This is a genomic window from Mesorhizobium sp. M1142 (genome assembly GCF_040318565.1).
GTDB lineage: Bacteria > Pseudomonadota > Alphaproteobacteria > Rhizobiales > Rhizobiaceae > Mesorhizobium.
In genome coordinates, this window is sequence record NZ_JAMYMK010000007.1 from 225192 (window position 1) to 277862 (window position 52671).

Here is a 52671-nt window from a genome sequence, read left to right on the forward strand (position 1 = left end):
GTCCGCGCCGGCACGCATTGCGCCCAACCGCTGTTGAAACGCTTCGGCGTAACATCCACATGCAGGGCATCGTTCGGCATGTATAATACCAGGGCCGAAGTCGACGCTTTGGCCGATGCGCTGGAAAAGGCGCGAAAGTTCTTCGGGTGACGATCATGGATGATGCCAGCCACACCGCCGAAAGCACGGCACTGGATATGACCACCAATGCGGCGGTTTCCGGGTCAACGATTCCTGCCGACGAACTGGCGCGGCTGACCGACGACATCGTCTCGGCGCTGAAGACGGTCTATGACCCCGAAATCCCGGCCGACATCTACGAACTTGGCCTTGTCTACAAGATCGACATCGAGGACGACCGCTCGGTCAAGATCGACATGACGCTGACCGCACCCGGCTGCCCGGTGGCCGGCGAAATGCCGGGTTGGGTGGAAAATGCCGTCGGCGCCGTCGAAGGCGTTTCCGGTGTCGAGGTCAACATGACCTTCGACCCGCCCTGGTCGCCCGACCGCATGTCGGAAGAGGCACAGGTGGCGGTGGGCTGGTATTGAGATCAGTCGACCTTGCACCGTATGCTTTGGCATAAGCCGTGATCGCTGAGAACAGCTCGTCAAACTTGACGTCGTGGTCTCCCGTGCCAATACACATCGCGTCTAAACCCATCGCTCTATTGGGTCCCCGACTCCAGCGCGCCATTTTGGTCAAAGATGGGCTCTGCCAGACGCTCTCTAGGACTTCTACCAAAAGGAACTTTTGTCGCCGGTAACTCCGCTCAGAAATGTGCTTCACGACACTCCATGGAATGAACTCTGCTGACAGGCGGACGTCCCAAAAGCCCTTAGGCGACAAAACTAGCGTCGGCCGTTTCAAATCGAAAAGACGCACCACAGCGATCACAAAAGTGCCGGTGAACAATATAGCCGTTATCCAACCGAGAAATTGCTTGAAGCTACCTGGAGCGATATTCGGCACTAGGCGCCATCCAAGCGCAATGCCTAAAGTTGTCATCGCTACCGATATAACAGCCAGCAGGCCGAGCCGAGCAGGAGATGACCGAAATTCAACTGTTTGATTGGTGTCAAGCATTTAGCCTCTCGCCATACTTCGATTGTCGCCAACTGAAATTACATCCAAATTGGTTGCAGTAAGCAGAAAACTTCACCATCTTAGGTAAGAATGATCCGCAGGCCTTGAACCCGCGTGAAAGTGGAGAACGATATGGGACGCTTCGCCGTCATCACCATGACCGAAAAGGCCGCCGACCGGGTCCGCGAGATCGTCGCGACCCGCGAGAACGCGCATGGCATCCGCCTGGGCATCAAGAAGGGTGGCTGCGCCGGCATGGAATATACCGTCGATCTGGTGACCGAACCCAACACCAAGGACGACCACATCGAGCGCGACGGCGCCCACGTCTATGTCGCGCCGGAGGCAGCGCTTTTCCTGTTCGGCACCGAGATGGATTTCGAGCAGACGACGCTGCGCACCGGCTTCACCTTCCGCAACCCGAACCAGAGCTCGGCCTGCGGCTGCGGCGAATCGGTCGAACTGAAGCCGGCCGATTTGAAGGCCTTGGCTGAAGCGCGCGCTTCCGCCTGATCTTTCCTTCTCCTCCGTTCACGGGGAGAAGGGACCTAATCCACCCACATTCCTGTTCGTTTGTGCCAGTCGGCAATTGATTCTTCCGGGTAGACGTCGAAGACCTTGTCCCTTTTGCCGATCTCCGGCTCGACCCAGTTCGCCTTGTATTTCAGCATAAGATGCACCTTCTCCGGCGGCTTTGGCAGGTCTGTGTCGATCGCCGAGGCGAAGGGATGCACCAGCTCCGGCCAGGTTGGGTCGTAGAGCCAGAGCGCCGTCCCGCATTTCGTGCAGAAGTTCCGCTCGCCCGTCGAGGTTTCGCGGTGCGGGTGCTCGTCGTCCTCGATCTCGGCGCGATAGACACCGAGATGGCGCTTGCCATGGATTTTCAGCGTCTCGTAATCGGCGCCGAGATTGATGGCGAAACCGCCGCCGCCCTGCTGCTTGCGGCAGATCGAGCAATAGCACAGCATGAACGGCACGGGCGTGTGGCTTTCCACCTCGAAACGCACGGCATTGCACCGGCAAGATCCTTTGAGCAGAAGCGGCATGAAAAACTCCGACGAAATTTGATTCTGAACTTGTCAGGATGGTGCCGGTTACGTCGATGACAAGGGGAAATCCGGGTGACATGATCGCCGCATGGACAACGAGCGCATAGAAGAGCTTTTCGAAGGCCTCGGCCCGGTCAGCATCCGCAGGATGTTCGGCGGCAAGGGCATCTATTTCGACGGCGTCATCGTCGCCATCGTCGTCCGTGGCGAACTGATGCTGAAGGCGGACGCCGAAAGCGCGCCGGATTTCGAAGCGGCCGGGTGCCGGCAATGGACCTACACCGACTCGCGCCACGGCAAGCTCGTGTCTATGCCCTATTGGAGCGTTCCCGACAGCGCTTTCGACGATCCAGACGAGATGGCGATCTGGGCGCGGCGTGCCTACGAGGCAGGACGGCGCGCCGGCAAATAGGCTGCGTCATGCTTCGGCAATTCCGGGCCGCATTTCACGCCAGTTCCCGCGCCTCGGGCACGAGCGCCAGCGCCTCGGCAAAGCTGGCGCTGGTGAAGGCGGCGCGCTCGACGGCGAGCGCCGCGGCGGCAATGCCTTCGCGCAGTGCCGCGCGCAGCGTCAGGCCGCGCAGCAGGGCAGCGATCGTGGCGCCTGCCAATGCGTCGCCGGCGCCGGCAACGTCGGTCCGTTTTTGTAGCGGCCGTGGCGAGATCGAGAACGCGCCGGTTTGGTCGAAACCGAGCACCGGACCGTCGCCGTCGGTGACCACGCCGCTTTTCAGGCCGGCGCGTCTCAGGCCGTCGATGACGCCTTGATCGTCAGCATCGATGTCAACGCCGGCGATCACGCCGGCCTCGTGCCGGTTCATGAAGGCCAGCGCTAGAAGTCCGAGCACCGGCGTCAGCCGCGCCGCTCTGTTGGGCGAGACGGCAAGCGCAAACACCGCCTTGCCGGCGGCGAGTGCCGCCATCCGCTCCAGCGCGGTCGACGGCAGGTTGGCGTCGCACAGGATCGCATCGGCCGAACCGATAGCTTCGCGCACCTTGGCGCGGCGAATTTGCTTGGGAAGCGCCAGCTCGTAGAGCACCATGTCGGCAAGGCCGGCGATCAGTCCGCCATCGCTATCGATCAGCATCGTATGGCTTGGCGTTGCCCGGTCGAGGAACACCGCCGACAGGTCGGCAATGCCGGCCTCGGTGACGGCGCGCAAGACCGTGTCGCCAAGGGCATCGCCGCCGCGCACCGAAAGCAGCGAGGCCGAGGCGCCGCGTCGCACCGCCCAGCGCAAGGCGTTGAAGACGGCGCCGCCAACATGCTCGCGCATCGTGCCGGGGTTCAAGGCGGCTGGCACGAAGGCGCCGGCAACCCGGCCGCGCCGCTCGATATAGGCGCCGCCCACGGCCAGGATCGTCGGGGAGTTCATCATGCCGGCAAAATGCCCTTTGCTGTTGCGCGGGAGGAGACTAGGTCGCTGGGCGGAACCCTGCAATCGCGGGTGCGATTCGGTTGGTGACGGCAGCGGCGCCGCATGCGAGGCGGGAGGCATTGGGAAGCAAATTTACGAAACAAAAATAGAACAAATATGGATATCCGTTATTTTTCAAATCCTTGCCGCTCATTGACAAATGAGAACAAACGAGGTACATTCTTTTAAGGATTGCGGGATTGTCCGGCCTCCATTGACGACCACGGGGTGATGTATCATGGCTCAGAATTCTTTGCGGCTTGTAGAGGACAAAGCGGTGGACAAATCAAAGGCTCTGGATGCGGCGCTGTCGCAAATCGAGCGTGCCTTCGGCAAAGGCTCGATCATGCGGCTCGGCGCAAACGAGCAGGTCGTCGAGATCGAAACAGTGCCGACCGGCTCGCTTGGGCTGGACATCGCGCTTGGCGTCGGTGGCCTGCCGCGCGGCCGCATCGTCGAGATCTACGGGCCGGAAAGCTCGGGCAAGACGACGCTGGCGCTGCACACGGTGGCCGAAGCCCAGAAGAAGGGCGGCATCTGCGCCTTCGTCGATGCCGAGCACGCGCTCGACCCGGTCTATGCCCGCAAGCTCGGCGTCGATCTCGAAAACCTATTGATCTCGCAGCCCGATACCGGCGAGCAGGCGCTGGAGATCTGCGACACGCTGGTGCGCTCCGGCGCCATCGACGTGCTGGTGGTCGATTCGGTGGCGGCGCTGACGCCGCGGGCGGAAATCGAAGGCGAGATGGGCGATTCGCTGCCCGGCCTGCAGGCGCGCCTGATGAGCCAGGCACTGCGCAAGCTCACCGCCTCGATCTCGCGCTCCAACACCATGGTCATCTTCATCAACCAGATCCGCATGAAGATCGGCGTCATGTTCGGGTCGCCCGAGACGACGACCGGCGGCAATGCGCTGAAATTCTATGCTTCGGTCCGCCTCGACATCCGCCGCATCGGCTCGGTCAAGGATCGCGACGAGGTCGTCGGCAACCAGACCCGCGTCAAGGTGGTCAAGAACAAGCTGGCGCCGCCCTTCAAGGTGGTCGAGTTCGACATCATGTATGGCGAGGGCGTCTCCAAGACCGGCGAGCTGGTCGATCTCGGCGTCAAGGCCGGCGTGGTCGAAAAGTCGGGCGCCTGGTTCTCCTACAATTCGCAGCGTCTTGGCCAGGGCCGCGAAAACGCAAAACTGTTCCTGCGCGATAATCCCGACACGGCGCGCGAGATCGAGCTGGCGCTGCGACAGAATGCCGGGCTGATCGCCGAGAAATTCCTTGAAAACGGCGGCTCCGAAAGCAGCGACGACGGTTTCGAGGACGACGCTGGGGTGATGTAGGGCAGGCGACGCCTCGCGGAGCCTCAGCCGGGTTTCGATTTGATGTTTTGATTTTGAGTTTGCGTAATCGATGCGTTTCGAACCGCCGGCCCCGTGCCGGCGGTTTGCGTTTGACGGCGGGGCAGAAGCCATTTCAAAGCGCTGGTGAAAGCGGGGATTTGAGCCCGTTTGGTGTTTCTGGACAGGCTGCGGTGCGACCGCTAAAAGGCCATGTCTATTTTCCGCCGGCAGCCGGCGGTTCTCTCGAAAAGGCAGTATTCATGAGTGGCGTCAACGAGATCCGGTCGGCATTTCTCGACTATTTTCGCAAGGAAGGTCACGAGGTCGTCGCGTCAAGCCCGCTGGTGCCGCGCAACGACCCGACGCTTATGTTCACCAATGCCGGCATGGTGCAGTTCAAGAACGTTTTCACCGGTCTGGAGAAGCGGCCCTATTCGCGCGCCACGACTGCCCAGAAGAGTGTTCGCGCCGGCGGCAAGCACAACGACCTCGACAATGTCGGCTACACTGCGCGCCACCTGACCTTCTTCGAGATGCTCGGCAATTTCTCCTTCGGCGACTATTTCAAGGAGCGCGCCATAGAGCTTGCCTGGAACCTGATCACCAGGGAGTTCGGGCTGAAGAAGGACAAGCTGCTGGTCACCGTCTACCACACCGACGACGAGGCGGCCTCGTACTGGAAGAAGATCGCCGGCCTTTCGGACGATCGCATCATCCGCATCGCGACTTCGGACAACTTCTGGGCAATGGGTGACACCGGGCCTTGCGGGCCGTGTTCGGAGATATTCATCGACCGTGGCGAGCATATCTGGGGCGGTCCCCCCGGCAGCCCCGAGGAGGATGGCGACCGGTTCCTCGAATTCTGGAACCTGGTGTTCATGCAGTATGAACAGGTGACGAAGGAAGAGCGCGTCGACCTGCCGCGTCCGTCGATCGACACGGGCATGGGCCTCGAGCGCATGGCCTCCATCCTGCAAGGGGTTGAAAGCGTCTTCGAAACCGACCTGTTCCGCCACCTGATCGACGCTGCATCGTCGGCGCTCGGCAAAGGTCCGGATGCGGACACCGTCGCATCGTTCCGGGTCATCGCCGACCATTTGCGTTCGTCCTGCTTCCTGGTCGCCGACGGCGTGCTGCCGTCCAACGAAGGACGCGGCTACGTGCTTCGTCGCATCATGCGCCGCGCCATGCGCCACGCGCAGTTGCTCGGCGCCCGCGATCCGCTGATGTGGCGCCTGGTGCCGGCGCTGGTCCGCGAGATGGGGCAAGCCTACCCGGAACTGGTGCGCGGCGAACAGATGATCACCGAGACGCTGAAGCTTGAGGAAACTCGTTTCCGCAAGACGCTGGTGCGCGGCTTGGGCTTGCTTTCGGAGGCGACGGAAAAGCTGGCCTCCGGCGACATGCTGGATGGCGAGACAGCGTTCAAGCTCTACGATACCTATGGCTTTCCGCTCGATCTGACGCAGGACGCGCTGCGCCGGCGCAACATCTCGGTCAACCTTGCCGGCTTCACCGAGGCAATGGAGCGGCAGAAGGCGGAGGCACGCAAAAGCTGGGCTGGTTCCGGCGAGGCCGCAACCGAGACGGTATGGTTCGCGGTGCGTGAGGAGACCGGCGCCACCGAATTCCTGGGTTATGAGACCGAGCAGGCGGAAGGCCTTATCGAGGCGCTGGTCAAGGACGGCAAGACCGTCGACAGTGCCGGCAAAGGCGACGCCGTTGCCGTGGTTGTCAACCAGACGCCGTTCTATGGCGAGTCCGGTGGCCAGATGGGCGATGCCGGCGTCATTTCGGGCGACGGGTTCTCGATCGAGATATCCGATACCCAGAAGAAGGCCGATGGGCTTTTCGTCCATCTCGGCAGGGTGGCCAATGGCACTGTCAAGACTGGCGCGACCGTCGAGCTGAAGGTGGACCACGCGCGGCGCTCCAGGCTGCGCGCGAACCATTCCGCCACACATCTGATCCATGAGGCGCTGCGCGAGGTGCTGGGTACCCATGTGGCGCAGAAGGGCTCGCTGGTCGCGCCCGAGCGTCTGCGCTTCGACATTTCGCACAACAAGCCGATCTCGCCGGACGAGATCGAAGAGGTCGAGCGCATGGCCAACGAGATCGTCGTTCAGAACGGCCCGGTGATCACACGACTGATGTCTGTCGACGACGCCATCGCCGAGGGCGCCATGGCGCTGTTTGGCGAGAAGTATGGCGATGAAGTGCGCGTCGTTTCGATGGGCACGGGCTTGCATGGCGCCAAGGCCAACCGGCCTTATTCGGTCGAGCTATGCGGCGGCACGCATGTCAGGGCGACCGGCGATATCGGCCTGGTGCGCATCGTGTCCGACAGCGCGGTCGCTGCCGGCGTGCGCCGCATCGAGGCGTTGACCGGCGAGGCCGCCAGAAAGCATCTCGACGAACAGGACAAACGGCTGAAGGCGGCCGCCGCCGCGCTGAGGATTTCGGCGGCCGATGTGCCGGCCCGCGTCGAGGCGCTGCTCGACGAGCGCAAGAAGCTCGAAAAGGAGCTGACAGAGGCGCGCAAGAAGCTGGCGCTGGGCGATCGCTCGCCAGCTGGTGTGCCTGCGGAAAACGAAACCATTGCCGGTGTCGGTTTTCTCGGCAAGGCGGTATCGGGCGTCTCGCCAAAGGATCTGAAACCACTGGCCGATGCCGGCAAGAAGTCCCTCGGCTCCGGCGTGGTCGTCTTTGTCGGCGCCGGCGAGGACAACAAGGCGAGCGTCGTCGTCGCCGTTACCGATGATCTGACCGGCCGCTTCAGCGCCATCGATCTGGTGCGCGTCGCGTCCGCGGCATTGGGCGGGCAGGGCGGCGGCGGGCGACCCGATATGGCCCAGGCCGGCGGCCCGGACGCCTCGAAGGCCGAAGACGCGATCGCTGCGGTGAAGGCGGCGCTGGAAGCTGCGTGAATCTGCACCAGTAAGGCCAGGCCGAAGTGGCAGCGGGGATGATGTGGCAACGTTGACCATGTATCAAGTCGACGCTTTTGCCGAACGGGCTTTCCAAGGCAACCCCGCTGCCGTTCTCATTTTGGAGGACTGGCTATCGGACGACGTGATGCAGGCCATCGCAAACGAGAACAATCTTGCTGAAACCGCGTTTGCGCGGCCGAGTGGCGAGGGTTGGGATTTGCGCTGGTTCACGCCGGTTCATGAAGTCGACTTCTGTGGCCATGCTACACTTGCGGCCGCCCATGTGCTGACTACGGAATACGATGGTCAGGGCGAAATGGCCTTCGCCACCCGGGTGGGCGAGCTGCGGGTTTCCCGGCGGGAAGGCGCCTATCAGCTCGATCTGCCGTGTTTTCCGCCGCGGCCCGTCGAGGACGAACTGACCTCGGCGCTGCAAGCGATATTGCCTCAGCGGCCGGTTGCGAGCTTCCGCAATTTCGAGAACCTGTTTGTCGAGCTTGCCGACGAGACAACCGTGCGATCTTTCGTTCCCGATCTGCTCAGGATCGGACGTTTTCATCCTCTCGGCCTGGTCATTACCGCGCCTGGGCAAGCCCATGATTTCGTCTCGCGTTATTTCGTACCCGGAGCTGGCATTCCCGAGGACCCGGTGACTGGCTCCATTCATGCGACATTGGTGCCGTACTGGGCTGAAAAGCTCGGCAAGACGCATGTATCGGCATTCCAATGCTCGCAGCGCGGCGGGCATTTGCTATGCGAACTGGCCGGAGATCGCGTGCTGATCACAGGCCGTGCGAAGACCTTCATGAAGGCGGAAATCTACCTTCCCGATTGAGCGGCTCGCCAATTCGGTGGCTGCTTCGCCTCAGCCAAGATCACGGTATGGCGCTTGGGCCGTGGCGGCGGCCAGATGGCGCAGGCCAGTGGCCTGGAAGAAGCGCCGCTGGAACGGCATAGCGCTCATCAGGGATGCCTTGATGCCTTCAGGGCACGCGTCATTCGCGTCGAGTCGCCCCAGGTCGACAGCCAAATCAGGCAGTCGGTGGTAACGGAGATCGCTGCGCGCAGGCAGTTCAGCAACGGTCCAGGCGACCTCAACTGCTCTTCGGCGTGACGGAGATGGGCAAGCTCTTCTTCGCGGATGGACAGGATGATGCCGTGCAACTCGTGATCGCGTCCGGTTAGAAAGAACAGCTGATCATCGAGATGTCGGTGCACCGCCGCTTCGACCGCTGCGGTGCAGGCCCAGACGCCTTGCGGGCCGAGCAGGGCAGTGAGGAAGCCTAGCAGCCAGCCGCCCCAACTCCAGAATTGCATCACGCGGCACGGTCGGGAATGTCGCAGCGGCATGGCTGCATGGAAAGCCGCGCAATGGCTGCGCTCGTGCCCAAGCATCTGCGACAAAGACGGCACGCAGTCCGGCCAGAAACGCTTCGCGACAAGAATCTGTGCAGAGTAGATTCTGATCGCGCCGTATTCGCCGGCGTGGTTGACTCTGACTATTCTGGCCACCGTCAGTACGTCCTGGTGGGAGAGTTCAGTCATGAATGCGCCCGAGAGTTAAGTCAGCCTGCCGGCAACGCTCGCACGCGCAGCAATGCGGGTCCACCAATCCCGAAGCTCGGCAGACTCGGCCAGCAGGGCTTGCCCCTCGGCGACCTTGACGAAATAGCTGATGATTGGCGCAGCGTGCAGGTCGGCCAGCGTCAGGTCCGTCCCCAACAGCCAAGGCCCTCCGGCTTTCAGCGACGACAGCGCCTGCAATGCCGTTCTCGCCTGCCGCAACCCGTTGGCGATCACGGCTTCGTCGGGTGGCGTTTTCTCCAGCCGCTCGACCGCGACATCCCAGACCATGGCCCTGTAGGCGTAGGCGTCGAGCAGGCCGGTGATCTGGTTCATGCGTGCTCGAGGCCGGGCTCCGACCGGCTGCAGCGCCGGGCCGTCAAAGGCTTCGTCGACATAACGCGCAATCGCGCCGGTCTCGTAGAGGCAAAAGCCGTCATGTTCGAAGGCCGGGATGCGGCCAAACGGCTGGTGCTCGAAGTACCAGCCGGGAATGCCGTCCGCGGCAAAGACGTCGACGGGCACCAGCTCGTAGCCGACGCCCTTTTCCTCGAGCACCAGCCGCACGATGCGCACATAGACGCTGTAGTCCGCGCCGTAGACGACGGGCTTGCCCATGTCGCGGGCTCAGGCCATCGCCTTCTGCAAATTCTCGTCGATCTTGTCGAGGAAGCCGGTGGTCGAAAGCCATGGCTGGTCGGGGCCGATCAGCAGCGACAGATCCTTTGTCATGAAGCCGGACTCGACCGTCTGGATGCAGACCTTTTCCAGGGTCTCGGCAAAGCGCTTCAGTTCGGCATTGTCGTCGAGCTTGGCGCGGTGCGTGAGGCCGCGCGTCCAGGCGAAGATCGAGGCGATCGAATTGGTCGAGGTCTCCTCGCCCTTCTGGTGCTGGCGATAGTGGCGGGTAACGGTGCCGTGCGCGGCTTCCGCCTCGACGGTCTTGCCGTCCGGCGTCATCAGCACCGAGGTCATCAGGCCGAGCGAGCCGAAGCCTTGCGCCACCGTGTCGGACTGAACGTCGCCGTCATAGTTCTTGCAGGCCCAGACATAGCCGCCCGACCATTTCAGGCTGGAGGCCACCATGTCGTCGATCAGCCGGTGCTCGTACCAGAGCTTCTTCGCCTTGAATTCGGCTTCGAACTCCGCCTCGTAGACCTCCTGGAAGATGTCCTTGAAGCGGCCGTCATAAGCCTTGAGGATTGTGTTCTTGGTCGAGAGGTAGACGGGGTAATTACGCAGCAGGCCATAGTTCAGCGAGGCGCGGGCGAATTCGCGGATAGATTCGTCGAGATTGTACATGGCCATGGCGACGCCGGGGCCGGGTGCGTCGAACACATCGTGCTCGATCACCTGGCCGTCCTCGCCGACGAATTTGATCGTCAGCTTGCCCTTGCCGGGAAAGCGGAAGTCGGTGGCGCGGTACTGGTCGCCAAAGGCGTGGCGGCCGACGATGATCGGCTTGGTCCAGCCGGGCACCAGCCGCGGCACGTTCTTCATGATGATCGGCTCGCGGAAGATGGTGCCGCCGAGGATGTTGCGGATGGTGCCGTTCGGCGACTTCCACATCTTCTTCAGCTTGAATTCCTCGACGCGCTGCTCGTCGGGCGTGATCGTCGCGCATTTCACGCCGACGCCGTATTTCTTGATGGCGTTGGCCGAATCGATGGTCACCTGGTCGTTGGTGGCGTCGCGGTGCTCGATGCCGAGGTCGTAATATTCGAGCTTGAGGTCGAGATAAGGGTGGATCAGCTTGTCCTTGATGAACTGCCAGATGATGCGGGTCATCTCGTCGCCGTCGAGTTCGACGACCGGGTTCGCCACCTTGATCTTCGCCATGAAAAGAATGCCTCGCTTTTGGGGAACGGAACGGCCTTGCCCGCACGGCTGCCGGCCCTGGGATGCGGCCCGTATATCAAAGGCTTTTTGGCCGCGCAAACGGCGAACCGCGCCGTAGTGCCGGCATTCTTTGCCAAAGCTTCATTTTCGCCGCCAAATGTGGCAGGGGACTGCGAAATGCCGCAAACAGCAGTTCACTGACAACCATGGCCGCTACCCAGGATCCCGACACCCCTCTTGCCTCCGGAACGCCTGCGTCCGGACCGGCGATCATCCTGGTCGAGCCGCAGCTCGGCGAGAATATCGGCATGGTTGCGCGCGCCATGGCCAATTTCGGGCTTGCCGAGCTGCGGCTCGTCAATCCGCGCGACGGCTGGCCGAGCGACAAGGCGCGTGCCGCCGCAAGTCGCGCCGACCACCTCATCGATGCCGTCACGGTGTTCGACGACCTGGCCTCGGCGGTCGGCGATTTGAACTTCGTCTTCGCCACCACGGCGCGCGCGCGCGACAATTTCAAGCCGGTGCGCGGTCCGGTCGAGGCGGGCAGGGCGCTGCGGGCGCGGCAGCGGGCCGGCCAGCGCACCGGCATCCTGTTCGGCCGCGAGCGCTTCGGCCTCTATAATGACGAGGTCGGCCTTGCCGACGAGATCGTCACCTTCCCCGTCGATCCAGCCTTCTCCTCGCTCAACATCGCCCAGGCGGCCCTGCTGATGTCCTATGAATGGATGAAGTCCGGCCTGGAAAACGAGACCATGACCAACTTTTCCGGCCCTGAAATGCCGCCGGCTGCCAAGGAAGAATTGCACGGCCTGTTTGCGTATCTGGAAGGTGCACTGGAGGCGCGCGGCTATTTCCGCCCGGCAGCGAAGAAGCCGAAGATGGTCGACAATTTGCGCGCAGTGCTGACCCGCCCCGGCTTTGCCGAGCCGGAGCTCAAGGTGCTGCGCGGAATAATATCATCGCTGGACAGGTTCTCGCCGGCCATGCCGCGCGGCGACGGATCGCCCGGCGACGATCCAAGGCGGCTCCCGGCGGCCGCGGCACGCGCTGCGAGGGCGAAAGACAAAGACTAGGCGCGCAAATGCAGCTGTCTTACCAGTAACCGAATTTTATTTGGTTTGATCCATGGTTTTCGAAACGATGGATCTCGAATGTTTAGCTCAAATATCGGTCGTCTTCGCTTTTTCTTCTATTCCGTGACTCTGCTGGTTGCGGAAATCGCGACCTTTGTGCTGTGTGTCGTGCTGACCATCGGCATCGAGGGCTTGGCCAATTCGAAACCAGGTCCTTCCAGGGAAGGGCTGGCCGCGGCCGTTCTCGTCGCCTCGCTGGTGATCGTTCTGTTCCGCGCGAATTTCGCCTGGCGTCGAAGCCGCGACGCGCAAGGGTCCGGTTGGATCCTTTGGTCGTATATCGTGTTCTCGACGCTGTTCGCGATCCTGCAGGCCGGCACTGTTCTTGTCGTAAAATTCGACGGCGAAGATTCGCATTCCGGTCTTAACCTGCTGGGATTAGCTCTTGTCGGGCTGTGGGCCGTCATCTTGGCGGCCAGGCCGGCGGGCGGTCGCTCTTCCGATATAGCGTCATCCCTGAGTTTCGACGATTTCGACCCGCCCGGGCCGCTACGCGGCACCGCGGCGCTCCATTCAGCGTCAGCCGCCGGCGTGACGGCCCAGGCTCCGCCCTACGCCATGCGCGCCGCACCGGTGCCGTCGAACCATCGCGCATCTCAACCTGCATCTCCGGCAATCGGCCGGCCGCGGGCCGGCGGCTTCGGCAAGCGGGGCCTTGTGTGACCCGTCTCGCCGCATCAAGGCCATGATGGTTCCACATAGAAGCGGCCGGGACAAAGCATCATTGGCCGAAGCAAAATGCATAGGCCGGCCTTCTCTCGTGATCTCGTTTTGTAATTCCCCAGCCCTTAGTGATTCCCAGCCCTTAGTGACTCAATGACCATGACCGATCCGTCGAGCGCCCGTCCGATCCTGATGTTCGATTCCGGCATTGGCGGCCTCACCGTGCTGCGTGAGGCGCGCGTCCTGATGCCTGACCGCCGCTTCATCTATGTCGCCGACGACGCGGCGTTCCCCTTCGGCGCCTGGGAGGAAACGGCGCTGAGAACACATATTCTGGAGTTGTTCGCTAGGCTGCTCGAACGGTTTTCGCCGGCCATTTCGGTCATCGCCTGCAACACCGCCTCGACACTGGTCATCGATGCGTTGCGCGAGCGGTTTCCCGGCCACCCTTTCGTCGGCACCGTGCCGGCCATCAAGCCGGCGGCGGAACGCACGCGCTCAGGCCTGGTTTCGGTGCTGGCGACGCCCGGCACCGTCAAGCGCCAGTACACGCGCGACCTGATCAGCAAGTGGGCGCAGAAATGCCACGTCCGCCTGGTCGGCAGCGACAGGCTGGCTGGATTGGCCGAAGCCTATATGCGCGATGGTTTTGTCGACGAGGACGCCGTGCGCGCCGAGATCGCGCCGTGCTTCGTTGAGCATGACGGGCTGCGCACCGACATCGTCGTGCTTGCCTGCACCCATTATCCTTTTTTGGCCAACCGCATGCGCAAGACAGCACCTTGGCCGGTCGACTGGCTCGACCCGGCCGAGGCGATCGCACGCCGCGCGCTGTCGCTGCTTGCCGATACCGAGGCCGCTTATCGCAGAGAGGCACTGCCGGAAGGGGCCGACCTTGCGTTCTTCACCTCGAACAGCGCCGATTTTCCGACGCGCCGGCTGATGCAGGGATTTGGCCTGGCGATATCCTGACCGCAAGCAATTTTCGCTTTGGGAACATCACACCAGACAATGCGTTTTCCTCTCATCGGAAACGGGAGAAACCATCATGCCAGCCACCTCAAAAGCCCAGCAGAAAGCGGCCGGCGCGGCATTGTCAGCCAAGCGCGGCGAGACCAAGAAGGGCGCGCTCAAAGGTGCGTCGAAGGGAATGTATAAATCCATGAGCGAAAAACAGCTCGAGGAATTCGCCGAGACCAAGCGCAAAGGCCTGCCGGAAAAGAAGTCGAAACACTGATCGACTGACCATTCTGGCGGCGGATGCCGGTCAATAAAAGGCCCGCGGCTGAGCCGCGGGCCATGAAGTCTCAACGGGCGAGGGCGAAAATTACCAGTTCCAGCCCCACCCGCAGCGCCGCACTTTGTAGCGGATGACCTTGCGATGACCGTGACGCCACACCACCTTTTTCTTGACCACGATGCGGCAGACCTGGTGATGCCTGTGCCCATGCCAATGCCGGGCCTGCGCTGGCTCGGGCGCGACCGCCATCGTGCCGGCCATCACCGCGGCTCCTACCAACGTAAGGAAGAACTTCTTCATGCGAATTCCTGCTCCTCTGACTTCAGTCCCTTCCTGATGCCGCTGGCGCAACCTCCCGCCACATCCGGCACGTTCTACAACCGTAACACTATCCGGTTCGGCGACTCGCGCCAGCCAGAAGCTTGACAGCGGTTAAATCTCCGTTTAACCAGCCCACCAACACCGGGCCGCAATGCCCGGTGGTTTTCTTTATGTGTGCAAGACGTTTGGGCAGCCGGTTTTACTTTCCCTATGTCTTGTTTGAAATGACGTGTCCCGTGGGTTTTCCGTCGCGTTGCGTGGAAAACCCTGTCAGGTCTCGAAAACGGAGGCCAGAGGAGGGCGCGTTTCCTTCACCCGGACCATAAGGTTCCGGGTGTGTTGTTTTGAAAGGGAATGCGATGAGCAAGCGCGAATCCGCGAAGTACAAGATCGACCGCCGTCTTGGCGAAAACATCTGGGGCCGCCCGAAGTCCCCGGTCAACAAGCGTGAATACGGCCCCGGCCAGCATGGCCAGCGCCGCAAGGGCAAGCTTTCCGATTTCGGCCTGCAGCTGCGCGCCAAGCAGAAGCTGAAGGGCCACTATGGCGACGTTTCGGAGAAGCAGTTCCGCAAGGTCTATGAAGAGGCGGACCGCCGCAAGGGCGACACCTCGGAGAACCTGATCGGCTTGCTCGAATCGCGCCTCGACGCCGTCGTCTACCGCTCCAAATTCGTGCCGACCATCTTTGCGGCGCGCCAGTTCGTCAATCACGGCCACATCAACGTCAATGGCAAGCGCGTCAACATCGGCTCGTACCGTTGCAAGCCGGGCGATGTCATCGAAGTGCGCGAGAAGTCGAAGCAGCTGGTCATCGTGCTGGAATCGGTGGGCCTGGCCGAGCGCGACGTGCCCGATTACATCGAGGCCGACCACAACAAGATGACCGCGACTTTCACGCGCATCCCCGGCTTGGCGGACGTTCCGTTTGCCGTGCAGATGGAACCGAATCTGGTCGTCGAATTCTATTCGCGCTGATCGGCGCGTTCGTCACGACAAAACCGAAGGCCGCCCCTCCAGGCGGCCTTTTCTTTCTTCGTCCTTTTCAGGGACGTGAGTCGGAAATCGATTTCGATTTTCGATCCGATGCGCTACTGCGGGCGGCAACAGGACTTTAGGGCCGACGCGCCGTGAACATGCAGCCAGACGCCAAAACGCTTGACCCGATCGCCGAGGCCGAAGGCGGCTTTCATCCGCTGTTTGCCGATGTGCCGTCCTCCGTCGAGTTCAACAAGCTGCGCAAGCGGCTGTTGCGGCTTGCCCGCCAGGCGATCGACGATTTCGCCATGGTGAGACCCGGCGACCGTTGGCTGATCGCTCTGTCGGGCGGCAAGGATTCCTACGGCTTGCTTGCCGTGCTGCTTGATCTCAAATGGCGCGGGCTGCTGCCGGTCGAGCTGTTGGCCTGCAATCTCGACCAGGGCCAGCCGAACTTTCCCAAGCACATATTGCCCGATTATCTCGACAGCTATGCCATTCCGCATCGCATCGAATATCAGGACACCTATTCGGTGGTCACCGACAAGCTGGCCGAGGGCAGCACTTATTGCTCGCTGTGCTCGCGGCTGCGGCGCGGCCATCTCTATCGCATTGCCCGCGAGGAGGGCTGCTCGGCGCTGGTGCTCGGCCACCACCGCGAGGACATACTGGAAACCTTCTTCATGAACCTGTTCCATGGCGGGCGCCTGGCCGCCATGCCGCCGAAGCTGCTCAATGACGAAGGCGATGTCATGGTGCTGCGGCCGCTCGCCTATTGTGCGGAAGCCGATCTCGAGAAATTCGCCGGCGCCATGAAATTCCCGATCATTCCGTGCGATCTGTGCGGTAGCCAGGAAGGTCTGCAGCGCAACGCCATGAAGGCGATGCTCGACGACATCGAGAAGCGCATGCCCGGCCGCAAGGACACGATGATCCGCGCCATGACCAATGTGCGGCGTTCGCATCTGCTCGACAGGAAACTGTTCGATTTCGCCGCCCTCAACGAAACCCTCACTACTAGGCGTCCCGATGACATTTGAAGATAGCGCGATCGACTGGCTTGCCGACCTTCTGTCGGAAGCCGCCGTCGCCGAGATCATGCCGCGCTTTCGCCGTTTGAGCGAGGGCGACGTCCGTCGCAAGACCTCGGCCGCCGATCTCGTCACCGAGGCCGACGTCAATGCCGAACGGCTCATCACCGCCAGCCTGCGCCAGCGTTATCCCCACGCAATGATCGTCGGCGAGGAGGCCTGCTCCGACGACCCGACGCTGCTCGACGGTCTCGGCGATGCCGAACTCGCCTTCGTCATCGACCCGGTCGACGGCACTTTCAACTTCGCCTCCGGCGTGCCGCTGTTCGGCGTCATGCTTGGCGTCGTGGTCAAGGGCAAGACGGTCGCCGGCATCATTCACGACCCCGTCGGCAAGGATTGGCTGATCGGCGTTAGTGGCGCCGGCAGCCATATCCGCCATGCCCATGGCAATCTGGAAAAGGTCCATGTCGCCAAACCGGCGCCGATGTCGGAAATGACCGGTGCGGTCTCATGGCACTATGTGCCCGAGCCGGACCGCTCACGTTTGGCGCGCAACCAGACTAAGTCGCTATCGCAGTTCAATTATCGCTGCGCCGCCCACGAATACCGCCTGCTGGCCAGCGGCCACGGCCATTTCGTCGTCTACAACAAGCTGATGCCTTGGGACCACTTGGCCGGCGTGCTGATCCATGCGGAGGCCGGCGGCCATGCCGCGCGCTTCGACGGCAGCGCCTATCTGCCGTCGCATGTCGGGGGTGGCTTGCTGGTCGCGCCGGACCGTGAGAGCTGGCGGGAGCTGCGCCGCGAGCTCTGGGCGGAATAGCTCTTCGCTGCCAAAGGTGTCCAATCTTGTGCGAAACCGGAGATCTCGAATGAAACCTCGGTCCGCAATTGTTGCAACGGCCTTTGCCCTTGCCTTGGTTGCCGGTGTCAATGAAGCAAGAGCTGGGGAACGCGCATGTCGCAGTCCCGACTCCGTCGACACCATAGACGAGATGTTCTCCGCAATCTTCGCCTGTTGGAAGCCGCCGCCCGGAACCGCGGGCATGACCCTGACGCTGCAGTTCTCAATTCGCCGAAACGGCACGCTTATTGGCAAGCCGCGCGCCACTTTCTCCCATCTAGGGGACGATGGTCCGCTCAACCGGGCCTTTGTGGCTTCCGTCCTCGAGGCGCTCGACAAGGCTCTTCCACTGCCCGTTTCCGACAGTATGGGTGGAGCAATCGCAGGACGTACGCTGTTCCCTCGCTTCACCGCGGTCAGTGAGGGTGCATCATAGGCGCACGCGCAATGTGTATTAAACCGGCGGGTTATGCGGCTGGAATAGTCTGCCGCGCTCGGCCAGCAGGATCATCAGCAGCGCCGCCACCGACACGCTGCAGAACCCGGCGGCCAGCGGCGTCACCGTGCCGTTGAAGGCTTGGCCGATTAGCGTGCCGAGAATGCCGCCAAGAAATGTCTGCATGAACCCAAGGATCGACGACGCAGTGCCGGCCAGGTGCCCCAGCGGCTCCATAGCGAGCGCGTTGAAGTTCGCGCCGAGCGCGCCGAACGGGACCATGGCGCAGGCAAAGAAGGCAATGAAGAGCCATAGCGGCATCTTCATTTCGATGGAAACGACCAGCCAGGCAAGGCTGATTGCCAGAAACAGCAGCAGCGCGCTTTGCGACAGGCGGCGCATGCCGATACGGCCGACGAGGCGCGAATTGAGGTAGTTCGAAAACGCAAGCACGCCGGCAACCCCCGCGAAGATGACCGGGAACATCTCACCGACATTGAACACGCTGACATAGATCTGCTGGGCCGAGGCGATGAAGCCGAACATGGCGCCGAAGATGAAGGTGCTGGCGAAGGCGTAGCAGAGCGCGATGCGGTTGGTGAGAACGATGCGGAAGCCGCCGATGATGGAGGACAGCGTCAGCGGCCGGCGATATTCGGGATGTAATGTCTCGGGCAGGCGCAGCAGCGACCAGGCGGACACGATCAGCGCGCCGGCTGCCATGGTGACGAAGATCACATGCCAGGTCGCAAACAGCATGATGAACTGGCCGATACCGGGCGCGACCACCGGAATGGCCATGAACACCATGAAGATCAAGGACATGACTTCGGCCATGCGCCTTCCGTCGAACGTATCGCGCACGATCGAGACGGCAATGACGCGCGTCGCCGCCGCGCCGATGCCTTGCACGGCCCGGCATAGCAGAAGCGTGGCGAATGACGGGGCGATTGCCGCAGCGCCGGCCGCGACGACGTAGATCACCAGCCCTGCGACAAGAGGCGCGCGGCGCCCGAAACGGTCCGAGATCGGCCCGAAGAACAGCTGTCCGCCCCCAAAGCCAAGGATATAGGCGGTGACCACATATTGCCGGTGGTTTTCATTTTCGACGCCAAGCGAAGCGCCGATCTGCTGCAGCGCCGGCAAAATAATGTCGATGGCCAGCGAATTGAGCGCCATCAGCGCCGCGCACAGCGCAATGAATTCCCAGCGCGGAATGGGCAAGGTGCTTGCCTTTTGCTGCGCTTGTGCTTGCTGATCCACGGCCAGTCCGATCCTCAACGAAAATGCGCCGGCTGGCCGACGCATCCATTCGTTGATTGCCCCGATGTCGGGCAGAACTTTTTGCCAAGGTGGGGGCTGCCCCGGCGCTTATCGCTTGACCCCCGAAAATCGCAGTCGGAAGGTCATACGCAGAAACAGAAGTCAGGCGGCGCCTTTGACGCTGACGCCTTTTTCGACGAGGAAGGTCTGCAATTCGCCCGCCTGGAACATCTCGCGGATGATGTCGCAGCCGCCGACGAACTCGCCCTTGACGTAGAGCTGCGGGATGGTTGGCCAGTTGGAGTAGTCCTTGATGCCTTGCCGCAGTTCGGCCGACGTCAGCACGTCGACGCCCTTATAGTCGGCGCCGATATAGTCGAGGATCTGCACGACCTGGCCGGAAAATCCGCATTGCGGAAAGCCGGGGGTGCCCTTCATGAAGAGAACGACGTCGTTGCCCTTCACCTCATTGTCAATGTAATCGTTGATGCCGCTCATGGAATACCCTTTCATGCCTGTGGGAGTCAGGCTCGAACATTACCCTTCAAATAAACCCATGGGTTGCGCGAAACAAGATGTTTGCCGCCTTGCCATGCAAATGGCGCAAAGGAAGGTCTGATCTTGGGCCAAGCCGTTGGCCACCATTTGTCCCGAGGCGTGATGAAAAGACGGTATCTCGCCGGGGTCGTCCTCGCCGTTCTGTTCGCCGCACTGTCCTTGATCTGGTGGGCCAAGTCGCCGAGGCAGCCACCTCTCGTCGTCGGCGGTGGATTACCGGCGCCGTGCCGCGACGCGAGCTTCGAGGCGGTCGCCTATGTCGTCTGCGAAATCGATCTGCGCCGCTATGACATCGGTGTGTTCCACGCAGGCATTGACGGCAAGGCTTTCGGTTCACTGGACAAATTCGACAAGGCGATGGCGGATCAGGGCCGGCCGGTGCTGCTCGCCATGAACGCCGGCATGTATCACCAAGACCTGACTCCGGTCGGCCTTCTCGTCGAGGACGGCCGGGAGAAGGCGCCGATCAACCTCGCCGACAGCGAAGGCAATTTCTTCCTGAAACCGAACGGCGTCTTCCTGGTCCGGAAGGATGGCAAGGCGGCGGTCATCGAGACAAGCGCCTATGTTGCGACCAGACTGGACGTGATGTTTGCCACGCAATCCGGCCCGATGCTGGTGATCGACGGCCGGCTTCATCCCCGCTTCGAGCAAAACGGCACATCGCGCTATATCCGCAATGGCGTCGGCGTGCGTGACGAAAACACTGTCGTGCTGGCGATCTCGCGCTCTGAGGTCAGCCTCGGCAGCTTCGCCCGACTGTTTCGAGACGCGCTCGATTGTCCCAGCGCGCTTTTCTTCGACGGGGCCGTTTCGGCGCTGTCGAACGGCGAGCGGATGATTGTGGGTGGAAACTATCCAGCCGGGCCGATCATCGCCGTGACCGGTAAGAAGCTTGCGAGCCGGTAACTGCAAGAGAGCTCAGTCCGGCACGCTGGTCTGCAGGGCAAGCGCGTGCAGCACGCCGCCCATGTTGCCCTTCAGCGCGTCATAGACCATCTGGTGCTGCTGGACGCGGCTTTTCCCGCGAAAGCTTTCGGCCACAACCTCAGCCGCATAATGGTCGCCGTCGCCGGCCAGGTCGCGAATCGTCACCTTGGCGTCCGGAATGCCTTCCTTGATCAGCCGTTCGATGTCGTGGGCGTCCATTGCCATGTGAGGATTCCTTGTTCAGGTCGTGATCTCATAGATATGGTCGAAATGGCGGATGAACCACAGGGAAAGGGGCCCACTCGATCACATCACGGGTCCACGACCTCATTTGCCATGAAGCGAGGGAACCAGGATTCGTGGGCGGCAGTCAATTCGCTGACCGGTATCGCACGCGCCTCGCCCAGCTTCAGTTCGCTGCCGCCGGTCGAGCCGATCCACGGCGCAAAAACGCCGAGCTTGTTTTGCTGTTCGCGAATGGCGTCCCATTGCTCGCTCTGCGGGTCGATCGACAGCGTCAAGAGATAGCGGCCCTGGTCCTCGCCGAACCAGACCGGGATTGGATCTGTGCCGATCAGGCCGGGGATGGTCGCGCCGATGCCGGAGGCCATCGCCATCTCGGCCAGCGCCACCGCGATGCCGCCATCGGAAACGTCATGCGCCGCGGTAACGACACCGGAGGCGATCAGTGCCCGCACATGGTCGCCGACCCGCTTCTCGTGGCCGAGATCGACCGGCGGCGGCGGGCCGTCGGCGCGGCCATGAATGTCGCGCATATAGACCGACTGGCCAAGATGCGTTCCCCACATGCTCGGCGCGCCGACCAGCACGATCATCTGGCCTTCGGCGGCAAAACCGATCCGTACCATCTTCGACCAGTCGGCAATCAATCCGACGCCGCCAATGGTCGGTGTCGGCAGGATGCCTTGGCCGTTGGTCTCATTGTAGAGCGAGACGTTGCCGGAGACGATCGGGAAGCCGAGCGCCCTGCAGGCATCGCCAATACCTTTCACCGCGCCGACCAACTGACCCATGATCTCCGGCCGTTCCGGATTGCCGAAATTGAGGTTGTCGGTGGCCGCGAGCGGCAGAGCACCGGTGGCGGTAAGATTGCGCCAGCATTCGGCAACCGCCTGCTTGCCGCCCTCGTAAGGGTCGGCTTCGCAATAGCGCGGCGTCACGTCGGAGGAGAAGGCGAGCGCCTTGGTCGGGTGGCCGTCGACGCGCACGACACCGGCGTCGCCGCCGGGAAGCTGCAACGAATTGCCCTGGATCAGCGTGTCGTACTGCTCCCACACCCAGCGGCGCGAGGACAGGTCCGGTCCGCCCAGCAGCTTGAGCAGTGCCTCGGCCACGTCGGCTTGCGGTGCATCGCCGGCCAGCGGCGCCGGCTTCTTCGGCTCGACCCAGGGACGGTCATATTCCGGCGCTTGATCGCCGAGATCCTTGATCGGCAGGTTGGCGACCTCGTCGCCCTGGTGCAGCACGCGGAAGCGCAGATCGTCGGTAGTCTTGCCGACGATGGCAAAGTCGAGGCCCCATTTGTGGAAAATCGCCTCGGCCTGTTTTTCCTTTTCGGGGCGCAGCACCATCAGCATGCGCTCCTGGCTCTCCGAAAGCATCATCTCATAGGCGCTCATGCGCTCTTCACGCACCGGCACCTTGTCGAGATCGAGCTCGATGCCGAGGTCGCCCTTGGCGCCCATCTCGACCGCCGAGCAGGTGAGGCCGGCGGCACCCATGTCCTGGATGGCGATAACGGCGCCGGACGCCATCAGTTCGAGGCAGGCTTCGAGCAGGCATTTTTCGGTGAACGGATCGCCAACCTGCACGGTGGGCCGCTTCTCGTCGATCTTGTCGTCGAACTCGGCCGAGGCCATGGTGGCGCCGCCGACACCGTCGCGCCCGGTCTTGGCGCCGAGATAGACCACCGGCAGGCCAACACCCTTGGCTTCCGACAGGAAGATCGCATCAGTCTTGGCAAGTCCCGCCGCAAAGGCATTGACCAGGATGTTGCCATTGTAGCGGGCGTCGAAATTGACCTCGCCGCCGACCGTCGGCACGCCGAAGGAATTGCCATAGCCGCCGACGCCGGAAACGACACCGGCAACGAGGTGCCTGGTTTTGGGATGGTCCGGCGCGCCGAAGCGCAGCGCGTTCATCGCCGCGATCGGCCGCGCGCCCATGGTGAAGACATCGCGCAGGATGCCGCCGACGCCGGTCGCAGCTCCCTGATAAGGCTCGATATAGGAGGGGTGGTTATGGCTCTCCATCTTGAAGACGACGCAGTCGCCGTCGCCGATGTCGACCACGCCGGCATTCTCGCCCGGGCCCTGGATGACTTGCGGCCCGGTGGTCGGCAGCGTGCGCAGCCACTTCTTCGAGGATTTGTAGGAACAATGCTCGTTCCACATCGCCGAAAAAATACCAAGTTCGGTAAAGCTCGGTTCGCGCCCGACTAGGTCGAGGATGCGCTGGTACTCGTCGGGCTTCAGCCCGTGCGCGGCAATGAGTTCAGGAGTGATCGGCACGGAATTGGAAATGGTCATGATCGGCAATTGTGTCCTTGGGATCGAGTCCCGTCTTATCGCAAGCGATGCAGCCGATACACCCCGTTGGATGACTAAAACGATGGAAAGCAACAGCTGACCGCAAGTAGCGAAAGATCGCCACTCGACCCGCCGGTTTCAAGCCGGTTCAGGAAAAGCTGTCGTAGCCGGCGCGGCCTTCGTCCAGAAGCCGCCGGATTACCGCGACGCCGTGCGCGATATCGTCCCGCTGTCGCGGCTGCGAGATGCCAAACCGCACGCCATGAAAGGCCTGTTCGGAACGCCCTGCCTTGAACTCATCCTCGTCGTCGATGAGCACGCCATGTTCGAGGCAAGCCTGTTTGAAGGTGCCGGACAGCCACGGGTCGGGCAAAGTGAGCCAGACGAACGGCACATTGTCCAGCGCCTTGAAGTCGAAGCCGTCGAGTGTCTCGCGCACGATCGCGATGCGCGCACCGATCTCGGCAATGCTGCGCTTGCGCATCTCGGCGGCCTGACCGGACAGCACCAGCCGGCTGCCCACCTCCGCCAGCAGAAAGGGCAGGCCGCCCGTCATCATCTTATGGGCGACCCGGATGCGGTGACGGTAGGCCGGCGGGCAAGCGAGCCAACCGCCGCGAACACCCGCCGCGACCGATTTCGACAGGCCGCCGGCAACGATGGTCCGTTCGGGAGCATATTCGGCCATTAAAGGCGTTGGGTCATCGGTCAGTCCACCATAGAGATCGTCCTCGATCAGGACGACGTTATATTGACGGGCGACATGCGCGATTGCTTCGCGGCGCGATGCCGACAGCGTTGTCAGCGTCGGGTTCTTCGCCGTCGGCATCAAAAAAATCATCTTCGGATGCTTTTGTGCGCAGACGCGCTCGAAATCCTGGGGATCTATGCCCTCGTCGTCAGCCGCCACCAGCGCGGTCCGGCGACCGATCAGGCCGGCACTGCGGGAGATCTGCGAATAGGTGAGGTGCTCGAAGACGACATAGTCGCCGGGGGCGGTGAGTCCCGCAATGGTTGCCATCACCGCGGCGTGGGTGCCGAGCGTGGGAACGATTGCATCCGCCGCCGGGCGATAGGAATTGCGCGACAACCAGCGCCTCCCCGCTTCCAACCAGCGGTCCGGGAAATCACGAGTATAGCTTGAAATCTCATGCGGATGGTCTTGCGCCGTGCGTGTCAACACGTCGGCGACGATGGCACCCTGGCCGACATCCGGTGCGGCCGTGCTATCGAAGCGCAGCTTGTCGCCGGGCGCATCCATATAGCGTGTGCCTTGTTCGACCGGCCCCAGGAAATCCGGCTTTGCGCTCTCCGACTGTTGAGCGATAACATAGGTTCCGCGGCCGACCTCGCCGCTGACCAGTCCCCGCTCGCGCAGCAATTGATAGGCCCTGCCGACCGTGCCGACGGTCGTGCCGATGTCGTATGCCAGATCGCGCTGCGGCGGCAGCTTTGCCCCTGCACCGATCAGGCCGCGGTCGATGTCCGTCTCGATGGAATCGGCAAGCCGCTGATAGAGCGGGCCGGTGCGGGCGGTCAGGTCCGGAAGCCAAGTTGTCATGGTGACAATTTTTTACATTGCACCGAAATGGGAGTCAATACATATGAAGCGGGCCGCACGAAAGGCACAATTGCAATCTTAGCAGAAAGACAATGGGTACAATAGAGACAATCCGCTACGCGGCAGTTGAATTGACCGGAAGCCGCTCGTCGGGCCGGAGATCCTATGTTCGCCGGATCGTGCAAGTGGTCACGTCATTCGTCCGATGGATCGATGGTCTGCTGGAGCGCCGGCGCAGTCGGCTGGTCCTGCTCGAGATGACCGACGATCAGCTCAAGGACATCGGTATCTCGCGCTGCGATGCCCATCGTGAAGGTCTAAGGCTGTTCTGGGACTGATGCGTTCGAGCGCTTCAGCGGACGCTCGCCGTCCTGAGCCGCGCGACGCCGCGGTCCACAAGCACCGCCACAATACATAGCACGAGAAAAAGCCCCGTGATGGCCACGGCCGAGACGGCGACGCTGGTCGCGCCGTTCTTGGCGACGTTGAGGAACGGGTAGGGCACTTCGCCCGATATTGGCGCCCGCGCCAGTACATAGGCCAGATACGCGATCGGATAGATCATCCACCAGGAGATGTCACGCCACCGCGTCGAGCCGTCGGCGCCCGCCACAAGCCACCACAGCACGAACAACACCGGCGTCACATAGTGCAAGAGCACATCGCAGAGCAGGAACAGCCCTCGCGGCTGCCAAAGCCGCGCCAAGACCGTTGCATAAACGATGAGAACCAGCGTTATGGCGACGGCTACGCCCGCCCGCATCCGTGGGGCGGCAAAAGCCGGAAACCAGGCATAACCCGTTGACGACAGCAACGAGGCATGGACGAGCACCGCGCCGATATTGGTCAGGATGGTGAAGAAGCTGAAATAGAAGACCAGCGAGCCGACAAAGCCGCGGCCGGCTTCCATTGATGCCGGGACGGTGATGCAGAGCTGCAGGACGAGCCCGGCCAGGCCGACGACCAGACCGGTGATCTGCAGCAAGCGACCCATTGGGCTAGGCAGCAGCGCCACAGGCCGGATTGCCCGTCTGCCAGCGGGTAATGTCCGAGCCGATGCGGGCGCCGAGCGGTTCCGCCATCAATGGGCCGAATACGTCGACGCGGCTCGAATTGCCTTGCGCCTGCACGACCAGCAACGGCTTTCCGCCATAGTGTTTGGCCGGCACCAGCAGGAAGCGCGGTGTGCCGCTGAACGAATTCAGTTCGTTGGCCATCTGATAGGATTTGAACGCAGGGTCCTTGCTGGCGATCCAGCATTTGTGGGCAGCTATTGCCACCTGCTCCATGGCAAGCAGTGACGCGCTCTTGCCCGCCGGCGCTGGCGTGCTCTTCGGGCCTGACTGGCAGGAGGCGAGTACAAGACCGGCGGAAGCGGCGAGGGCGAGGCGGGCTAGTGTCGATCGCATGGTCAAGCGGCGCCCATCTCGAGTTCGGACAGAAAGATCTTCAGACCGTCCGTCATCTCACCCCAGACGCGCGACAGCGCCGGGTGCTGCAAGGCGATTTGCTCATAGGCATCGAATTTCGGATAGGCATCAAGCAGGTCGGGGCGGCCGATCGTCGCCCTAAAATTGTTGAAGACGAAGCGGGTCGGCGTCAGCCACGCATCGGCGAAGGAGATGTCGTCGCCGAGCGCGAACGGGCCATGCGCCATGCGGGCCTCGATTGCTGCAAGCCCGTGATGCAATCGGGCGAACTGTGCCTTGATCTCGGCCTCGTTGCGCTGCGGCACGAAATAGAGCTCAAACAGCTTCATGGTGGGGGCGAGCACGTCAAGGTCGGTGATGCGAGCGAACATGCGCACCAGTGCCCGGTCCTTCGAATCCTTGGGCAGCAGCGCTGGCTCGGGAAAGCGCTCCTCCAGATATTCGGCAATCACCACCGATTCGACGATCGTTTCGCCCGAGCCGGTGATCAGCACCGGAATCCGGTTCAGCGGCGAGATGGCACGAAATGCCTCGGGGATGGGAAACCCAGGCGGCGGTGCAATGACCTTGAGCGGCACGTTCTTGATGTAGGCCAGCGCCCGCACGATCGACGAATAGGGCGACAACGGCCGCGAATAGAGTTTCATGACCGTCGCTCCAGGAGGAAAATTGAAGGCATCAAGCGGCGATGCCCAAGGCGCCTTCGAACAGCGCCCGGCCGTCGCTGCCGCCATGCGCCGCTTCGATCAGGTTTTCGGGATGCGGCATCAGGCCGAGCACGTTGCCGCGGCCGTTGACGATGCCGGCAATGTCGTTGATCGAGCCGTTTGGATTGGTGCCTTCGGCATAGCGGAACACCACCTGGCCTTCGCCTTCGAGGCGGGCCAAAGTTTCGGCGTCGGCAAAATAATTGCCGTCATGGTGCGCTACCGGTGCGCGGATGATCTGGCCCGGCTGGTAGCGGCGGGTGAACATCGTGTTGGCATTGGCGATCTGCAGCTTCACCTGGCTGCAGACGAATTTCAGCGAGGCGTTGCGCATCAAAGCGCCCGGCAGCAGGCCGGCCTCGACCAGGATCTGGAAGCCATTGCAGACGCCGATGACCGTGACGCCCTTGGCTGCCTTTTCGGCGACAGCCCGCATTACCGGCATGCGCGCGGCAATGGCGCCGCAGCGCAGATAATCGCCAAAGGAAAAGCCGCCGGGAATGGCGATCAGGTCGACATCGGGAATTTCGGTGTCCGTCTGCCAGACGGTGACCGGCGGCGTGCCGGAAATCTTGGTCAGCGCCGCGATCATGTCGCGGTCGCGATTGAGGCCGGGGAGCAGGACGACGGCTGATTTCACCTCAGGCGATCTCCACCGCGTAATTCTCAATCACCGTATTCGCCAGAAGCTTGTCGCACATGGCTTTCAGATCGGCCTCGGCCTTGGCCCTGTCGCCCTCGGCAAGCTCGACATCGAAAACCTTGCCTTGCCGCACCTGGCCGACGCCGCCGAAACCCATTGCGGACAGCGCATGCTCGATTGCCTTGCCTTGTGGGTCTAGCACGCCGTTCTTGAGGGTTACGGTAATGCGGGCCTTGATCACGCTGGACATGCTCCTGTTCACCTGTTGAGCGGGCAAGCCGTCAGTGCGGCTTGCCTTTGACGCCGTCGGTCGATGCGACCAGCACCGGCCCGGCCGGACGCGGCGGTTCGTTCTCGTTCATGATGCCGAGGCGGCGGGCAACTTCCTGATAGGCTTCGACCAGCCCGCCCATGTCGCGGCGGAAGCGATCCTTGTCGAGCTTGTCCTGCGTCGCCACATCCCACAGCCGGCAGGAATCCGGCGAAATCTCGTCGGCGACGACGATGCGCATCATATCGCCTTCGAACAGGCGGCCGCATTCGATTTTGAAGTCGACGAGCTGGATGCCGACGCCCATGAACAGTCCGGAAAGGAAGTCGTTGACGCGAATGGCCAGCGCCATGACATCGTCGATCTCCTGCGGGCTCGCCCAGCCGAAGGCGGTGATGTGCTCTTCCGAGACCATCGGATCGTCGAGCGCATCGGCCTTGTAATAGAATTCGATGATCGAGCGCGGCAGCACGGTGCCTTCCTCGATGCCGAGACGCTTGGCCAGCGAGCCGGCGGCGACGTTGCGCACCACCACTTCGAGTGGAATGATCTCGACTTCCTTGATCAGCTGCTCGCGCATGTTGAGCCGGCGGATGAAGTGGGTCGGAATGCCCATCCGGTTGAGATGATTGAAGATGTGCTCGGAAATGCGGTTGTTGAGCACGCCTTTGCCATCGACGATTTCATGCTTCTTCTTGTTGAAAGCGGTAGCGTCGTCCTTGAAGAACTGGATCAGCGTGCCAGGCTCCGGTCCCTCATAAAGGATCTTGGCCTTGCCTTCATAAATGCGGCGGCGATTTTTCATCTGATTTTTCTCTGGATTTGCGGGCAGGCGGCAAGCGACCAGTTCCTGTCCGTCTGCCTAAAATAAGATGGCGACGGTGGGGTTCAATGCCGGTGTCTATCCCAATCGCACTGTTTGCTCAATCGGCAAATCCTTTCAATCAACCGCTTTCGGGGACCGAAATGCCGCAGCGCAGCAACCAATGTAGCATATTGACCGGCCGGCGCCCTTTTGGTTTGTGCTCCGGCAACACATATTGGCACGACGAATCGGATTTCACGGAGGGATGCCATGAGCAGCATGAAAGACCGCGAAGAGGGCTTTGAGCGCAAATTCGCATTCGACGAGGAACTTCGGTTCAAGGCCGCGGCACGCCGCAACAGAGCGCTCGGCCTGTGGGCTGCCGAAAAGCTCGGCAAGTCAGGCACCGATGCCGACGCTTATGCCAGGGAAGTGGTCGTCAGCGACATTGAGGAAGCCGGCGATCACGACGTTTTCCGCAAGATACGCAAGGATTTCGATGCGGCCGGCATTGAGCAGTCGGACCATCAGATCCGCCGCACCATGGATGAATTGATGGCGCAGGCGATCGAGCAGATCAAGAACACCTGATCCTTCTCGATACCGATCGAATGCTGGACCAATCGACCGCTCGGCCCAACCGGGCGGTTTTTCTTTGCCTTTGCGGTCATTTCCGGCTGAATTGTTGCAACCAAAGAGGAAATCGCCAATGTCCCTGAAGTCACGCCTTGCGGCCGACGAGACACTGTTCACCGCATGGTCAGGCGTGCCGGATGCTTTGACGGTCGAGATACTGGCCAGACAAGGATTCGACGCGGTTACGCTCGACATGCAGCATGGTGGCCATCACGAGGACAGCGTGCTGCGCGGGCTTGTGCCGGTGCTGGCCGCCAACAAGCCGGCTTTGGTGCGCATCCCGGTCGGCCGCTTCGACATGGCCAGCCGCGCGCTCGACTTCGGCGCCGAGGCTGTGATTGCACCGATGGTGAATTCAGTGGCGGACGCAAGGCTGTTTGCCGCCGCCATGAAATACCCGCCGCTCGGCGAGCGCTCCTGGGGCCCCACCTATGCCTTTCCGCGCCATGGCAAGGGCGATCATGCCGACTGGCTGCGCGACAGCAACCAGCGCACCATGGCGTTCGCCATGGTCGAAACGCGCGCCGCGCTTGCTGCACTCGACGGCATTCTCGACACGCCGGGTATCGACGGCATCTTCCTCGGCCCGTCGGATTTCTCGATCGCCTGGTCGAAGGGGACCACCGTCAGTTCGACGCTGGAGAGCATGATGGAGACCGTCGCCTCGATCGCCGAGCGCACCCGCAAGGCCGGCAAGCATGCGGCGATCTATGTGATGGAACCGGCCATTGCCGGTCGTGTGGTGTCGATGGGTTACCGGCTGCTGGCGATGGGTTCGGAGCATTCTCTGATTTCGCTTGGGGCAAAGACCCTGCTGAGCAGCGTCAGGGATTCGATCGCTTCCTAGAGATCCGTCAGGAATTTCGCGAACGTCATCGAACCTTCGGGCCAGGGGCCGAAGCCGGAATCCGCGTTGAGATGACCGGCATCGCCGGCGTCGATGAACAGCGAGCCCCAGGCCGCGGCAATGTCCTCGGCGACGCCAAAGGCGCAGAACGGGTCGTTGCGGCTGCCGATCACCACCGACGGAAATGGCAGAGGATCGCGCGGATAGGGACCGAAGGTCATCAGGTGCCTCGGCTTTATCTTTGGATTGGCGACATCGGGCGGCGCCACGAAGAAAGCGCCGGCGACCGGTCGCTCGAACCGAGACAATGCCTGGATGACCGCGGCGACGCCAAGCGAGTGAGCGACAATGACGACCGGCCGCTCCGCCTCGTTAACCGCCTTGGCGACACCGGCCGTCCAATCCTCGCGCACCGGCTTCGACCATTCCGTCTGTTCGACGCGGCGCGCTGTCGATAGTTTCGCCTGCCAGCGGCTCTGCCAATGATCGGGGCCGGAATTGGTGTAGCCCGGCACGATGAGAATATCTGCTTCCCTGACTTTCATGGCGCGCATGTAGCGAGAGGCGCTGTCGGGTGCAACCGGGTATAAACTCAACAGCGACATGCAAACGCACCTCTCATGAGCCCGGTCTGCTCGCTATTGTGAACACCTTGTTCGCTTCTTGCGCTCTTGTGTGAACGATAGCGATCGACGATCTGTCGCCAGGAAAGAATGGCTGTTCCGAGATTTTGGCACGGACACGGCGTAGAATGATTGATGGCGCCGGGTTCCTCCGTTGGAAGCTTGTCGAGCGCCGGCGGAACGGAGCACTTTGATGAGCGAACTGCCTTTTGCCGCAACGACCCCGGTCAGCGTTGCCCGCGTCGGCTTGCGGGCGCGCGATGCAGAAAATCTCGCTGCCTACTATCGCAAAGTCGTCGGTTTGCAGGAACTGAGCCGCGCCGGCGGCACGATTACGCTCGGCGCAGTCAATCGCCCTTTGCTCGACATCGAAGCGGATCCGGCTGCGAAACCCGATGACCCGCGCAGCGCCGGTCTTTTCCACACCGCCTTCCTGCTCCCTAGCCGGGTCGATCTCGGCCGCTGGATCAACCACGCCATCGCGGGCAAGATTGGCATCGAGGGCGCGTCCGATCATCTGGTCAGCGAGGCGCTTTATCTTACCGACCCGGAAGGCAACGGCATCGAGATCTATGCCGACCGCCGCCCCCAGGATTGGAAATGGAATGGCGACAAGATCGCGATGGCGACGGAGCGGCTGAACATTCCGTCGGTCATTGCCGAAGTGCCGGCCGGTGACGTCGGCTGGCAGGGCGCGCCGGAAAACAGCTTTATCGGCCACGTCCATCTGCGGGTCGGCCGGCCGGAAGAAGCCGAAGCATGGTGGCATCAGGAGTTCGGTTTCGACACCGTGGCAAAATACGGTGGCGCGGCGGTATTCTTGTCGTCCGGCGGCTACCATCACCACATTGGCGCAAATGCGTGGCAGAGCGCGGGTGCCGGCCGCCGCGATCCCGCCCGCTCCGGCTTGGCCTGGGTCGAGATGCGTTCGGACAATGTGGCTGATGCAACGACCCGCGAGGATCCGTGGGGCACGGTGATCAGGACCGTTCCCGGCAAGGCGTAGTTCGGTTAGAGCTTCGCCTTTTCAAGCAAGCGGCCAAGCATCAGCAGGCCCGCCGGCCACAGGCCGAGGCCGGCCTCGTTTCCCATATGGCCGAGATCGCCGGCATCGGCGATATCCGCGCCCCAGGCTGCAGCAAAAGCGGTCGCCTTGTCGAAAGTGACGCGCGGGTCGCTACGGCTCGCCACCACCAATGCCGGGAAGGGCAGGCGCTTCAGCGGCATCGGCGCGAACGGGCGCACCGCGTCGAATGAGGGATCGGTATCCTCGACATTGGTCGCGGCAACCAGGAATGCCGCCGCGACCTTGTCGAGTTGGCTTTGACTGGCGCCGGCAGCCCACTTCACCGCCGTCGCCACCGCCAGCGAATGCGCAAGTAGCACGACGCGGCGCGGTGCGGCGGCCACCGCGGCATCCACCTGGCCGATCCAGTCGCCAGGCTTAGGCCGGTCCCACTCGGCCTGCAGCACGCGGCTCGAATTGGGGAACACCCGGCACCAATGCGACATCCAATGATCCGGCCCGGAGTTGCCGCGCCCGGGCAGGGCAAGGAAATCGAAATCTCCGGCCGACGAAATCATCAGGCCTCTCCAAACACTCGGCTAAAGATCGTATCGACGTGCTTGGTATGATAGCCCAAGTCGAATTTCTCGCGGATCTCGGCCTCGGGCAAGGCTGCGACAACGTCCTTGTCGGCCAAAAGTTCCTCAAGAAAATCAGCGCCTTGCTCCCACACCTTCATCGCGTTGCGCTGCACCAGCCGGTAGGCGTCCTCGCGCGAAACGCCAGCTTGCGTCAGCGCCAGCAGCACGCGCTGCGAATGCACAAGGCCACGGAATTTGTTCATGTTCTTCAGCATGTTGTCGGGGTAAACGAGCAGTTTGTCGACAACGCTGGTCAGCCGTGAGAGTGCGAAATCGAGCGTCACCGTCGCGTCGGGCCCGATCATGCGCTCGACGGAGGAATGCGAGATGTCGCGCTCGTGCCACAGCGCCACATTCTCCATTGCCGGCAATGCGAACGAGCGCACCATGCGGGCAAGGCCGGTTAGGTTCTCGGTCAGCACCGGGTTGCGCTTGTGCGGCATCGCCGACGAACCCTTCTGGCCGGGTGAAAAGTACTCTTCTGCTTCGAGTACCTCTGTGCGCTGCAGATGGCGCACCTCGATCGCCAGCCGCTCGATCGACGAGGCGATCACGCCGAGCGTGGCGAAGAACATCGCGTGGCGGTCGCGCGGGATCACCTGCGTCGACACCGGCTCCGGCTTCAGTCCGAGTTTCTTGGCCACGTATTCTTCGACATATGGGTCGATATTGGCAAAGGTGCCGACCGCACCGGAGATGGCGCAGGTGGCGATGTCCTTGCGTGCGTGCACCAGCCTCTCGCGGCAACGCGAGAATTCGGCGTAGGCCTGCGCCAGCTTGACGCCGAAGGTGGTCGGCTCGGCATGGATGCCATGGCTGCGGCCGATTGTGATCGTGTCCTTGTGCTCGAAGGCGCGGCGCTTGAGCGCCGCAAGCAACCCGTCAATGTCGGCCAGCAGGATGTCGCTGGCACGGGTGAGCTGCACGGCAAAACAGGTATCGAGAACGTCGGAGGATGTCATGCCCTGGTGGATGAAGCGGGCATCCGGCCCGACGAATTCGGCAAGATGGGTGAGAAAGGCGATGACGTCATGCTTGGTGACGCGCTCGATCTCGTCGATGGCTTCGACATCGAATTTCGCCGCCCCGCCTTTCTCCCAGATGGTCTTGGCGGCCTCCTTCGGGATGACGCCGAGCTCGGCCAATGCGTCGCAGGCGTAGGCCTCGATCTCGAACCAGATGCGGAACCGGGTTTCGGGCGACCAGATGGCCACCATTTCCGGCCGGGAGTAGCGAGGGATCATCAGTCGGTCCTGACTTGCGAGAGCATTTGCCCGCGTCCTAACAGAGGCAGGCAAAATGCTCAACGTTGCTGGCGCGCAAACCAGACACTGGCGACAGCGAGCGCAATGAAACCGAGCGGAAAATACAGCCGGATGCCAAGGACGACGAACTGGTAGAGTGCCGTCAACATCGTGAACACGAACTGGAAAACCCAGGTGATGGTGAACGCGGGCGCATGCCATTGGACATAGTAGGAGCGGTATTGCAGCCCAAAGAGGCCGCCGGTGACGACAATCGTCGCTGCGAGAAGGCAGACGAAGGCGGCGGCGAGGGCGATCTCCCAGTGGCGTCCGAGCGAGACGAGCCGCGCCAGGAACAGCCCAATCGGGAAAGCGAGCGCACCGCCGGCTGCATAAAGCAGCGAGACGAAGCGGATCTTTGCCGGGGTCTCCCAATCGTACTGCAGCAGATTGAGCAGCGCGCTGCCGCCCATCGCCATGGCCCACAGCAAGGCACCGGCAAATGCCGTGCGCAGCGACGGCAGAGCGCGGCGGAGACGATGCAGGGCGCGATAGCGCATGGCGGGGAACGTCACAGGCGACCGGTTACCGCGATCCAGCGATAGTCCGGCCCTTCGAACCCGTATTGGCGCACTGCGATCAGCACGGCATAGGCGCTGAGGCTATCCAGTGAAAATGTCTGAACCGCGCCGATCTGGTAGCCATTCGGACAGCCTCTGCTTTGCGGGATCGATTTGTCCTCGTGAATAATGCTCGTCTGACCGCCGTCCCTCGCCTCGATGCGCAGCAGGCGAAAGCCATTGATCTCGCCCTGGCTCTGGCAGCGCTCGGTGTCATTCATGCCGATCTGGTCGAGCCGGAACTCGAGCGGCTCGTCGACCGGCGAAAAGATCGGGCGCGGATTGACCACCATGCGGAAGGGATCGGCAGAAAGCTCGGTCACCGGGTTGAAGCCGGCGGTGATGCCGCGATTTGCCTTCAGTTCCGCTTGACTGACGATCGCTTCGCCCTTTTGCCGGGCCTGCAGCCGCGCCGCGTCCACCGCGGCATTCTCGTCATCGAGCCGGACACGGATCGGCGAGCCCTTCAGGAAACTGTCGTCGGCCGTGTCGATATAATAGCGGTTTGCATAGGGGAATCCCGATCCGTCCTGGACGCCGTATTCCTCGAAGGCAAAGACCCCGCCATCGCGGCTGAAGCCGAGGATCTCAAGCTCGGCGACATCGCCTGCGTGGGCGGCGGCCAAAGTTGCAAGCTGGGCAAGCAGGCAGACGGCAAACAGAGCAAGATTTCGCATGGGGAATTCCATTCAGGCGGTGGACGCCGTTAGATTCCTATCACGATGCCGTCAAAAGATCGTGCTGACTGAAACACAAAGTCGATGCATCCAATCCGGCTGTCGTTTGTTATTGTCGGCAGCTTCACCGCATCGTGCCTTCCGAAAATCAGAATCGATTTCGGAAGGTACGGCGCATTGATTCAAAATGTTTTAGAGCGTCCTTTGCGCGTTCAAAAGCGCGCGGCGCTATAAGGGAGACCCCCATGACAGATGCAGCCAAGATTCGCGAACGTATGGAAGTGATCGGCGCCGACGGGGTCCATGTCGGTACTGTCGACAAGGTTGACGGAGATCGCATCAAGCTGACCAAGCGCGACAGCGGTGAGGGCGCTCACAGGGGTCATCACCACTTCATTCCTCTCAGCCTTGTCGCCGAGGTCGAGGGCCAGAAGGTGCGGCTGTCGGCAAACTCAGACGTTGCGGTCACGTTCGAGGAAGAAAAATCCGACCCCACCTGATCATAAGTCCAGTCTGATTACGGCAAATCCGAATAAGCACTGCGCGGTCAGCGCGACGACCAGACCGGGAACAGATCGCCCTCGGCCGGCGTCGCGGCAAAGACGCCGCGGCTGATGGCGCGCGCCATCGTGGCGCCGGCGGCGGCGTAGAGATCGATTGCATCGTTGGGCCTGAGCTCGATGCCGCTCTTGCCCGTTGCCAGCGCGAAGACCAGATCGCCGTCTGCGGGCGTGTGCGTCGGCCAAATGGCACGGACAAAGCCGTCATGCGCTGATATCGCCAGGCGTTTGGCGGCGGCCTTCGTGAGTACCGCATCGGTGGCGATCAAGGCGATGGTCGTGTTGGCGCCGGTTTCCGCCTGCTCTGCGGCATGCTTGTCACGGAACTTCAGCAGGATCTTTCTGGCATCGTCAGGCATCGGGTGGGGATAGCCTAAGCCGCCGAACTCGTCGCCGATCTCGAACGGTGCCGCCCAGAAATGGCGGGTCCCGGCGACCGTCACCGAGCCGGTCGGGTTGACGGCGGCGAGCGCGCCGATGGTGACGCCGCTGTCCAGCACTGTCGAGGCCGAACCGAGCCCGCCCTTCAGGCCGGAGCTCAAAGCCCCGCTACCTGCGCCGGCCGTGCCGAGGGCAAAGTCGATCGCGGCGGCTTGCGCGGCTTCGTAGCCAAGGTCACGGTAAGGCGGATACCGGCCCCAATCCTTGTCGCCGCCATTGCGCAGGTCGAACAGGATCGCCGCCGGCACGATCGGCACCCGAAAGCCGCCGACCTCGACGCCGATGCCTCTTTCGCGCAAGGCCGCCTGCGCCCCCGACGCGGCGTCAAGGCCAAAAGCCGAGCCGCCCGAAAGCACCACGGCATGGATGGCGTGGATCGAATTGTGCGGCTCGAGCAGGTCGGTTTCGCGGGTGCCTGGCGCACCGCCCAGGATTTGCACGCCGGCCACGGCCGGCTCGTCGCAGATGACGGTGGTCACGCCGGATTTCAGCTTCGCATTCGCCGCATTGCCGACACGCAGGCCGGCGACGTCGGTGATGAGATTGCGTGGACCCGTACGGAACATCCCCGTGCTGGACATCATTGGCTCTCCGCCGGCACGAAACGGCCGCCGTCGAAACGGTAGGCTCGATAAGGATTTTGCGTCAGGTCACCCTTTTCGTCAAAGCGGATCGGTCCGATCGCCGTGGTGAAGTCATGCGCGGTCAGCACGTTGGCCAGTCTCTCGCCTGAGCTTTGCGTCAATGCCGAAGCCGACTTGGCGATCTCGACCGCGGCATAGGCGGGCAGGGTGTAACCTTCCGGCACGATGTTTTGCCCGGCAAAGCTCTGCAGCACCTTGGGGTCGGCGACATCGGCCCATTCGGGCGGCGCGATCATCAGCGTGCCGATGGCATAAGGCACATCGCCGAGCGGCGCGCGCAACGCTTCGCCGCCGGCAAACACCATGCCGGTATTTAGCTGGCCAGCATCCCGGCCCATAATGGCGACATCATCGCCGTCGCCGCCGGCAAAGACATGCGTTGCGCCGGCTTTCTTAAGTCGGCCGATCAGGCCGATCTGGTTGTCGAGCTGCGGCCGGAACGTGTCGACGAACACCGGCTTCAGAGCCGCTTGCTCGGCGGCTGCCCGAAACGTCTCGGCCATTTCGCGGCCATAGATCGTGCCGTCGTCGACGATGGCGAACAGCTCGGCCTGCCATAGGCGGGTGAGGATGGCAGCGACGGCATTGCGCTCGTCGTCGCCGCGCGGCCCGAGACGATAGATCGGCCATCCCGTCTTGGCGCGCCGGTCGGTCAGGCTTTCCGTGCGAACGCCGACTGTGATCACCGGTATGCCGGCATCCTTGAGGATCGGCAGAGCCGCCTCGATTGCGTCGGTGCACAAAAACCCGATGACGACGTTGACCTTGGCCGCGGTTAACTCCCGCGCGGCGGCGGCGCCACCATCGGCCGTGCAGGCGTCATCGATCGTCGTGATTTCGGCGTCGTTCGCTTCAGCCGCCGTTGTCGCGCCAGCCTCGATCTGTTTGCCGAGGATCGCCGACGGCCCCGACAGCGGTGCCGCGACGCCGACCCGCAGCCTCTCGGCGCTCGCACCACCGGCGACCGAGAGCCAGGCCAGCACCGCTATTGTGGTTGTCCAAGGTCGCATGCGAGCGAAGAATTCCTCCGCGCCGATCGCGTGTTCTGCCGGCGCCAATGCCGTCAAGACCTAAAGGCTGGCCAGCTTTGGCGCAACACGGGAATCCAGGATATACGTCAAGCACTTCGCTTGTGGGCTGCAATATCCCCCCATATATAACGGTTGGTTCTGACTAGTGGAAAATCATCGGTGCTGAAGAAGAATGACATCGGGCCGCAGGCCTACCGCGACGCGATGGCCCATTTTGCCGGTCATGTGCATGTAGTCACCACCGATGGCCCCGCCGGCAGGCGCGGCGCGACGGTGATCGCGGCCTGCTCGGTGTCGGACACGCCGCCAACGATCCTGGTCTGCCTCAATCGCGAAAATCCCAAGAATGAGCCGTTCGTGGAAAACGGCAAATTTGCCCTGAACACGCTGGCTTCGGATCAGGAGCCGCTGTCGATCGGCTTTTCCGGCATGACCGGCCTGCCGGTCGAGGAGCGTTTCGCGTTGGCCGAATGGGACGTGATCTCGACTGGTGCGCCGACGCTGAAGGGCGCGCTCGCCGTCTTCGACTGCGAACTGATCGACTCCAAGGATCTGGCCACGCACCGTGTGCTTTTTGGCAAGGTTACAGGTTTGCGCATCGGCGATAACTTGCGGCCGCTGATCTATCACAACCGCGGCTACCACGCTCTGTAGAGGCTTTCAGATGGCTGCGCCCGCGGAGACAGAATGACCGAGTGGAAAACCGCGTCCGGCGCCGCGGATGATCGACGAGACGCTCGATCTGTTGCCCCGTGCGGATTATGTGGCGGAACCGGTCGCTGGCAACCGTGCTGTTTATGGGTTCGGTCGACCCGCGCGGGTGGATCGAGGCTGGCGTGAAGCGCGTCGCATAACCACATGTCTCTCAGGGAGAAATCATGGAACGCAGTATCTATCTCGATGAGGCTCGCGACCCGCTGATCATCGCGGAGGGCTGGATGAAGGACGGCAAGGATGTCGCCATTGCCACCGTGGTCGAGACCTGGGGCTCGGCGCCGCGGCCGGTCGGCAGCCACCTGGTCATCGACGCCGAAGGCAATTTCCACGGCTCCGTCTCGGGCGGCTGCGTCGAAGGCGCCGTAGTCACCGAGGCGCTCGAGGTTATCGATAGCGGCAAGGCCAAAATGCTCGAATTCGGCGTCGCAGACGAGACCGCCTGGCAAGTCGGCCTGTCATGCGGCGGCCGCATCAAGGTCTATGTAGAAAGATTGGGTTGATCTCGAATGGATCCCTATGCGCTGAAGACACTCAACGCCGAACGCCGCGCCCGCCGCGCGGCAATCCTGGTCACCGATCTCGGCGACGGCCGCGACCGTGTCGTGCGCGAGGGAGACCGGGTAGCCGGTGAACTCGGGGCGGCCGTCGCCAAGGCATTTCGCACGGGCAATTCCGGTTCGGTCGAAGCTGAGGGGCGCACGTTCTTCCTCAACGCACATCTGCCGCAGCCGCGCCTGGTGGTGATCGGCGCCGTCCACATCAGCCAGGCGCTGGCACCGATGGCCAGGATCGCCGGCTATCCTGTCGAGATCATCGATCCGCGCACGGCCTTTGCCACGCCCGATCGTTTTCCCGATATCGCGCTGCATGCCGAATGGCCACAGGAAGTGCTGACGCGTCAGCCGCTCGATAACTATACGGCGCTGGCTGCTCTCACCCACGATCCGAAGATCGACGATTTCGCGTTGAAGGCGGCGCTCGACGCCGGCTGCTTTTATGTCGGCGCGCTCGGCAGCCGCAAGACCCACGCCAAACGTGTGGAACGCCTGCTGGCTTCGGGGGCGACAGCCGACCAGATCGCCCGCATTCATGCCCCGATCGGCCTCGACATTGGAGCTGCCAGCCCGGCCGAGATTGCCGTCGCGGTGTTGGCGCAAGCGATCCATGCCTTTCGCTCCCGCGGCCTCGAATCCAAAGGCGCGGTCGCGTGAAATTTGGTCCCGTTGCGATCGATGCGGCCGAAGGGGCAGTGCTTGCGCACGCCACTACAGCCGGAGAGCGCCGCTACCGCAAGGCGCACCGGTTAAGCGCCGGGGATGTGTCCCTGTTGAAGGCCGCTGGCATTTCCGAGGTCGTCGCGGCGGTGTTGGCGCCCGATGATCTCAGCGAGGACGTCGCCGCTGAAAAGATCGCCGCATGTATGATCCATCGCAACATCGAGGCGAAGCCTGCCGCGACAGGTAGGGTCAACCTCCACGCGCAGGCTGCCGGCATGTTCACCGTCGACGCGGCGATGATCGACGCCATCAACGCCGTCGATCCGACGATCACCATCGCCACGCTCGCGCAGCATGCGCCGGTCGAAAAAGGTCAGATGGTAGCAACGGTGAAGATCATTCCGTTTGCGGTCGCCTCCGCTTTGGTCGATGCGGTGGCAAGGATCTGCGCGGGCGGCGAGATCTTTGCGGTCAACGCCTATCAGCCGGTGCGCGTCGGCGTCATCCAGACGGTGCTGCCCGGCATCAAACCCAGCGTGCTCGACAAGACGCTGCGCGTCACCGAAGCACGCCTGGCGCGTTCGGGCGGCAGGCTGACGGCGGAGCGTCGAACGCCGCATGAAATTATCCCCGTCGCCGAGGCTGCGGCCTCGCTGATCCGCGACAACGATATGGTGGTGATCTTCGGCGCTTCGGCGATGGCCGATTTCGGCGACGTCGTTCCTGCTGCGATCGAAAGGGCCGGCGGCACTGTCATCCGCGCCGGTATGCCGGTCGATCCCGGCAATCTGCTGGTGCTCGGCACACTCGGCGGCAAGCGCATCATCGGTGCGCCGGGCTGCGCCCGCAGTCCCAAGGAGAACGGCTTCGACTGGGTGCTCGACCGGCTGATCGCCGGTCTCGACGTGACCGCCAGGGATATTGCCGGCATGGGTGTCGGCGGGCTGTTGATGGAAATTCCGACGCGGCCGCAACCGCGCGAGCCGTTGCCGGCCAAAGCCGAACCAAAGGTCGAGATCGTGCTTCTGGCCGCCGGCCGCTCCAGCCGCATGGGCGGGCCGAACAAGCTCTTGGCACTGTTCGATGGCAAGCCTCTGGTCCGCCGCACCGCCGAACGCGCAGTCGGTTCGAAAGCCGCGGCCACCATCGTCGTCACCGGCCACCAGAGCGAGCGCGTGCGCAGTGCACTGTCTGGCCTCGATGTGACCTTCGCCGACAATCCGGATTTCGCCGAGGGTCTGTCTTCGTCGCTAAAGGCCGGCATCGCCAAGATTTCCGGCGACGCCGCCGGCGCCATGATTGTCCTCGGCGATATGCCCGGCGTCGCCTCGGCCGACCTCGACAGGCTGATCGAGGCGTTCCGCAGGTCCGAAGGCCGATCGGTGGTGCGGGCCTCGCACGCTGGGCGGCGCGGCAATCCGGTGCTGCTGCCGCGTTCGCTGTTTGCCGCGATCGCTCACCTCCAAGGCGATACCGGCGCCCGCCATCTGGTCGAGGCCGAAGGGCTCGACGTCATCGATGTCGAGATCGGCGAAGGGGCAGCGATCGATGTCGACACGCGCGAGGCGCTGGAAGGCGCCGGCGGCGTGCTGCAGGATTGACAAACCGAAGCCGAAAAACGCATGGCTGAGGGATGGCCTTTCGTTCCTGCTTCCGGTTCCGCTTGCCCCCCTCTGGCCTCCCGGCCCTGCCGATGGCGATTCTTTTGCAGCTCTTTTGTGTCGCCTACGCCAACGCTCTCGAACTCAAACCCTTCAAGGACGATCTGTTCGCCTATCCGGTCACACTCTCGTCCGAGAGCAACGGCGCCTATACGGTGGTCGATTATCGTGAGCTGCGCGACATCAACGCTCGTGACGAAGTGCCTGAGCGTCGTGTGCACGCGCAATACACCGAAACCGGCGTGCGCAAGGTGCAGCAGGATCTCTTGCTGAAGACCGACGCCGGCGATGTCCGCCACATTGCCGTCGGCAAGACCGGGGGCGCCAGCATCATCGTGCTTTATCTGCACGGGCAGGGCGGCAGCCGTAAGCAGGGCACCGACGACTTTACCTTCGGCGGTAATTTCAATCGCATCAAGAACCTGATGGCGGGCAACGGCGGTCTCTATCTATCGCCGGACTTTTCCGATTTCGGCGACACAGGTGCCGCCCAGATCGCCGCGCTGATCGACCACTATGCCGAACAATCGCCGAGCGCAAAAATCTTCGTCGCCTGCGGCTCGATGGGCGGCTCATTATGCTGGAAGCTGGCCGCCCGCAATGATACCGGCCGGCGCATCGACGGGCTGCTGCTGCTCGGCTCGCTATGGGACGAGAGTTTCTTCTCAAGCCCCGCCTTCAAGCGTCGTGTGCCGGTCTTCTTCGGCCAAGGCAGCAAGGACCCGGTGTTTCCAATCGAGAAACAGGAAGCCTTCTTCCGCTCCATCCTGGCCAAATCGAAGAGCTATCCCACGCGCTTCGTCCGCTTCGAGACCGGCACGCACGGCACGCCCATCCGCATGACCGACTGGCGCGGCACGCTCAACTGGATGTTGTCGAAGGCCCCTTAAGGCGCGGTATTGTAGTCGACGACCGTCTGCGGATTTTCCTCGCCGTCATAAGACGCGTCGACGTCGTACTGGACCAGGGAAAAATCGCCGTTGCGAAACAGATAGGTCCCCGACGAAGAGGCATCGCCGATGCCACGCCATTTGTTGAAGGTGGTGATCGTCTTGGTCTCTTCGTCGTAATCGGAATTGGTTGCCCAGCCGGAGGTCTGGAAGCCAACTATGGTCATGCCCAGCAATTTGCCGTCGCTGTCATTGTTCTCGTAGCGGATGTCCATTTCAGGTTCGGCGAACTGCAATTGTCTTACGCCAAGCACGTCGTCGCTCATGTAATAGATCGAGTTTTCGTTGTAGGCCGCGGCCGAGCAGGCGAAATGGAAAAGCCGCGTTTCGCTTTCGGGATCGCTGGCAGCCGCATCCTTGTCCTTGTAGTGGATCGAGAAAATGTCCGGCTTCTGCGCCAAAAGATCCTTGTCGCACTGGTCGCCATAAGTCGCGGCAAACGCCTTGTTGGCCTGCTCAAGCGCTGCGTCCTTCTTCGGCGGCGGCGGTCCTTCGCCGCAGCTTGCCGGCACGGCATCCTCAAAATCGGCCTTTGAGGGTTTCAGCGCACCCTTGTCGATGAAGATCGAGCGAAATGGCGGTTCCTGGATCGAGGCGTTGATCTGGCGCAGCGTATAGCAGCCGGCAAAGACATTCTCGCTGCCGTCCTTGGCCGTCGCCCGGATGGCGACCGGAACGCTGTAGTAGATGCTGCCGGCAGCCCCGTCTTCGGATACGCCACCGGTTTTCACTTCGACCGTGTCCGTGCCGTCATAGCCTTTGACGAAGGAATTGAAATCCTTGGCCGGCTTGGTGTCGCCGAAATAGTCCCAGGCGCGCGCGAATTCGTGCCGGCTGATGGCACTATAAAGCGACCGGATCACCGCCTCGGCATTCGACCTGTCGTCGATATAAGGCGCGTCTGCGGCGAGCGCCGATTGGCCGGCAACGGCAAGAGAGATAAAGGCGGTCGCTGCAAAAAGGGCGCGTCTCATCGGGAACCTCCACTCGATAAAAAATCCTATCATATCGATCGCGGCGACGTGGTGGCGCTTGAACAATCGCCTGCGAAAGCGCTACCTCTCGCCATAGGCAGTAGGGCCCCGTGGAGATTTCTTGTGACCATATCAATGTATGAAGCATCCGTGCCGGTATTTTCGGCGAGGCTGAAGTCACTAGCCAATGTGCTGAACATTGCCGAGCAAAATGCGGCTGATCGCAAGATTGATCCGCAGGTGTATCTGACGGCGAGGCTGGCGCCGGACATGTTTGCGCTGACCAGGCAGGTACAGATTGCCACCGATCACGCCAAGGGCGCGCCGTCGCGGCTTGCCGGGCGTGAGGTGCCAAAATACGAGGATAATGAGACGAGCTTCGTTGATCTGCAGGCCCGCCTTACCAAGACGCTCGACTATCTCGCGACATTTTCGGCGGCCGAATTCGATGGTTCAGATGACAGGATGGTCGAACTGCGGCTTGCCGGGCGCGAGGTTTCGATGCCGGGAATGCAGTATCTGCTGCATGCCGCCATGCCCAATTTCTACTTCCACCTGACCACCGCCTACGACATCCTGCGCCACAACGGCGTGCCATTGGGCAAGTCGATCTTCCTCGGATTGCGTTGAGATTAGCTCGTGAGATATCCCGCTGCGGCGGGATTCTCACGGCGCGCTGTTTAGCGTACGGACATTTCCCGAGCGATGCGCGGGAAATCGGCCGGCTTGACGCCGATATCGGCGCGATCGGCATTGCTCATCGAATGGAGCAGCGCCAGTGCCGCACGATAACGCAGTTGTTCCCGCGGACGCGGACGGGCGAACATTTCAGTGAAGAATCCCATGATTCAAGCCCCTTATTGAACCTCCACGGCCGTCAATATAGGCAGATCATGACAATTGTGCAGTGCAGCATTCGCATGGCAGCCATGCTGCCCTGATCTTTTTTGACATAATTCGGCTGTTCCGGCGAAACTTCGGCGGTGCTTCGAGCGTAGGCCTCAGTCCCGGCACTTGGCCGGTTTTTTGTTAGACGCAGCGAAAAACTCCGTTCGCCGGCATCCTGGAAAGTCGCCTGGCCTGCCGTCGGTGGGCTTGGAAGCGGGCGGCGCTTTCCTGTATGCTATTGCTTCCTCCTCGCGCAGCCGCGCAAAATTCCCGCCGGAGAAACTCCATGCACAAACGCCGTCTCGGCCAGACCGATCTTTTCGTGTCGCAAATCTGCCTCGGATCGATGACTTGGGGCCAGCAGAACACCGAGGCGGACGGTCACGCCCAGATGGATCTGGCGTTTGCTCGCGGTGTCAATTTCATCGACACCGCCGAACTCTATCCGATCCCACCCAAGGCGGAGACACAAGGCCGTACCGAGACAATCATCGGCAATTGGATGAAGGAGAAGCGCAATCGGGACCAAGTGATCGTCGCCTCGAAGGTAGTTGGTCGCACCGCCAACACTTGGTTTCGCGGCGACCGCTCGTCTAAGCTGGTGCGCGCCGATATCTTCGACGCTATTGATAAGTCACTCGCCAGGCTCAACACCGATTACATCGACCTATATCAGATCCATTGGCCGGAACGCGACGTGCCGTGGGGCGCCAATCCGAACCGCATCGGCACCTTGCCGCGACGCTCCGATGCCGCCGGTGTGCCGGAAGGCGAGACGCCGATCGCCGAGACGCTTGCCGTATTTGATGAACTGGTGAAGGCCGGCAAGATCCGCCATTTCGGCCTGTCGAACGAGAATTCCTGGGGCGTCATGCGTTTCATTGCCGAAGCCGACAAGGGCCTCGGCCCGCGCGTCGCCTCGCTGCAGAACGCCTATAATTTCGTCAATCGCACCTTCGAGGTGAACCTTGCCGAAGTCTGCGAGCGCGAGCAGGTGTCGCTGCTTGCCTATTCACCGCTGGCGCAAGGCTATTTGACCGGCAAATACGATCATGGCGCGCGGCCGCAGGGCTCGCGCTCGCAGTTGTTCAACCGCGGCCAGCGCTACGAGACGCCGAATGCTGCCGAGGTGCAGCTCGAATACAACCGGTTGGCGCGCACCTTCGGCATGGAGCCGGCGCTGTTTGCCAATGCCTATGTCTCGAACCGGCCCTTGGTCACCTCGAACATCATCGGCGCCACCACCATTTCGCAACTCGAAATGGCGCTCTCTTCCGCCGACGTGGTCTGGACCGAGGACATGCAGAAAGCCGTTGATGCGATCCACCAGCGCGTCGGCAATCCGTGCCCTTGATGCGTCGGGCGTGGTTGTCCGATCGTCATAAGGAGAGGGGAACAGCCATGGGCTTCCGGATCGACGCGGTGCGCGCGAAATTTCCGGCTTTGTCGCTGACCGACAAGGGCCGCCGGCGCATTTATCTCGACAATCCTGCCGGCACGCAGGTGCCGCAGTCGGTGGCGGACGCGGTGTCACGCTGCCTGCTGACCACCAATGCCAACCTCGGCGGCTTCTTCGAGACCACCATTGCGGCACAGGACATTGTCGACGAGGCCCATCTGGCGATGGCCGATTTCCTGGGTGCGGCAAGTCCGCCGGAAATTATCGTCGGTGCCAACATGACGACATTGACCTACCACATGTCGCGAACGCTCGGCCGCACGATGAAGCCCGGGGACGAGATCATCCTCACCCGCATGGACCATGAGGGCAACGTCTCACCCTGGCTGCAACTGGCTGAAGACCTTGGCCTTGTCGTGCGCTGGCTGCCTTTCGACCAGCAGAGCTGGCAGATCGAGGAGGCGGCGCTCGCCGCGTTGCTTTCCGAGAGGACGCGGCTCGTCGCGCTCAACTACGCCAGCAATCTCACCGGGTCGATCAACCGGGTGAAGGCGTTGACCGGCATCGCTAGGCGGGCTGGTGCGTTGGTCTACGTCGATGCCGTCCAGTTCGCGCCGCATGGTCTGATCGACGTCCAAAACCTCGGCTGCGATTTCCTGATCTGCTCGGCGTACAAGTTCTTCGGCCCGCATATGGGAATTTTGTGGGGCAGGCTGGGCGTTATCGATGCGCTTAAGCCGTATAAATGCCGTTGCTCGTCCAATGCCTTGCCGGAGCGCTTCGAGCTCGGCACGCTGCAAATTGAATTGATGGCCGGCCTGTCGGCGGCTATCGATTATTTTGCCGAGTTGGGAGCGGCAGCTGGCGCGCAAGGGTCGCGTCGGCGGAAAATCGCCAAGGCCTTCGAAGTCTCAATCGCTTACGAGAACCCGCTGACGCAACAGTTGATCGACGGTCTGTCGGATATTGCCGGCCTGACCATCCACGGCATCACCGATCCGAAGCGGATCGATGAGCGTGTGCCGACGGTGTCGTTCACTGTCGAAGGCATAGTGCCGGAGACGGTCGTGCGGCAGATGAATGCGGAAAACATCTTCCTGTGGTCCGGCCACAACTACGCCTGGGAGATCGTCCACCAGCTCGGCATTCCGGCCGAGCAGGGCGTGGTGCGCATCGGCATCGCTCATTACAACACTGCAGCCGAGATCGACGAGACGCTGGAGAGCGTGCACCGCGTTGTCGCCATGCTGAGGCAGGAGCGATCCTGAGCGGGCCACGCCGACGGATCATCGCTTGTGGGCGCCGCCAAAACCGGTGAGGAAGGCGGTGAGATTGTCGCCGAGCTCATCGCAGAGATAACCGCCTTCCTGGACGATGACCGTTGGCAGGCCGAGCCGGGCGATCGCCTCGCCAATGCGCGAAAAACCAGGCGTGCTCACCGACAGCCCGCCGAACGGATCACCTTCGAAGGCGTCTAGGCCCAGCGCGACCACAAGCGCATCGGGCGAGAAGGCGTCGATGCGCTGGAACGCTGCCGCCAGTGCTTCGAGGAAAGCCGCATCGCCGGATTTGCGCGGCAGCGGCAGGTTGAGATTGTAGCCGAGGCCGGCGCCTTCGCCGCGCTCGTCCGCATAGCCCCAGAAAAACGGATAGAACCGCGCCGGGTCGGCATGCAGCGACACGGTGAGTACGTCCGGCCGGGCATAGAAGATGCCTTGCGTCCCGTTGCCGTGATGCAGGTCGACATCGAGGATCGCCACCCGCGCTGCCTGCTTGCGTAGAGCCTGTGCGGCGACCGCCGAATTGTTGATGAAGCAGAAGCCGCCGGCGACGTCGGCAAAGGCGTGATGGCCGGGCGGCCGGCACAGCGCGTAGGCGGCCGGCGCTCCCAACATCACCGCCTCGGCGGTTTCAACCGCGCTCCAGGCGCTCCAAAGCGCGCTCTGCCACGTCTCGCCGGAGATCGGGCAGGCTGTGTCGGCCATGTGGTAGCCGGCTTGGCCGACCGCCGAGGCCGGATAGGAGCCGTTCCGCGCGATCGGGTGGATGTTGGGGATGACCTCGGCCGAGGCGCCCTCGATGCGCTGCCAGCGCGCGAAGATATGGTGAAGGAAATCGAGATATTCCGGCGTATGTACCGCGGCAATAGGGCCGAGTCCGTGATCCCGCGGCCGTTCGATCGTGCAGCCGGCAGCCTTTGCGCCGGCCAACAATCGCTCGACCCGTTCCGGCTTTTCCGGATTGGGCTGCGGCGCGCCGCTGGAGAGGAACGCCTTCGGGTCGTGGCGCTTCTGTTCTTCGGCATAGAAGGCTTTCATGTTGGCTCCTCCGGTGCATCGGCGAAGGCGAAAAAGGCGTCGCCGACGATCTTCTGCACCTGCTCGTAGCTGGACCAGGCAATGCCCAACCGTTCGTAAAAAGCCTTGGCGGTCTCGTTGTCGGTATCGACAGACAGCTTGAGATAGACGCCGCCGTCCTTCCGGCATTGCGCCGCGACCCGGCGCAGCAGGTGCTCGCCGATCCTGCGGCCGCGAAAACGGTCCTCGACATAGAGGTCCTGCACATAGACGCCGGGCCGTCCCATCCATGTCGAGAAGATTGGAAAATGCAGGCAAAGCCCGGCAAACTCGCCGCCGACCTCGGCGATCAGGGTCGAGAAGGCAGGCTTCTCGCCAAAGCCATAGGTGCGGAGATCCCGAGCTGTCGAGGTGATCTCCTGATGTGCGCCGACATGCGCGCCGAGCCGTAGGAGCGCGGCGTGGATGGTTTCGACGTCCTCCACCCAGCCGGGGCGGATGACGATGTCTCTTGACGGTGGGTTGGTCACGGCCGCATCTCAGAACGCCACGCGATCGCCGCCCTTGAGCGCCAGCATCTGCCGCGCCTCGGCCGGCGTCGCGACCTCCAGCGACAAGCCGTCGAGCACGCTGCGGATGCGGCGCACCTGGTCGGCATTGGACTTGGCGAGTTGGCGCCCGTCGTAGAGGCTGTCCTCCAGCCCGACGCGGACATTGCCGCCCATCGCCGCCGCAATCGAGATCATCGGCATCTGGTGGCGTCCGGCGGCCAGCACCGAAAATTGGTAGCTGTCGCCGAACAGTTTGTCGGCGATGCGCTTCATGTGGATCAGGTTTTCTGGATCGGCGCCGATGCCGCCAAGGATGCCCAAAACAAACTGGATGAACAAAGGTCCAGACACCAGCCCACGATCGCGAAAATGCGCCAGCGAATAGAGATGGCCGACATCGTAGCACTCGAATTCGAAGCGCGTGCCGCAACCGCGCCCGAGCTTCTCGAGCACCGTCTCCATGTCGGCAAAGGTGTTTTTGAAGATCGTGTCGCGGGTGGCCTCGAGCAGTTTCGGCTCCCATTCGTGCTGCCATTCCCGCGGCCGCTCGAGCATCGGGAACAGCGCAAAGTTCATCGAACCCATATTGAGCGAACTCATTTCCGGCTCGGCCCTGAGCGGCGCGGCCAGCCGCTGGTCGAGCGTCATCAGCGACGATCCGCCGGTGGTGATGTTGATCACCGCATCGGTCGCCTGCTTGATGCGCGGCAGGAACTGCATGAACACCTCGGGGTCGGCGGTCGGCCGCCCATCCTTAGGGTCGCGGGCATGAAGATGCAGGATCGAAGCGCCGGCCTCGGCGGCGGCGATTGCGTCTGCGGCGATCTGGTCCGGCGTCACTGGCAGATGCGGCGACATCGACGGGGTGTGCACCGACCCGGTGACGGCGCAGGTGATGATGACTTTGCGCGGTGCCATGGTTCGTTCCTCAGCCTTCGACCGGCAGGTCGAGCTCGCCGGCCAGCACCTCGAGCGCGTCACCGATGATGGATATGATCTCGCCGATCTGCGCGGCGGTGACGATCATCGGCGGCGCAACCATGAAATTGTCGCCGTCGACACCGCCCTTGACCTTGCGTCCGTAGATGATCAGGCCGCGCTCATAGGCGAGGTCGAGCAGGCGCTGAGTGGCCTTTTTCGCCGGCTCGATCGGCCTCAGCGTGTCCGGATCGGCGACCATTTCGGCACCGGTGAGCAGGCCCTTGCCGCGGACGTCGGCGATGAACGGAAACCGCTTCGCCAATCCCTTCAGCTCGTCCATCAATAGCTCGCCCATGACAGCCGCGTTGGCGATCAGGCCGAGACGGTCCATCTCACCTAGCACGGCGAGCCCGGCGGCGCAGGCGAGCGGATTGCCGGCATAGGTATGGCCGTGCTGGAAGCCGCCCGACGCGAGCAATGGCTGCACCAGCCGCATCGGTGCCGCCAGCGCACCGAGCGGGGCATAACCCGAGCCCAGCCCCTTCGACAGCGCGATGATGTCTGGCTTGCAGTTCCAGTGGTCGCCGCCAAGGAATTTTCCGGTGCGGCCGGCACCGCTCATCACTTCGTCATGGATGAGCAGGATGCCGTAGCGATCGCAGATCTCGCGGATGCGCGGATAATAGCTGTCGGGCGCCACCAATGCTGCCGTGGCAGCGCCGCCGACCGGCTCCATGATGAAGGCGAGCACGCTCTGCGATCCCTCGGCGAGGATCTTTTCCTCCAGCATGTCGGCGTAGCGGATACCGCGCTGTTCCATCGAAAGATTGTCGCGGTCACGCCAGGCGGTGGGCGCCGGAACCGTCGGCATGAGCTGCATCATCGGCGCAAAAGTTTCGGCCAGCGCATCGTCGCCGGTGACGGCGAGCGCGCCGAGCGTGCCGCCATGATAGGACGGAAAGCGCGTGATCACCTTCCAGCGGCTGGGCTGGCCGATGGCGACCGCCCATTGCCGCGCCAGCTTGACGCAGGATTCCGTTGCCTCCGAGCCACCGGAGACGAAAAAGATGCGGTCCAGGCCCTCGGGGAGTTTGGCCGCCAGTTGCCGCGCGAGCTCCTCTGCCGGTTCGTTCTCGAAATGCAGGCGGTAGGCGAAGGTGGCGCGGTCCATCTGCCGTTTCATCGCGTCGAGCACGTTGCGATTGGAGTGGCCGATATTGGCGACCATCGGGCCGCTCGATCCGTCGATGAAGCGGCGGCCATCCTGCGTCCACATGTAGATGCCTTCGGCGCGGTCGATCAGCGGCCGGCGCAGGCTGGACAGATAAAACAGATGCGAAGCTTCGCGGGCTTCCGGGGCAGGGGACTTCAGCATGTCATGACTTTCCGAGATAGCGGTCGAGGACATTTCTGGTAACACGCTCGACCATCGCATCCTGCCTTAGCAGGCCGGCAACCCATTCGCAGCTTCCGGCGTGAAACACCTCGCCTTTGCCGCGCCGGAAATTGACGATCATGCCGTTGCCGCGCTTAACCTTATCGAGATTGGCGTCGCTCGCCTCGCCGAACAGCGTTTCGGCGGTGAAGCGGCCGTCCTCGTCGCCGAGGAACTGGTCCTCGAACGGGATGTCGGCGCTTTCCTCGACCTGGGCAGCCATGCCGACCGCGAGCACCTGCAGGCCGTCCGGTGCGCCGCTGTCGGGCGTCGGGTAGGGCAGGCCGCCGCGGATCTCGAAATCGAGCCCATCGACCTCATAGCCATAGACATGGCTGTCGGCGCCGAGCAGGTCGCCATAGTAGATGCCGGTACCGGCAAAGGCCCAATGCTCCGGCCGGTAGACCGGAAAGCCGCGCACACCGCGCGGCGCGCAGCCGCCCCAGCCGGCATAGACGCCTCTTGTCGAGTTGAGGCCGAAGGTCGCCGCACCCGGCCGGCCGATTTCCGGCGCTTCCCAGGAATTGGTGGCGCGCCTTATATCGCCGCCGCGATAGGCCGGGTCCTCGGCGCGGGCGCGGTATTTGTAGCAGACCTGCCGGCGGCCTTCGTCCTCCAGCCTGGTCTGCCACATGAAGTTGCCGGCAAAGCGCGCCGCATGACCGCCGCGCTCGACATAGGTGTCGACCGCATCGCGCATTTCCCAGGTCCAATATTCGTCGTGGCCGACGAAGACGACGCAGTCATAGCCGTCGAGAATGTCGGGCGAAAAATGCAGATCGTGCTGGCTAGCGAGATCGACGGCGTAGCCGGAACGCTCAGCGAAGCGGAAGAAATGGCTGTCGTAGCTTGCCCAGCCGGCTGAGGCGTATTTCTTCGAATGGCCGGTGGCAAAGGCCCATTCCATGTGCGGATAGCGCGGCACGGTTTTCGGCGGCACCGCGACTTCGAGCGGCACGCGCGGCGCATCCTTGGGCAGCACGACGAACCCGCGGCACCAAGGCCGCTGCGTCGACACCATTCGTGCATACTGGTCGCGGGCCGGCCCGGTGATGCCTTCGTAATGGTTGGAACCGCCCCATGTGTTGTAGGCGAGCCAGGTGCCGGTGGCCGCGACCTGCAGCACGCGGCCGGGTTTCTTGCCGGGCTGCGGCGAGACGATGAAAAGGTGATGACAGCGGATCGGCTTGCCGTCGCGACCGTCCGCTTCAAGCGTGACGCGATAGGCGCCGGATGGCCAGTCGTCGCCGATGCGAAACTCGAACGACGCCTGCCAGCCGCAGCCTTCGACCGAACATTGATCCGGCGTATCTTGCCAGCGCGCCGCAATCCCGGTCCTTTCGAACATTGTCGTTTCCGCGCCGCCGTCGCGGATGATCGCGATGCCGAAACCGGCGGCCGTCGAACTGACATGCAGCGCCACCATCTCGCCGGGGCGATAGGAAAAACGGTCGCTGTAGCACCAGATTTCGCCGCGCCCGCCATCCATACCGGGCCATTCCCAGTAATGGCTGCGCACCGCCTGGCGTCGCTGCTGCGGCGTCAGTCCGAAATCGGGAAACTCGGTCGGCAGATGGTTCATGGACACCGCTAAGGTCGAAGGCCGCCATTTCGGCCATCCGCCGGCCAAGCGTCAATTGGAAACGATCGGGCCAGCCATTGCCGGGCTGCTCCCTTGGCCTTGCCGGCCAAACAGACTATCTCACAAAGGGCGGCGTTGTCCGCCACGGGAGCCGATATGCTGAGAGTGCAAAAGGTCAGGGTCAACGATATCTACGTGCCGACCGCGCGCAAGAAGACGCTGCATCCCGAAACCGTCCGCCATCTGGCCGAGGACATTCTGGAAAACGGAATGAAGATGCCGATCCAGGTGCGCCATGACGGCAAGCGTCATATCCTGGTCGAAGGGTTGCATCGGCTGGAAGCGGCCAAGTGGCTCGGCGAGACCGAGATCGACGCCTATCTGGTGCAAGCCAAGCGCCACTGAAGCCATTCAGTTCCGTCGCTCGAATCTCCGGTCCCGCGGATTTTTTCGCGGACCGTGTCGGCTTGCGTCTTGTTGGTTCGTCCTAGACACGGAAGCCAAAACCGACGTGTGAGGAACG

General features: G+C 62.5%; 62 protein-coding genes (1 of these 62 cut by a window edge). 30 read left to right on the forward strand and 32 right to left on the reverse strand.

The window, feature by feature from the left end; translation table 11 throughout:
* Both NKH42_RS14480 and NKH42_RS14485 read left to right on the forward strand, forming a co-directional pair.
* Positions 1–150 carry the end of a cysteine desulfurase gene (locus NKH42_RS14480; RefSeq protein WP_352506443.1) on the forward strand. It extends 1092 nt beyond the left edge of the window, so 150 of the gene's 1242 nt are visible here — the last part of the coding sequence; its start codon lies beyond the left edge, outside the window; the stop codon is at positions 148–150.
* A 5-nt stretch (positions 151–155) separates the two neighbouring features.
* Positions 156–551, forward strand: a complete 396-nt coding sequence (locus NKH42_RS14485) for an SUF system Fe-S cluster assembly protein (RefSeq protein WP_352458424.1) — start codon at positions 156–158, stop codon at positions 549–551.
* Here NKH42_RS14485 and NKH42_RS14490 read toward each other — a convergent pair.
* Complete coding sequence (locus NKH42_RS14490) at positions 475–1086, reverse strand: STM3941 family protein (protein WP_352506442.1); 612 nt, start codon at positions 1084–1086, stop codon at positions 475–477. The genes NKH42_RS14485 and NKH42_RS14490 overlap by 77 nt on opposite strands.
* 132 nt (positions 1087–1218) lie before the next feature.
* On the opposite strand from NKH42_RS14490, the gene sufA reads away from it, so the two are divergent.
* Positions 1219–1599, forward strand: a complete 381-nt coding sequence (sufA, locus tag NKH42_RS14495) for a Fe-S cluster assembly scaffold SufA (RefSeq protein WP_006206001.1) — start codon at positions 1219–1221, stop codon at positions 1597–1599.
* A gap of 35 nt (positions 1600–1634) precedes the next feature.
* Here sufA and NKH42_RS14500 read toward each other — a convergent pair whose 3' ends face one another.
* Positions 1635–2132 carry a GFA family protein gene (locus NKH42_RS14500; protein ID WP_352506441.1) on the reverse strand — a complete coding sequence of 166 codons (498 nt, stop codon included), beginning with the start codon at positions 2130–2132 and terminating at the stop codon, positions 1635–1637.
* 91 nt (positions 2133–2223) lie between these two features.
* Between NKH42_RS14500 and NKH42_RS14505 the strand changes: the two genes are divergently transcribed.
* The gene (locus tag NKH42_RS14505; RefSeq protein WP_352506440.1) at positions 2224–2547 is read left to right on the forward strand and encodes a TfoX/Sxy family protein; all 324 of its coding nucleotides are present in this window, start codon (positions 2224–2226) and stop codon (positions 2545–2547) included.
* 34 nt (positions 2548–2581) lie between these two features.
* Here NKH42_RS14505 and NKH42_RS14510 read toward each other — a convergent pair whose 3' ends face one another.
* Entirely contained in the window at positions 2582–3514 is a 933-nt protein-coding gene (locus NKH42_RS14510) for a PfkB family carbohydrate kinase (RefSeq protein WP_352506439.1), read from the reverse strand.
* Between the two features lie 277 nt (positions 3515–3791).
* Here NKH42_RS14510 and recA point away from each other — a divergent pair, with 277 nt between their 5' ends.
* The 3 genes from recA (at position 3792) to NKH42_RS14525 (ending at position 8654) form a co-directional block, all read left to right on the forward strand.
* Positions 3792–4889, forward strand: a complete 1098-nt coding sequence (gene recA / locus NKH42_RS14515) for a recombinase RecA (RefSeq protein WP_023674696.1) — start codon at positions 3792–3794, stop codon at positions 4887–4889.
* 260 nt (positions 4890–5149) lie between these two features.
* Positions 5150–7816, forward strand: a complete 2667-nt coding sequence (alaS, locus tag NKH42_RS14520; RefSeq protein WP_352506438.1) for an alanine--tRNA ligase — start codon at positions 5150–5152, stop codon at positions 7814–7816.
* Positions 7817–7874: 58 nt separating this feature from the next.
* Positions 7875–8654, forward strand: a complete 780-nt coding sequence (locus NKH42_RS14525; protein WP_352506568.1) for a PhzF family phenazine biosynthesis protein — start codon at positions 7875–7877, stop codon at positions 8652–8654.
* A gap of 128 nt (positions 8655–8782) precedes the next feature.
* On the opposite strand, the gene NKH42_RS14530 is transcribed toward NKH42_RS14525, so the two are convergent.
* From NKH42_RS14530 to NKH42_RS14540, 3 genes are read right to left on the reverse strand one after another with little or no spacing between them, the layout of a single operon-like run.
* Positions 8783–9364: a demethoxyubiquinone hydroxylase family protein gene (locus NKH42_RS14530; RefSeq protein WP_352506437.1), complete on the reverse strand. Its 582-nt coding sequence runs from the start codon at positions 9362–9364 to the stop codon at positions 8783–8785.
* A 15-nt stretch (positions 9365–9379) separates the two neighbouring features.
* Positions 9380–10000, reverse strand: coding sequence for a glutathione S-transferase family protein (locus tag NKH42_RS14535; RefSeq protein WP_352506436.1), 621 nt, complete (start codon positions 9998–10000; stop codon positions 9380–9382).
* 9 nt (positions 10001–10009) lie between these two features.
* A complete protein-coding gene (locus NKH42_RS14540) occupies positions 10010–11221 on the reverse strand; it encodes an NADP-dependent isocitrate dehydrogenase (protein WP_352506435.1) in 1212 nt (403 codons plus the stop codon).
* 206 nt (positions 11222–11427) lie between these two features.
* Here NKH42_RS14540 and NKH42_RS14545 point away from each other — a divergent pair, with 206 nt between their 5' ends.
* From NKH42_RS14545 to NKH42_RS14560, 4 genes are all read left to right on the forward strand, one after another.
* Complete coding sequence (locus tag NKH42_RS14545) at positions 11428–12294, forward strand: RNA methyltransferase (protein WP_352690855.1); 867 nt, start codon at positions 11428–11430, stop codon at positions 12292–12294.
* A 78-nt stretch (positions 12295–12372) separates the two neighbouring features.
* A complete protein-coding gene (locus NKH42_RS14550) occupies positions 12373–13017 on the forward strand; it encodes a DUF805 domain-containing protein (protein ID WP_352506433.1) in 645 nt (214 codons plus the stop codon).
* A 159-nt stretch (positions 13018–13176) separates the two neighbouring features.
* Positions 13177–13989 (forward strand): glutamate racemase, encoded by an 813-nt coding sequence (gene murI / locus NKH42_RS14555; RefSeq protein ID WP_352477507.1) that lies wholly within the window; start codon positions 13177–13179, stop codon positions 13987–13989.
* A gap of 76 nt (positions 13990–14065) precedes the next feature.
* Complete coding sequence (locus NKH42_RS14560) at positions 14066–14254, forward strand: DUF3008 family protein (RefSeq protein WP_023674705.1); 189 nt, start codon at positions 14066–14068, stop codon at positions 14252–14254.
* A 90-nt stretch (positions 14255–14344) separates the two neighbouring features.
* On the opposite strand, the gene NKH42_RS14565 is transcribed toward NKH42_RS14560, so the two are convergent.
* Positions 14345–14557, reverse strand: a complete 213-nt coding sequence (locus tag NKH42_RS14565; RefSeq protein ID WP_023674706.1) for a hypothetical protein — start codon at positions 14555–14557, stop codon at positions 14345–14347.
* A 380-nt stretch (positions 14558–14937) separates the two neighbouring features.
* Here NKH42_RS14565 and rpsD point away from each other — a divergent pair, with 380 nt between their 5' ends.
* From rpsD to NKH42_RS14585, 4 genes are all read left to right on the forward strand, one after another.
* Positions 14938–15555, forward strand: a complete 618-nt coding sequence (rpsD, locus tag NKH42_RS14570) for a 30S ribosomal protein S4 (protein WP_352506432.1) — start codon at positions 14938–14940, stop codon at positions 15553–15555.
* A gap of 158 nt (positions 15556–15713) precedes the next feature.
* Entirely contained in the window at positions 15714–16595 is an 882-nt protein-coding gene (gene ttcA, locus NKH42_RS14575; RefSeq protein ID WP_352506567.1) for a tRNA 2-thiocytidine(32) synthetase TtcA, read from the forward strand.
* The gene (locus NKH42_RS14580) at positions 16585–17412 is read left to right on the forward strand and encodes an inositol monophosphatase family protein (RefSeq protein ID WP_352506431.1); all 828 of its coding nucleotides are present in this window, start codon (positions 16585–16587) and stop codon (positions 17410–17412) included. The genes ttcA and NKH42_RS14580 overlap by 11 nt, the downstream gene beginning before the upstream one ends.
* A gap of 49 nt (positions 17413–17461) precedes the next feature.
* Positions 17462–17869 (forward strand): UCP034077 family protein, encoded by a 408-nt coding sequence (locus NKH42_RS14585; RefSeq protein ID WP_254817643.1) that lies wholly within the window; start codon positions 17462–17464, stop codon positions 17867–17869.
* Between the two features lie 18 nt (positions 17870–17887).
* On the opposite strand, the gene NKH42_RS14590 is transcribed toward NKH42_RS14585, so the two are convergent.
* Positions 17888–19087, reverse strand: coding sequence for a multidrug effflux MFS transporter (locus NKH42_RS14590; RefSeq protein ID WP_254817732.1), 1200 nt, complete (start codon positions 19085–19087; stop codon positions 17888–17890).
* Between the two features lie 207 nt (positions 19088–19294).
* Positions 19295–19630, reverse strand: coding sequence for a Grx4 family monothiol glutaredoxin (grxD, locus tag NKH42_RS14595; protein ID WP_023674712.1), 336 nt, complete (start codon positions 19628–19630; stop codon positions 19295–19297).
* A gap of 162 nt (positions 19631–19792) precedes the next feature.
* Here grxD and NKH42_RS14600 point away from each other — a divergent pair, with 162 nt between their 5' ends.
* Complete coding sequence (locus NKH42_RS14600) at positions 19793–20599, forward strand: phosphodiester glycosidase family protein (protein WP_352477360.1); 807 nt, start codon at positions 19793–19795, stop codon at positions 20597–20599.
* Positions 20600–20611: 12 nt separating this feature from the next.
* Here the strand turns inward: NKH42_RS14600 and NKH42_RS14605 are convergent, their stop codons facing one another.
* The 3 genes from NKH42_RS14605 to NKH42_RS14615 form a co-directional block, all read right to left on the reverse strand.
* Positions 20612–20845 (reverse strand): BolA/IbaG family iron-sulfur metabolism protein, encoded by a 234-nt coding sequence (locus NKH42_RS14605; RefSeq protein WP_023674714.1) that lies wholly within the window; start codon positions 20843–20845, stop codon positions 20612–20614.
* A gap of 86 nt (positions 20846–20931) precedes the next feature.
* Positions 20932–23169, reverse strand: coding sequence for a phosphoribosylformylglycinamidine synthase subunit PurL (gene purL, locus NKH42_RS14610; protein WP_352506429.1), 2238 nt, complete (start codon positions 23167–23169; stop codon positions 20932–20934).
* 148 nt (positions 23170–23317) lie between these two features.
* Positions 23318–24730, reverse strand: a complete 1413-nt coding sequence (locus tag NKH42_RS14615; RefSeq protein ID WP_352506428.1) for an aminotransferase-like domain-containing protein — start codon at positions 24728–24730, stop codon at positions 23318–23320.
* A 92-nt stretch (positions 24731–24822) separates the two neighbouring features.
* Between NKH42_RS14615 and NKH42_RS14620 the strand changes: the two genes are divergently transcribed.
* Positions 24823–25068 carry a DUF1127 domain-containing protein gene (locus NKH42_RS14620; protein ID WP_352506427.1) on the forward strand — a complete coding sequence of 82 codons (246 nt, stop codon included), beginning with the start codon at positions 24823–24825 and terminating at the stop codon, positions 25066–25068.
* A 14-nt stretch (positions 25069–25082) separates the two neighbouring features.
* On the opposite strand, the gene NKH42_RS14625 is transcribed toward NKH42_RS14620, so the two are convergent.
* From NKH42_RS14625 to purC, 6 genes are read right to left on the reverse strand one after another with little or no spacing between them, the layout of a single operon-like run.
* On the reverse strand, positions 25083–25724 hold the full coding sequence (locus tag NKH42_RS14625; RefSeq protein WP_352506426.1) for a Pr6Pr family membrane protein: 642 nt from the start codon (positions 25722–25724) through the stop codon (positions 25083–25085).
* A 4-nt stretch (positions 25725–25728) separates the two neighbouring features.
* The gene (locus tag NKH42_RS14630) at positions 25729–26139 is read right to left on the reverse strand and encodes a hypothetical protein (protein WP_352506425.1); all 411 of its coding nucleotides are present in this window, start codon (positions 26137–26139) and stop codon (positions 25729–25731) included.
* 2 nt (positions 26140–26141) lie between these two features.
* Positions 26142–26807: a glutathione S-transferase family protein gene (locus tag NKH42_RS14635; protein ID WP_352477367.1), complete on the reverse strand. Its 666-nt coding sequence runs from the start codon at positions 26805–26807 to the stop codon at positions 26142–26144.
* A 31-nt stretch (positions 26808–26838) separates the two neighbouring features.
* Entirely contained in the window at positions 26839–27507 is a 669-nt protein-coding gene (gene purQ / locus NKH42_RS14640) for a phosphoribosylformylglycinamidine synthase subunit PurQ (protein WP_352506424.1), read from the reverse strand.
* A 1-nt stretch (position 27508) separates the two neighbouring features.
* Complete coding sequence (gene purS / locus NKH42_RS14645) at positions 27509–27751, reverse strand: phosphoribosylformylglycinamidine synthase subunit PurS (RefSeq protein WP_352477508.1); 243 nt, start codon at positions 27749–27751, stop codon at positions 27509–27511.
* A 40-nt stretch (positions 27752–27791) separates the two neighbouring features.
* Positions 27792–28586, reverse strand: a complete 795-nt coding sequence (gene purC, locus NKH42_RS14650) for a phosphoribosylaminoimidazolesuccinocarboxamide synthase (protein ID WP_023674725.1) — start codon at positions 28584–28586, stop codon at positions 27792–27794.
* Between the two features lie 270 nt (positions 28587–28856).
* Between purC and NKH42_RS14655 the strand changes: the two genes are divergently transcribed.
* Entirely contained in the window at positions 28857–29177 is a 321-nt protein-coding gene (locus tag NKH42_RS14655) for a DUF1476 domain-containing protein (RefSeq protein WP_352506423.1), read from the forward strand.
* Between the two features lie 118 nt (positions 29178–29295).
* Positions 29296–30069: an HpcH/HpaI aldolase family protein gene (locus NKH42_RS14660; RefSeq protein ID WP_352506422.1), complete on the forward strand. Its 774-nt coding sequence runs from the start codon at positions 29296–29298 to the stop codon at positions 30067–30069.
* Here the strand turns inward: NKH42_RS14660 and NKH42_RS14665 are convergent.
* Positions 30066–30614 (reverse strand): RBBP9/YdeN family alpha/beta hydrolase, encoded by a 549-nt coding sequence (locus tag NKH42_RS14665; RefSeq protein WP_352506566.1) that lies wholly within the window; start codon positions 30612–30614, stop codon positions 30066–30068. The two genes, NKH42_RS14660 and NKH42_RS14665, sit on opposite strands and share 4 nt — an antisense overlap.
* A gap of 271 nt (positions 30615–30885) precedes the next feature.
* On the opposite strand from NKH42_RS14665, the gene NKH42_RS14670 reads away from it, so the two are divergent.
* Positions 30886–31698, forward strand: a complete 813-nt coding sequence (locus NKH42_RS14670; RefSeq protein WP_352506421.1) for a VOC family protein — start codon at positions 30886–30888, stop codon at positions 31696–31698.
* 5 nt (positions 31699–31703) lie between these two features.
* On the opposite strand, the gene NKH42_RS14675 is transcribed toward NKH42_RS14670, so the two are convergent.
* The 4 genes from NKH42_RS14675 to NKH42_RS14690 are packed head-to-tail and all read right to left on the reverse strand — an operon-like array spanning position 31704 to position 34880.
* On the reverse strand, positions 31704–32276 hold the full coding sequence (locus tag NKH42_RS14675) for an RBBP9/YdeN family alpha/beta hydrolase (protein ID WP_352506420.1): 573 nt from the start codon (positions 32274–32276) through the stop codon (positions 31704–31706).
* Entirely contained in the window at positions 32276–33583 is a 1308-nt protein-coding gene (purB, locus tag NKH42_RS14680) for an adenylosuccinate lyase (protein WP_352506419.1), read from the reverse strand. Before purB ends, NKH42_RS14675 begins: the two co-directional genes overlap by 1 nt.
* Positions 33584–33642: 59 nt before the next feature.
* Entirely contained in the window at positions 33643–34143 is a 501-nt protein-coding gene (locus NKH42_RS14685) for a hypothetical protein (protein WP_352690847.1), read from the reverse strand.
* Positions 34144–34154: 11 nt separating this feature from the next.
* Positions 34155–34880 carry a DUF2259 domain-containing protein gene (locus NKH42_RS14690; protein ID WP_352506417.1) on the reverse strand — a complete coding sequence of 242 codons (726 nt, stop codon included), beginning with the start codon at positions 34878–34880 and terminating at the stop codon, positions 34155–34157.
* 245 nt (positions 34881–35125) lie between these two features.
* Between NKH42_RS14690 and NKH42_RS14695 the strand changes: the two genes are divergently transcribed.
* Complete coding sequence (locus NKH42_RS14695) at positions 35126–35380, forward strand: DUF2171 domain-containing protein (RefSeq protein WP_254817658.1); 255 nt, start codon at positions 35126–35128, stop codon at positions 35378–35380.
* 47 nt (positions 35381–35427) lie between these two features.
* Here the strand turns inward: NKH42_RS14695 and NKH42_RS14700 are convergent, their stop codons facing one another.
* Positions 35428–36447: a P1 family peptidase gene (locus tag NKH42_RS14700; protein WP_352506565.1), complete on the reverse strand. Its 1020-nt coding sequence runs from the start codon at positions 36445–36447 to the stop codon at positions 35428–35430.
* A 14-nt stretch (positions 36448–36461) separates the two neighbouring features.
* Positions 36462–37535, reverse strand: a complete 1074-nt coding sequence (locus tag NKH42_RS14705) for a branched-chain amino acid ABC transporter substrate-binding protein (RefSeq protein ID WP_352506416.1) — start codon at positions 37533–37535, stop codon at positions 36462–36464.
* Between the two features lie 180 nt (positions 37536–37715).
* Here NKH42_RS14705 and NKH42_RS14710 point away from each other — a divergent pair, with 180 nt between their 5' ends.
* From NKH42_RS14710 to NKH42_RS14730, 5 genes are all read left to right on the forward strand, one after another.
* Complete coding sequence (locus NKH42_RS14710; RefSeq protein WP_352506415.1) at positions 37716–38210, forward strand: flavin reductase; 495 nt, start codon at positions 37716–37718, stop codon at positions 38208–38210.
* 224 nt (positions 38211–38434) lie between these two features.
* Positions 38435–38773 (forward strand): XdhC family protein, encoded by a 339-nt coding sequence (locus NKH42_RS14715; RefSeq protein WP_352506414.1) that lies wholly within the window; start codon positions 38435–38437, stop codon positions 38771–38773.
* Positions 38774–38779: 6 nt separating this feature from the next.
* Positions 38780–39484, forward strand: coding sequence for an XdhC family protein (locus NKH42_RS14720; protein WP_352974213.1), 705 nt, complete (start codon positions 38780–38782; stop codon positions 39482–39484).
* A complete protein-coding gene (locus tag NKH42_RS14725; protein ID WP_352506412.1) occupies positions 39481–41091 on the forward strand; it encodes an NTP transferase domain-containing protein in 1611 nt (536 codons plus the stop codon). Before NKH42_RS14720 ends, NKH42_RS14725 begins: the two co-directional genes overlap by 4 nt.
* Before the next feature lie 92 nt (positions 41092–41183).
* Positions 41184–42041 (forward strand): alpha/beta hydrolase family protein, encoded by an 858-nt coding sequence (locus NKH42_RS14730; protein ID WP_352506411.1) that lies wholly within the window; start codon positions 41184–41186, stop codon positions 42039–42041.
* Here NKH42_RS14730 and NKH42_RS14735 read toward each other — a convergent pair.
* Positions 42038–43075: a DUF1176 domain-containing protein gene (locus NKH42_RS14735; RefSeq protein ID WP_352506410.1), complete on the reverse strand. Its 1038-nt coding sequence runs from the start codon at positions 43073–43075 to the stop codon at positions 42038–42040. The two genes, NKH42_RS14730 and NKH42_RS14735, sit on opposite strands and share 4 nt — an antisense overlap.
* Positions 43076–43198: 123 nt before the next feature.
* Here NKH42_RS14735 and NKH42_RS14740 point away from each other — a divergent pair, with 123 nt between their 5' ends.
* Complete coding sequence (locus NKH42_RS14740; protein ID WP_254817666.1) at positions 43199–43705, forward strand: DUF1993 domain-containing protein; 507 nt, start codon at positions 43199–43201, stop codon at positions 43703–43705.
* Positions 43706–43755: 50 nt separating this feature from the next.
* On the opposite strand, the gene NKH42_RS14745 is transcribed toward NKH42_RS14740, so the two are convergent.
* Entirely contained in the window at positions 43756–43920 is a 165-nt protein-coding gene (locus NKH42_RS14745) for a hypothetical protein (protein WP_352506409.1), read from the reverse strand.
* 329 nt (positions 43921–44249) lie between these two features.
* Here NKH42_RS14745 and NKH42_RS14750 point away from each other — a divergent pair, with 329 nt between their 5' ends.
* Together NKH42_RS14750 and NKH42_RS14755 are read left to right on the forward strand one after the other, a co-directional pair.
* The gene (locus NKH42_RS14750; RefSeq protein ID WP_352506408.1) at positions 44250–45317 is read left to right on the forward strand and encodes an aldo/keto reductase; all 1068 of its coding nucleotides are present in this window, start codon (positions 44250–44252) and stop codon (positions 45315–45317) included.
* 47 nt (positions 45318–45364) lie between these two features.
* Positions 45365–46630, forward strand: a complete 1266-nt coding sequence (locus NKH42_RS14755) for a cysteine desulfurase-like protein (RefSeq protein WP_352690844.1) — start codon at positions 45365–45367, stop codon at positions 46628–46630.
* A gap of 18 nt (positions 46631–46648) precedes the next feature.
* Here NKH42_RS14755 and NKH42_RS14760 read toward each other — a convergent pair whose 3' ends face one another.
* From NKH42_RS14760 to NKH42_RS14780, 5 genes are read right to left on the reverse strand one after another with little or no spacing between them, the layout of a single operon-like run.
* Positions 46649–47680 (reverse strand): histone deacetylase family protein, encoded by a 1032-nt coding sequence (locus NKH42_RS14760; RefSeq protein WP_352506406.1) that lies wholly within the window; start codon positions 47678–47680, stop codon positions 46649–46651.
* Entirely contained in the window at positions 47677–48189 is a 513-nt protein-coding gene (locus tag NKH42_RS14765) for a GNAT family N-acetyltransferase (RefSeq protein WP_352506405.1), read from the reverse strand. The genes NKH42_RS14760 and NKH42_RS14765 overlap by 4 nt, the downstream gene beginning before the upstream one ends.
* Positions 48190–48198: 9 nt before the next feature.
* A complete protein-coding gene (kce, locus tag NKH42_RS14770) occupies positions 48199–49128 on the reverse strand; it encodes a 3,5-dioxohexanoate:acetyl-CoA acetone transferase (RefSeq protein WP_352506404.1) in 930 nt (309 codons plus the stop codon).
* A gap of 10 nt (positions 49129–49138) precedes the next feature.
* Complete coding sequence (locus NKH42_RS14775; protein WP_352506403.1) at positions 49139–50506, reverse strand: aminotransferase family protein; 1368 nt, start codon at positions 50504–50506, stop codon at positions 49139–49141.
* A 1-nt stretch (position 50507) separates the two neighbouring features.
* Complete coding sequence (locus NKH42_RS14780; RefSeq protein WP_352506402.1) at positions 50508–52148, reverse strand: N,N-dimethylformamidase beta subunit family domain-containing protein; 1641 nt, start codon at positions 52146–52148, stop codon at positions 50508–50510.
* A gap of 156 nt (positions 52149–52304) precedes the next feature.
* Between NKH42_RS14780 and NKH42_RS14785 the strand changes: the two genes are divergently transcribed.
* Positions 52305–52553, forward strand: a complete 249-nt coding sequence (locus NKH42_RS14785; RefSeq protein ID WP_023674751.1) for a ParB N-terminal domain-containing protein — start codon at positions 52305–52307, stop codon at positions 52551–52553.
* Positions 52554–52671: the final 118 nt, after the last annotated feature.

What these genes read in the sequence shown, in the direction of transcription:
- recA (WP_023674696.1), top strand. Translation starts at nt 3,792, where the DNA reads ATGGCTCAGAATTCTTTGCGGCTTGTAGAGGACAAAGCGGTGGACAAA.
- NKH42_RS14705 (WP_352506416.1), bottom strand. Translation starts at nt 37,535, where the DNA reads ATGCGACCTTGGACAACCACAATAGCGGTGCTGGCCTGGCTCTCGGTC.
- NKH42_RS14745 (WP_352506409.1), bottom strand. Translation starts at nt 43,920, where the DNA reads ATGGGATTCTTCACTGAAATGTTCGCCCGTCCGCGTCCGCGGGAACAA.
- NKH42_RS14630 (WP_352506425.1), bottom strand. Translation starts at nt 26,139, where the DNA reads ATGCGATCGACACTAGCCCGCCTCGCCCTCGCCGCTTCCGCCGGTCTT.
- purL (WP_352506429.1), bottom strand. Translation starts at nt 23,169, where the DNA reads ATGACCATTTCCAATTCCGTGCCGATCACTCCTGAACTCATTGCCGCG.
- NKH42_RS14735 (WP_352506410.1), bottom strand. Translation starts at nt 43,075, where the DNA reads ATGAGACGCGCCCTTTTTGCAGCGACCGCCTTTATCTCTCTTGCCGTT.
- sufA (WP_006206001.1), top strand. Translation starts at nt 1,219, where the DNA reads ATGGGACGCTTCGCCGTCATCACCATGACCGAAAAGGCCGCCGACCGG.
- rpsD (WP_352506432.1), top strand. Translation starts at nt 14,938, where the DNA reads ATGAGCAAGCGCGAATCCGCGAAGTACAAGATCGACCGCCGTCTTGGC.
- NKH42_RS14670 (WP_352506421.1), top strand. Translation starts at nt 30,886, where the DNA reads ATGAGCGAACTGCCTTTTGCCGCAACGACCCCGGTCAGCGTTGCCCGC.
- NKH42_RS14635 (WP_352477367.1), bottom strand. Translation starts at nt 26,807, where the DNA reads ATGAAACTCTATTCGCGGCCGTTGTCGCCCTATTCGTCGATCGTGCGG.
- grxD (WP_023674712.1), bottom strand. Translation starts at nt 19,630, where the DNA reads ATGAGCGGCATCAACGATTACATTGACAATGAGGTGAAGGGCAACGAC.
- NKH42_RS14580 (WP_352506431.1), top strand. Translation starts at nt 16,585, where the DNA reads ATGACATTTGAAGATAGCGCGATCGACTGGCTTGCCGACCTTCTGTCG.
- NKH42_RS14530 (WP_352506437.1), bottom strand. Translation starts at nt 9,364, where the DNA reads ATGACTGAACTCTCCCACCAGGACGTACTGACGGTGGCCAGAATAGTC.
- purB (WP_352506419.1), bottom strand. Translation starts at nt 33,583, where the DNA reads ATGATCCCTCGCTACTCCCGGCCGGAAATGGTGGCCATCTGGTCGCCC.
- NKH42_RS14750 (WP_352506408.1), top strand. Translation starts at nt 44,250, where the DNA reads ATGCACAAACGCCGTCTCGGCCAGACCGATCTTTTCGTGTCGCAAATC.
- ttcA (WP_352506567.1), top strand. Translation starts at nt 15,714, where the DNA reads ATGCAGCCAGACGCCAAAACGCTTGACCCGATCGCCGAGGCCGAAGGC.
- alaS (WP_352506438.1), top strand. Translation starts at nt 5,150, where the DNA reads ATGAGTGGCGTCAACGAGATCCGGTCGGCATTTCTCGACTATTTTCGC.
- NKH42_RS14600 (WP_352477360.1), top strand. Translation starts at nt 19,793, where the DNA reads ATGAAAAGACGGTATCTCGCCGGGGTCGTCCTCGCCGTTCTGTTCGCC.
- NKH42_RS14620 (WP_352506427.1), top strand. Translation starts at nt 24,823, where the DNA reads ATGGGTACAATAGAGACAATCCGCTACGCGGCAGTTGAATTGACCGGA.
- NKH42_RS14720 (WP_352974213.1), top strand. Translation starts at nt 38,780, where the DNA reads ATGGATCCCTATGCGCTGAAGACACTCAACGCCGAACGCCGCGCCCGC.
- NKH42_RS14490 (WP_352506442.1), bottom strand. Translation starts at nt 1,086, where the DNA reads ATGCTTGACACCAATCAAACAGTTGAATTTCGGTCATCTCCTGCTCGG.
- NKH42_RS14585 (WP_254817643.1), top strand. Translation starts at nt 17,462, where the DNA reads ATGAAACCTCGGTCCGCAATTGTTGCAACGGCCTTTGCCCTTGCCTTG.
- NKH42_RS14695 (WP_254817658.1), top strand. Translation starts at nt 35,126, where the DNA reads ATGACAGATGCAGCCAAGATTCGCGAACGTATGGAAGTGATCGGCGCC.
- NKH42_RS14660 (WP_352506422.1), top strand. Translation starts at nt 29,296, where the DNA reads ATGTCCCTGAAGTCACGCCTTGCGGCCGACGAGACACTGTTCACCGCA.
- NKH42_RS14625 (WP_352506426.1), bottom strand. Translation starts at nt 25,724, where the DNA reads ATGGGTCGCTTGCTGCAGATCACCGGTCTGGTCGTCGGCCTGGCCGGG.
- NKH42_RS14785 (WP_023674751.1), top strand. Translation starts at nt 52,305, where the DNA reads ATGCTGAGAGTGCAAAAGGTCAGGGTCAACGATATCTACGTGCCGACC.
- NKH42_RS14685 (WP_352690847.1), bottom strand. Translation starts at nt 34,143, where the DNA reads ATGCGCTATCGCGCCCTGCATCGTCTCCGCCGCGCTCTGCCGTCGCTG.
- NKH42_RS14605 (WP_023674714.1), bottom strand. Translation starts at nt 20,845, where the DNA reads ATGGCAATGGACGCCCACGACATCGAACGGCTGATCAAGGAAGGCATT.
- NKH42_RS14485 (WP_352458424.1), top strand. Translation starts at nt 156, where the DNA reads ATGGATGATGCCAGCCACACCGCCGAAAGCACGGCACTGGATATGACC.
- kce (WP_352506404.1), bottom strand. Translation starts at nt 49,128, where the DNA reads ATGGCACCGCGCAAAGTCATCATCACCTGCGCCGTCACCGGGTCGGTG.
- NKH42_RS14535 (WP_352506436.1), bottom strand. Translation starts at nt 10,000, where the DNA reads ATGGGCAAGCCCGTCGTCTACGGCGCGGACTACAGCGTCTATGTGCGC.
- NKH42_RS14775 (WP_352506403.1), bottom strand. Translation starts at nt 50,506, where the DNA reads ATGCTGAAGTCCCCTGCCCCGGAAGCCCGCGAAGCTTCGCATCTGTTT.
- NKH42_RS14550 (WP_352506433.1), top strand. Translation starts at nt 12,373, where the DNA reads ATGTTTAGCTCAAATATCGGTCGTCTTCGCTTTTTCTTCTATTCCGTG.
- NKH42_RS14700 (WP_352506565.1), bottom strand. Translation starts at nt 36,447, where the DNA reads ATGTTCCGTACGGGTCCACGCAATCTCATCACCGACGTCGCCGGCCTG.
- NKH42_RS14655 (WP_352506423.1), top strand. Translation starts at nt 28,857, where the DNA reads ATGAGCAGCATGAAAGACCGCGAAGAGGGCTTTGAGCGCAAATTCGCA.
- NKH42_RS14540 (WP_352506435.1), bottom strand. Translation starts at nt 11,221, where the DNA reads ATGGCGAAGATCAAGGTGGCGAACCCGGTCGTCGAACTCGACGGCGAC.
- NKH42_RS14675 (WP_352506420.1), bottom strand. Translation starts at nt 32,276, where the DNA reads ATGATTTCGTCGGCCGGAGATTTCGATTTCCTTGCCCTGCCCGGGCGC.
- NKH42_RS14615 (WP_352506428.1), bottom strand. Translation starts at nt 24,730, where the DNA reads ATGACAACTTGGCTTCCGGACCTGACCGCCCGCACCGGCCCGCTCTAT.
- NKH42_RS14500 (WP_352506441.1), bottom strand. Translation starts at nt 2,132, where the DNA reads ATGCCGCTTCTGCTCAAAGGATCTTGCCGGTGCAATGCCGTGCGTTTC.
- NKH42_RS14730 (WP_352506411.1), top strand. Translation starts at nt 41,184, where the DNA reads ATGGCGATTCTTTTGCAGCTCTTTTGTGTCGCCTACGCCAACGCTCTC.
- NKH42_RS14690 (WP_352506417.1), bottom strand. Translation starts at nt 34,880, where the DNA reads ATGCGAAATCTTGCTCTGTTTGCCGTCTGCCTGCTTGCCCAGCTTGCA.
- NKH42_RS14565 (WP_023674706.1), bottom strand. Translation starts at nt 14,557, where the DNA reads ATGAAGAAGTTCTTCCTTACGTTGGTAGGAGCCGCGGTGATGGCCGGC.
- NKH42_RS14665 (WP_352506566.1), bottom strand. Translation starts at nt 30,614, where the DNA reads ATGAAAGTCAGGGAAGCAGATATTCTCATCGTGCCGGGCTACACCAAT.
- NKH42_RS14545 (WP_352690855.1), top strand. Translation starts at nt 11,428, where the DNA reads ATGGCCGCTACCCAGGATCCCGACACCCCTCTTGCCTCCGGAACGCCT.
- NKH42_RS14760 (WP_352506406.1), bottom strand. Translation starts at nt 47,680, where the DNA reads ATGAAAGCCTTCTATGCCGAAGAACAGAAGCGCCACGACCCGAAGGCG.
- NKH42_RS14755 (WP_352690844.1), top strand. Translation starts at nt 45,365, where the DNA reads ATGGGCTTCCGGATCGACGCGGTGCGCGCGAAATTTCCGGCTTTGTCG.
- NKH42_RS14505 (WP_352506440.1), top strand. Translation starts at nt 2,224, where the DNA reads ATGGACAACGAGCGCATAGAAGAGCTTTTCGAAGGCCTCGGCCCGGTC.
- purC (WP_023674725.1), bottom strand. Translation starts at nt 28,586, where the DNA reads ATGAAAAATCGCCGCCGCATTTATGAAGGCAAGGCCAAGATCCTTTAT.
- NKH42_RS14510 (WP_352506439.1), bottom strand. Translation starts at nt 3,514, where the DNA reads ATGATGAACTCCCCGACGATCCTGGCCGTGGGCGGCGCCTATATCGAG.
- NKH42_RS14715 (WP_352506414.1), top strand. Translation starts at nt 38,435, where the DNA reads ATGGAACGCAGTATCTATCTCGATGAGGCTCGCGACCCGCTGATCATC.
- NKH42_RS14525 (WP_352506568.1), top strand. Translation starts at nt 7,875, where the DNA reads ATGTATCAAGTCGACGCTTTTGCCGAACGGGCTTTCCAAGGCAACCCC.
- NKH42_RS14560 (WP_023674705.1), top strand. Translation starts at nt 14,066, where the DNA reads ATGCCAGCCACCTCAAAAGCCCAGCAGAAAGCGGCCGGCGCGGCATTG.
- murI (WP_352477507.1), top strand. Translation starts at nt 13,177, where the DNA reads ATGACCGATCCGTCGAGCGCCCGTCCGATCCTGATGTTCGATTCCGGC.
- NKH42_RS14780 (WP_352506402.1), bottom strand. Translation starts at nt 52,148, where the DNA reads ATGAACCATCTGCCGACCGAGTTTCCCGATTTCGGACTGACGCCGCAG.